Origin of the sequence: Klebsiella sp. C239 (genome assembly GCF_048822715.1) — a bacterium.
Taxonomy (GTDB): domain Bacteria; phylum Pseudomonadota; class Gammaproteobacteria; order Enterobacterales; family Enterobacteriaceae; genus Klebsiella; species Klebsiella quasipneumoniae.
In genome coordinates this window covers 674,541-729,198 of sequence record NZ_JBMEZK010000002.1, presented here as the reverse complement: position 1 = coordinate 729,198, position 54,658 = coordinate 674,541, and the positions used below count along the sequence as shown (strand labels likewise).

Genomic DNA, 54,658 nt, shown 5'->3' with positions numbered 1-54,658 from the left:
GTGAAAAGGCGGAAGCCGAGCGTGAGACCACCCTCGAGCAGCTGAAGATCGAGATGAAAGAGCGTGAAGAGACGCAGATCCAGCTCGAACAGCAATCCTCCTTTCTGCGCTCTTTCCTCGATGCCTCCCCGGACCTGGTCTTCTACCGCAATGAGGATAAAGAGTTTTCCGGCTGTAACCGGGCGATGGAGCTGCTGACCGGCAAAAGCGAGAAACAGCTGATCCACCTCAAACCGCAGGATGTCTATAGCGAAGAGGCGGCGGAAAAGGTGCTGGAAACCGATGAGAAGGTGTTCCGCCACAATGTATCGCTGACCTATGAGCAGTGGCTGGACTATCCCGATGGCCGTAAAGCGTGCTTCGAAATCCGCAAGGTCCCGTACTACGATCGCGTCGGTAAGCGTCGTGGTCTGATGGGCTTCGGACGCGATATCACCGAACGAAAACGCTATCAGGACGCCCTCGAACGCGCCAGCCGGGATAAAACCACCTTCATCTCCACCATCAGCCATGAGCTGCGTACCCCGCTGAACGGGATTGTCGGGCTGAGCCGAATTTTGCTGGATACCGAACTGACCAGCGAGCAGGAAAAATACCTGAAAACCATCCATGTCTCAGCGGTGACGCTGGGGAATATCTTCAATGATATTATCGACATGGATAAAATGGAACGCCGTAAGGTGCAGCTCGATAACCAGCCGGTGGACTTCACCAGCTTCCTTGCCGACCTGGAAAACCTTTCCGGTCTGCAGGCGCAGCAGAAGGGACTGCGCTTTGTGCTGGAGCCGAGCCTGCCGCTGCCGCACAAGGTGATCACCGATGGCACCCGCCTGCGGCAGATCCTGTGGAATCTTATCAGCAACGCCGTGAAGTTTACCCCACAGGGCGGAGGGGTGAACGTCCGCGTGCGCTATGACGAAGGCGATATCCTGCACTTTGAAGTGGAAGACTCCGGGATTGGTATTCCTGAAGCGGAGCAGGACAAAATATTCGCCATGTATTACCAGGTCAAAGACAGCCACGGCGGCAAACCCGCCACCGGCACCGGGATTGGCCTCGCCGTATCGCGTCGCCTGGCGCGCAATATGGGCGGCGATATCAGCGTCACCAGCCAGCCGGGTAAAGGGGCGACCTTTACGCTCACCGTCCATGCGCCTGCCATTGCGGAAGAAGTGGAAGATACGCTGGCGGAAGACGACATGCCATTACCGGCGCTCAACGTGCTGCTGGTGGAAGATATTGAGCTCAACGTCATTGTGGCGCGCTCGGTGCTGGAAAAGCTGGGCAACAGCGTGGATGTCGCGATGACCGGCAAAGCCGCGCTGGAGATGTTTGAGCCTGGCGAGTACGACCTGGTGCTGCTGGATATCCAGCTGCCGGATATGACGGGACTGGATATTTCTCGTCAGCTAAAACAGAATTTTGCCGCGGATGAGCTGCCGCCGCTGGTGGCCCTGACCGCCAACGTGCTGAAGAATAAGAAAGAGTATCTGGATGCCGGCATGGACGATGTGCTGAGCAAGCCGCTATCGGTGCCGGCGCTGACGGCCATGATTAAAAAATTCTGGGATGCGCCGGAAGAGGAGGCGCAGGAAGCGCCGGCGGCCGATCGGCATAAAGCCGATGCGGTGCTGGATACCGATATGCTTGAGCAATATATCGAACTGGTGGGACCGAAGCTTATCAACGATGGCCTCGCGGTGTTTGAGAAGATGATGCCGGGCTATATGTCCGTCCTTGAGTCTAATCTCACCGCCCGGGATCAAAAAGGGATCGTTGAAGAGGGGCATAAGATCAAAGGGGCTGCGGGCTCTATTGGCCTGCGCCACATCCAGCAGCTGGGTCAGCAGATCCAGACGCCGGACCTGCCTGCCTGGTCTGATAATGTCGCTGAATGGGTTGAAGAGATGAAATCCGAGTGGCAAAACGACGTGGCGGTTCTGAAGGCGTGGGTGGCGAAGGCCGGGAAAAAATGACCCCGGACAGACCGGGGTGCGCGAATACTGCGCCAACACCAGGGAACTGGTGGTTGAGCCAGTGTGATTTGAGTGATGTTGTTACGTGGCGCAACCTGAGAAGTGGATTGCTCGCTCATTAAGATAGCAAAGCTTAACTAATTTGTTACATGAATCAGTAAAATATGTGAAGCATAGCGAGTAAATCGACATTTTTGACTGGTTTCAGCGAGTTGCATGGAGGAGCGAAGGCGATGAAAAAAATTGGTGTGGTACTGAGCGGCTGCGGCGTGTACGACGGCAGTGAAATTCATGAGGCAGTGATTACCCTGCTGGCGATCGCGCGCAACGGCGCGCAGGCGGTCTGCTTTGCGCCCGATAAACCGCAGCGCGACGTCATCAACCATCTGACGGGCGAACCGTTGACCGAGCAACGCAACGTGCTGGTTGAAGCGGCGCGCATCGCCCGCGGCGACATCCTGCCGCTGGCGCAGGCGCGTGAGGAGACGCTGGACGCGCTGATCGTCCCCGGCGGCTTCGGCGCGGCGAAAAACTTAAGCAGCTTCGCCGCCGAGGGCAGCGAATGCGAGGTGGACCGCGACCTGCGGGCCCTGACGCTGGCGATGCATCAGGCCGGCAAGCCGCTGGGCTTTATGTGCATCGCTCCGGCGCTGCTGCCGAAGATCTTTGCGTTTCCGCTGCGGATGACTATCGGGACCGATCTCGACACCGCCGATGTGGTGGAGGAGATGGGGGCGGAGCATGTGCCTTGCCCGGTCGACGACATCGTGGTGGATGAAGAGAACAAAGTGGTTACCACTCCGGCGTATATGCTGGCGGAGAATATTGCGCAAGCCGCTACCGGGATCGAAAAACTGGTCGCCCGCGTGCTGGCGCTGAGCGCATGAAGCTCCGCATTGCGCCCTTCGCGCTGCTTAAACGACTGGCGCTGCGTCTGCTGCTGATCGCCGCCGTCTTCTGGGGCGGGGGGATCGCGCTGTTTAGCGTGCTGCCGGTGCCCTTTTCGGCGGTCATGCTTGAGCGGCAGGTTAGCGCCTGGCTGTCCGGAGATGTCCACTATCTGGCGCACTCCGACTGGGTCGCCATGGATAACATCTCCCCGTGGATGGGGCTGGCGGTGATTGCCGCCGAAGATCAGAAGTTCCCGGAACATTGGGGGTTTGACGTCCCGGCGATAGAAAAGGCGCTGGCGCACAATGAGCGTCACGATACCCGCATTCGCGGCGCATCAACGCTGTCGCAGCAGACGGCGAAAAACCTGTTTCTGTGGGATGGACGTAGCTGGCTGCGCAAGGGGCTGGAGGCCGGGTTGACCGTCGGCATGGAAACCGTGTGGAGTAAAAAGCGGATCCTGACCGTCTACCTGAATATTGCCGAGTTTGGCGATGGGATTTTTGGCGTGGAAGCGGCCGCCCAGCGCTATTTTCATAAGCCCGCCAGCCAGTTGACGCCGGGGGAAGCGGCTCTGCTGGCCGCGGTGCTGCCAAACCCGATCCGCTATCGCGCCGACGCGCCTTCGGGCTATGTGCGCAACCGCCAGGCCTGGATCTTACGTCAGATGCGACAGCTGGGTGGGGAAGGGTTCATGCGTGAGCATAAGCTCTATTAGCGGGTTAATCCGGCGCCGGGGCTGGTACAGTCGCCAGTCGTCCGTCGCCGGGAAGCATCACGTTTAATCTTCGTCAAACCCGGCATTAAACAGGGCAATCACCGCGGCGAGGGCTTCCACTTCCTGCGGACCGCTGGCCTCCACCTCTATCTGCCGTCCTTTCGCCGAGTCCAGCATCAGCAGGGCAATGACGCTGTTGGCTTCCGCCTCCGTGCCTTCATCATTGCGCAGCAACACCTCGGCATCGAAATTCTGCATTAGTTCGAACAGCTTCATCGCCGGGCGTGCGTGCATGCCCAGCTTATTGGTGATTTCAACGGTCTGCTTTACGGTCATGATTTACGTTTTTCCAGCGTCCGATGACGAGACTGTACGTTTTTGCCGCGCGAGCGGAAGTAGTCAGCCAGTTGTTCAGCAATATAAACCGAACGATGTTTACCGCCGGTACAGCCAATGGCCACCGTCAGATAGCTGCGATTGTTGGTCTCCAGCATCGGTAACCATAGCTCAAGATAGCTCCGGGTCTGGTAAATAAAGTTGTGCACTTCGGTGTGCCGATCGAGGAAGGCGGCCACCGGTTTATCCAGACCGGTCATAGGACGCAGCTTCGGATCCCAGTGCGGGTTTGGCAGAAAGCGCACGTCAAAGACGTAATCGGCATCGATCGGGATACCGTGCTTAAAGCCGAAGGATTCGAAGACCATGGTCAGTTCGCGTTCACGTTTACCCAGCAGCCGGGTGCGCAACATTTCCGCCAGCTCGTGAACCGACATCTCCGAGGTATCGACAATCAGGTCGGCCCGCGAGCGCAGGGGCTCCAGCAGATCGCTCTCTTCGTCGATGGCGCTTTCCAGCGACAAATTCTTGCTCGACAGTGGATGCAGGCGACGGGTGTCGCTGTATCGACGGATCAGCGTGTTGCGATCGGCATCGAGAAACAGCAGCTGCGGCGAAAAGCACTCCGGCAGGTTTTTCATGGCCTGCTCGAAGATCTCCGGTGATTCCGGCATGTTCCGCACGTCGATGCTGACGGCCGCCGAAATATTGCGGTCAGCCAGCGACCGTGCCAGATCGGGCAGCAGCACGACCGGCAGGTTATCCACGCAGTAAAAGCCCATATCTTCCAGCGCTCGCAGAGCGACGGATTTACCCGAGCCCGAGCGGCCGCTGACGATCATCAGTACCATGTACCGTTTCTCCTCAGTACGATAAAGGATAAGGTGCGACTGCCGTTATGCGTCATCGCTGCTTCCTGCTTCGGTGATGATCTCATACAACTCTTCATCGCTCTGCGCCGCGCGCAGGCGACGACAAATCGCTTTGTCGGCCAGCCGTTTGGCCACCAGGGAGAGCGTATGCAGGTGGGTTTTTGTCTGATCGGCCGGCACCAGCAGCGCGAACAGCAGGTCGACAGGCTGATTGTCGATCGCGTCGAAGGCGATGGGGGTTTCCAGCTGGACAAAAACGCCGACAGCACGCAGCGTATCCTCTTCCAGTTTTCCGTGGGGAATGGCGATACCATTGCCAATCCCGGTACTGCCCATTTTTTCGCGGGTGAGGATCGCTTCGAACACCACCTGCGGCGGCAAACTTAACTGTTTGGCGGCCAGTTCGCTAATGATTTCCAGAGCACGCTTCTTGCTCTGGCAGTGAACCTGGCTACGGGTACATTCCTGGTTCAGGACGTTGCTCAGTTGTAGAGCCGAATCGTTGTTCATCATAATTTCACCTGAGCGCCCCCGCGCCCGTCGCCGATGTTCACTGACGGCGGACGCAGGGGGGCCCGGACAATTAGTGTTGTTTTAGTTTATCTTTATGCTTCGTTAACTGCCTTGCCAGCTTGTCGATAAGACCATCGACAGCCGCATACATATCCTGCCCTTCCGCACTGGCATGGATTTCGCCACCGTTGACATGCAGATTCGCGTCCGCAATTTGCGTCACTTTCTCTACTTTTAACACAATATAGACCTGATTGATCCGGTCGAAAAATTGTTCCAGCTTGCTGAACTTCGCCGTGACGAAGTCGCGCATCGCGGGAGTGATCTCGACGTTGTGTCCTGTAATGTTGAGCTGCATAGTGTCTTCCTTATCGGTTGTGTCAGACCAGTTGTTTACGCTGGTTTGACGGCGGGATGGATAAAGACTCTCTGTACTTCGCGACAGTGCGGCGCGCGACCATGATACCCTGCTCGGACAACATGGAGGTGAGCTTACTGTCGCTCAACGGCTTCGCGGGGTTTTCCGCGGCGATGAGTTTCTTCACCAGCGCGCGAATCGCCGTCGACGAGGCTTCGCCGCCGCCTTCGGTATTAACATGGCTGGAGAAGAAATACTTCAGTTCAAAAATACCGCGCGGACTGTGCAGATATTTTTGCGTGGTGACACGGGAAATCGTCGATTCATGCATCTCGACGGCCTGGGCGATATCGGCCAGCACCATCGGCTTCATATACTCTTCACCCTGTTCGAAAAAAGCCTGCTGCTGTTCTACGATGCAGCGGCTGACGCGAAGCAGGGTGTCGTTGCGGCTTTCAAGACTTTTGATCAGCCAGCGGGCTTCCTGAAGATTGCTGCGAATGAACTGGCCGTCGGCGTCATTGCGGGCGCTGTTGCCCATTGCCGCATACTGCTGATTAATTTTCAGCCGTGGAATGCTGTCGGCGTTGAGCTCCACGGTCCAGCGGCCGCTGACCTTGCGCACCAGCACGTCGGGAATGACATATTCCGGTTCGCTGGTTTGAATGGACTGGCCAGGACGGGGATCCAGGGACTGGATCAGATTTACCGCCTCTTTCAGCACCTCTTCTTTCAGGCGGGTCACCCGCATCAGGGTGCGGAAATCATGGTTGGCCAGAAGATCGAGATGATCGCTGATAATCAGCCGGGCCTCTTCCAGCCATGGCGTCTCTTTGGCGAACTGCGAGAGCTGGATCAGCAGGCAGTCGCGCAGATCTTTCGCCGCGACGCCAACCGGATCGAAACGCTGGATGCGCTTCAGGACGGCTTCCACTTCTTCGAGGCCGATCTCCTCATCGCCGATGCTGTCGACGATATCTTCAATCTGAACGGTGAGGTAGCCCGTATCGTCGACGGCGTCGACAATGGAGGTGGCGATGGCGCGGTCGGTATCGGTGAAGGGCGTCAGCTCGACCTGCCACATCAGGTAATCCTGCAGCGTCTGGGTGGTCTCGCCTTGATAAACGGGGAGTTCGTCGTCCTGATAGTCCACGCCGTTGCCTGACGGCGTACCGGCGGTATAGATTTCATCCCAGCTGGCATCGAGAGGAAGCTCGTCGGGCATCTCTTTTTGCTCAAGCGCGTCGACGGTATCGAGAGACTCGCGGTCCTCCACCTCTTTCGCCTCTACCTCGTCGTGAAGATCGGTTTGCTCAAGCAACGGGTTACTTTCCAGCGCTTGCTGGAGCTCTTGCTGGAGTTCTAACGTGGACAACTGCAGCAAACGAATCGCCTGCTGCAGCTGCGGCGTCATGGCAAGCTGTTGGCTAAGCCTTAATTGCAAACCTTGCTTCATGTTCAGGGTAAATATCTCCGGCTAAAACGTCTGTAACCTCTACCCTATCAGAGTCTGAAGTCTTCCCCAAGATACACGCGCTTAACCTGCTCATCTTCGAGGATCTGCTGCGGTGTACCATGAGCGATAAGGTGTCCCTGACTGACAATATACGCGCGTTCGCAGACGGCGAGCGTCTCTCTGACGTTATGATCGGTAATCAGTACGCCGAGGCCGCTGTCGCGCAAATGCTCAATGATGCGTTTGATATCGATAACCGAGATCGGATCCACGCCGGCAAAGGGTTCATCCAGAAGAATAAATTTCGGGTTTGCCGCCAGCGCGCGGGCGATTTCGACGCGGCGGCGTTCGCCACCGGAGAGCGCCTGACCGAGGCTGTCGCGCAGGTGCTCAATATGAAACTCTTCCATCAGCTCTTTGGCGCGATCTTCCCGCTGTTCGCTGCTCAAATCGTCACGGATCTGCAGGACCGCCATCAGGTTGTCATAGACGCTCAGGCGACGGAAAATCGAGGCTTCCTGCGGCAGATAGCCGATCCCCCGGCGCGCGCGCGCGTGCAGCGGCAGCAGGCTGATGTCTTCGTCATCAATGATGATATTGCCCGCGTCGCGCGGCACAATCCCGACCACCATGTAGAAGGTGGTGGTTTTACCGGCGCCGTTGGGGCCGAGCAAGCCGACAATCTCCCCCGAGTTAACGGTGAGACTGACATCTTCCACCACGCGGCGGCCTTTATACGCTTTAGCGAGATTCTTCGCAGTTAAGGTTGCCATAACGGATTAGTTACTCTTCTTTTGCTGGTTGCCGCTTTTGTCTTGCAGCTCGGACGGCACCAGAACGGTGGTGACGCGTCGACCTTTGTCGCTGAAGGCCTGCATTTTTTGCTCTTTCACCAGATAGGTGATCTTGTCGCCCTTGATGTTACTGTCGAGCTGTTCAAGGTACGCGTTGCCGGTCAGCACGACGTAATCGTTCTGCAGCTCATAGCGCATTTTCGACGCCCGGCCTTTTACCGGTTTGCCGTTATCCTGCATCTGGTAGAAGGTGGCCGGGTTACCGAAACCTTCGATCACCTCTTTACCTTTTTCATTGCCCGGACGGGTGACTACCACTTTATCAGCGTTAATCTTGATCGTCCCCTGAGTCACGACCACGTTACCGGTGAAGGTGACGACGTTGCCCTGCATATCCAGCGACTGCTGATCGGATTCGATATGGATCGGCTGATCGGTATCGCCCGTCTTGGCGAGGGCCGGCAGGCTGGCGGCCAGTAACGCGCCGGCGAGCGCAATCTTAAGGCTGAGTTTGTTTGTTCTGAATTTCATAAGAGGTTCTCACCTTTTCAATCAGCTCGGCATTTTTGCTGCGAAGGTTTCCACGCATTTTCAGGCCGCTGGAATTAAATGTGGTGCCGTATAACGTCACCATGTCATCGGAGGTAACGTCCTGCGTTACCAGATTTATCTGGGCGTTATCCGTCGTAATTTTGCGCAGTTGAGAGTCTGGCGCGAGCGCATTCACCTCAACGTGCCCGTAAAGATAGAGCATCCGGTCATTTGTCAGCTTCGCTTTATCAGCCCTGACTGACCAGGTCGGCACCTTATTGGTATCAAAGGTGGTCATCACCGGTTTGGTAAACCAGGAGACCTCCTGATCGGAAAAATACTCCACGTGCTCGGCGATCAGCCGATAGCTCAGGGCGCCTTCCGGACTGTACACCACGGTGTCAGTGTGTTCGCTTTTATACGTCGGGTCGTTGGGATTGACCTCCGGCTGGGCCGTGTCGTCCGTATTCGCCAGATTCAGGCCGATGAGGATCAGCGCAAGCAGCGACAGTAAAATGATAACCCAACGTCTGGTTTTACTCATATTGATTGCCCTTTGGCCTCATCCAGCTTGCCCTGCGCCAATAGTAACAAATCGCAGACTTCGCGTACCGCGCCGCGTCCGCCATTAATCCGGGTGATGTAATCGGCGCGCGGCAGCAGCAGCGGATGCGCATCCGCGACGGCGACGCTGAGGCCCACTTCGGCCATCACCGGCCAGTCAATCAGATCGTCGCCGATGTAGGCGACTTCCTCTGGCCGCACGCTCAGTTTGTCAATGAGATCGCGGAACGCCAGCAGCTTGTCCGACTGCCCCTGATACAAATGCGTAATGCCCAGCGTCTGACAGCGATCTTCTACCAGTTTAGCTTTTCGTCCGGTAATAATCGCCACTTCAATGCCAGAGGTCAGCGCGCAGCGGATACCATAGCCATCGCGGACGTTGAACGCTTTCAGCTCCTCGCCGTGATTACCCATATAGATAAGCCCGTCGGATAATACACCGTCGACATCGAGGATCAGTAGACGGATCTTAGCCGCGCGATCGAGAAACGTCTGGCTTACCGGCCCATAGCAGGTCGCTAACTGAGCATCAGCATTATTCATTATTTTTTCCTTACTTACACTACGCCCGCGCGCAGGAGATCGTGCATATGTACCACACCCAGCAGATGGTCGCCATCGGCAACCAGCACGCAGGTGATATGACGGGATTGCATCAGGTTTAGCGCATCCACCGCCAGGGTGCCGGGACGGATGCGGATCCCTCCCCGGGTCATGACGTCGGCAATGCTGGCATCGCGCATATCGACGCCGGTGTCGAAGACCCGGCGCAGGTCACCATCGGTAAAGATACCGATGATGTTCATGTCGTCATCGCAGATAGCGGTCATACCTAAATTTTTACGAGTGATTTCCAGCAGCGCATCGCGCAGGGTGGCCTGCAGGCCGACGTGCGGGATCTCATCACCGGTATGCATAATATCATTGACGCGCAGCAACAGCTTACGACCGAGTGCGCCGCCCGGATGCGAGAGAGCGAAATCCTCAGCGGTAAAGCCGCGAGCCTCCAGCAGGGCGACGGCGAGGGCATCGCCCATCACCAGCGCGGCGGTGGTGCTGGAGGTGGGGGCCAGCCCTAATGGACAAGCCTCTTTCGGCACTTTCACGCACAGATGGATATCCGCCGCGCGCGCCATGCTGCTTTCAGGCCGGCTGGTGATGCAGATAAGCTTCACCTGCTGGCGTTTCAGGACCGGGATCAGCGCGAGGATTTCGTTCGATTCGCCGGAGTTCGACAGCGCAATCACCACGTCCTGCGGCGTAACCATGCCCAAATCGCCGTGCGCGGCTTCGCCAGGGTGGACAAAAAATGCCGACGTGCCGGTACTGGCGAAGGTTGCCGCCATCTTGCGGCCAATATGGCCGGATTTGCCCATCCCCATCACCACGACTTTCCCGCCGCAGCGGAAAATCGTTTCGCAGGCGCGGGTGAAATCTTCATTTATATATTGATCGAGCTGGGCCAGACCTTCACGTTCAATTTCCAGCACCTGACGGCCGGCCTGTTGAAAGTCAAAATCCGTGGGCAAATCTATTTGCGACATGATGTTATCCCGAGTCATTCAACGAAGAGCGGCGCTGTCCAGAACAGCATCGCCAACCAAACCACAAAACCACCGACCAGCAGCGCGCCAACCAGTCGTCCCGGCTGCTGCCTACGGCGCCAGCACAGCACCGCGAAGATCAGGCTGACCAGCAACATCACGCCATAGTCGCGGGTAAAGGCTTCCGCCGCAAAGGCTCCCGGCGCGATCAGCGCCGGCAAACCCAGCACCAGCGCAATATTGAGGATATTCGCGCCGATGATATTGCCGATGGCAATGTCATCTTCCCCTTTGCGCGCCCCGGCGATGGCGGTGGCCAGCTCCGGCAGGCTGGTGCCTATCGCCACTACCGTCAGGCCGACGGTTAGTTCGCTGATGGCAAAATAATTTGCCAGCACCGTGCTGTTATCCACCACCATGCGGGTGGCCATCGGCATGACGATCATCGCCACCCCTAACCACAGCAGAGCGACCGGCAGCGACCCTTCACGCGGCAGTTCCGCCAGCTGTTCGCGGGTCAGGCTATCGCTTCCCTGGCGTTCCGCCAGACGGGCAATCTTGATGGTGAACAGCAGCCATAGCAGCGCCAGCGCCAGTAAAAACAGGCCGTCGAGACGGGACAGTTGACCATCATAGAGCACCAGCCCCGCCAGCACGCTGACCAGCAACATTAGCGGTAATTCGCGGCGCAGAATATCAGAATGCACGGTAAATGGCCTGAGTAAGGCAGCCAGACCGAGGATCAGGAGAATATTGGTGATATTGGAGCCGAGCGCGGTGCCCACCGCCAGATCGGTCTGCCCATGCAGCGAGGCCGCGGTGGAAACCATGATCTCTGGCAGGCTGGTGCCAATACTCACCACCGTCATACCGATGATCAGCGGCGGGATCCCCAACATGCGACAAAGGATGGAGGCGGCATAGACCAGACGATCGGCGCTGTAGACAACCAGCAATAAACCAATAATTAACAGAGCCGTCGCTAAGAGCATCTAAAGTCCTTTCTTCAGGTATAATCGTCGCCTCGCTGGGTTATCCCTACGCAGCGTAACGAATTCTTAATTTTGACTTTATGCGTGCCAAAAGTAAAACAAATGCCAGCTTTCGCTAACCTGTGCAGGTAAGATTCTGTAAAAATGTTGTGATTGTGGCGTAAGAAAGGGCGATGCTTGCCCATCAGGTGCTTAGTAAGGATGATTTTATGAGCCAAACTCAGGCGAATTTAGTTGAAGTGCGCGGTATCCGCTTTTCTCGCGGCGATCGCGTGATCTTCGACGACATCTCGCTGTCGGTGCCGCGCGGTAAAATTACTGCGATTATGGGACCTTCGGGGATCGGCAAGACTACCCTGTTACGCCTGATCGGCGGACAGATCCCGCCGGACAGGGGAGAGATCCTGTTCGATGGCGAGAACGTGCCGCAGATGACCCGTTCACGTCTGTACACGGTGCGTAAGCGGATGAGCATGCTGTTCCAGTCCGGGGCGCTGTTTACCGACCTGAATGTTTTTGACAACGTCGCCTACCCGCTGCGCGAACATACGCATCTGCCGCCTGCGCTGCTGCATACGACGGTGATGATGAAGCTGGAGGCGGTGGGGCTGCGCGGTGCGGCGAAGTTAATGCCCTCCGAGCTTTCCGGCGGCATGGCGCGCCGCGCCGCCCTGGCGAGGGCCATCGCCCTGGAGCCGGATCTCATTATGTTCGACGAACCGTTCGTCGGGCAGGATCCCATCACCATGGGCGTGCTGGTGAAGCTGATTTCTGAACTCAACAGCACGCTGGGCGTCACCTGCATCGTGGTTTCGCACGATGTGCCTGAGGTGCTGAGCATCGCGGACTATGCGTATATCGTGGCGGATAAAAAGATTGTCGCCCACGGCAGCGCCCAGTCGCTACGGGAGAATGCCGACCCTCGGGTTCGTCAGTTCATTGATGGTATTGCCGACGGCCCGGTGCCGTTCCGTTATCCGGCTGGCGACTATCACCATGATTTATTAGGCATAGGGAGTTGAGCGACTGATGCTGTTTAATGCGCTGGCCGCGCTAGGCCATCGCGGTATTAAAACCACCGCGACCTTTGGACGCGCCGGATTAATGCTGTTTAACGCCGTTGTCGGCAAACCAGAGTTTCGCAAGCACGCGCCGCTGCTGGTTCGTCAACTCTACAACGTCGGCGTTCTGTCGATGCTGATTATCATTGTATCGGGCCTGTTTATCGGTATGGTGCTCGGGCTGCAGGGTTATCTGGTCTTAACCACCTACAGCGCAGAGACCAGTCTTGGCATGCTGGTGGCGCTGTCGCTGCTGCGCGAGCTGGGGCCGGTGGTCGCCGCGCTGCTGTTTGCCGGTCGCGCCGGGTCGGCGCTGACCGCCGAGATTGGCCTGATGCGGGCTACGGAACAGCTCTCCAGTATGGAGATGATGGCGGTGGATCCGCTGCGCCGCGTCATTTCTCCCCGTTTCTGGGCCGGCGTCATTTCGCTGCCGCTGCTGACGATTATCTTCGTCGCGGTGGGGATCTGGGGGGGCGCGCTGGTGGGCGTGAGCTGGAAGGGCATTGACGGTGGTTTTTTCTGGACCGCGATGCAAAATGCCGTCGACTGGCGAATGGATCTGGTGAACTGCCTGATTAAGAGCCTGGTATTTGCCATTACGGTAACCTGGATTGCGTTATTCAATGGTTATGACGCTATCCCCACTTCCGCCGGGATTAGCCGGGCGACTACACGCACCGTGGTGCATGCGTCGCTGGCGGTTCTGGGGCTGGATTTTGTGCTGACTGCGCTGATGTTTGGGAATTGAGTTCATGCAAACGAAAAAAAATGAAATCTGGGTAGGGGTGTTCTTACTGGTGGCGCTGCTGGCGGCGCTGTTTGTCTGCCTGAAGGCGGCAAACGTCACCTCGTTACGTACCGAGCCGACTTACCGTCTTTACGCGACCTTCGATAATATCGGCGGCCTGAAAGCGCGCTCGCCGGTGCGCATCGGCGGTGTGGTTGTTGGCCGCGTGGCGGACATCACCCTCGACCCGAAAACCTATCTGCCGCGCGTGGAGCTCGATATTGATGAGCGCTACAACCATATCCCAGATACCAGTTCCCTGGCGATCCGCACCTCTGGCCTGCTGGGCGAGCAGTATCTGGCGCTGAACGTCGGTTTTGAAGACCCGGAGCTCGGGACGACTATCCTTAAAGACGGCGGTACTATCCAGGACACCAAGTCCGCCATGGTGCTGGAAGATCTGATTGGTCAGTTCCTTTATAACAGCAAGGGCGGCGACAATCAGAATTCTGGCAATGATAAGGCCGAGGCAGAAGGTCATACTGACGCGACGCCGGCAGCCGGCACGACGCATTAATTTCAGGAGAAATACGATATGTTTAAACGCTTACTCATGGTCGCCATGCTGGTGATTGCCCCGCTGACCGCGGTCCAGGCGGCAGACCAGTCCAATCCGTATAAGCTGATGAATGAAGCGGCGCAGAAAACCTTCGATCGCCTGAAGAATGAACAGCCGAAGATCAAGGCCAACCCTAACTATCTGCGCGACATCGTCGACCAGGAGCTTCTGCCGTATGTGCAGGTGAAGTATGCCGGCGCGCTGGTGCTGGGCCGCTATTACAAAGAAGCCACCCCGGCGCAGCGTGAAGCCTATTTTGCCGCCTTCCGTGAATACCTGAAGCAGGCCTATGGCCAGGCGCTGGCCATGTACCACGGTCAGACCTACCAGATTGCCCCGGAACAGCCGCTGGGCAGCGCGACCATCATTCCGATCCGTGTCACCATCCTCGACCCGAATGGCCGTCCGCCGGTACGTCTCGACTTCCAGTGGCGTAAAAACACCCAGACCGGCAACTGGCAGGCCTACGATATGATCGCGGAAGGGGTCAGCATGATCACCACCAAACAAAATGAGTGGAGCGATCTGCTGCGTACCAAGGGCGTTGATGGCCTGACCGCGCAGCTGAAAGCGATCTCCGCTCAGCCGATCACCCTGGAACAGAAAAAATAATGAGCGGGCAGCTGAGCTGGACTCGTGATGGCGAGACGCTGGCGCTGCACGGAGAGCTGGATCAGGATCTGCTGGTCCCGCTCTGGGAGGCACGCGCCCAGGCAACGGCGGGGACAGCGATCATCGATCTCAGCCAGACCACGCGCGTGGACACGGCGGGCCTGGCGCTGTTAGTGCATTTTGTCGCGCTGATTCGCCGCCAGGGCCGGGAAGCGCAGCTGATCGGCAAGAGCGAAAATCTGCAAACGCTGGTCGGTCTTTACAACCTGCCTGCCGATATGATCCCATAATCTTTTCAGTGCCTTAGCGCTGAAGCTATTCCGAAAGCCCCGGCAATCTTTTCGCCGGGGCTTTTTGCTTGTTTAAGACCGCGCCACTTTCCTCTAAGATGTTGGGCTGTTTTCACTATCAGATAAATTTGAGCCCATGGAAAATCATGAAATTCAGACCGTGCTGATGAACGCACTCCCCCTCCAGGAAGTCCACGTCTCTGGCGATGGCAGCCACTTTCAGGTTATTGCTGTGGGTGAGATGTTCGATGGCATGAGTCGGGTTAAAAAGCAGCAGAGCGTCTACGCGCCGCTGATGGAATATATTGCTGACAACCGCATCCATGCGCTGTCGATCAAGGCCTTTACTCCGCAGGAGTGGGCGCGAGACCGCAAACTAAATGGCTTCTAAGCTGTGGGGGATCCCCTGCAGCGTATGTGAATTTTTAATAGAGAACAGAATCAATGGATAAATTCCGTGTTCAGGGGCCGACTCGCCTTCAGGGCGAAGTCACCATCTCCGGTGCAAAAAACGCCGCCCTGCCAATCCTCTTTTCCGCGCTGCTTGCCGAAGAGCCGGTAGAGATCCAGAACGTACCTAAGCTGAAAGATATCGATACCACCATGAAGTTGCTGAGTCAGCTGGGCGCGAAGGTAGAGCGCAATGGTTCGGTGTGGATTGACGCCGGCCCGGTCGATGTATTCTGTGCACCGTACGATCTGGTGAAAACCATGCGCGCCTCCATCTGGGCGCTGGGCCCGCTGGTGGCGCGTTTCGGTCAGGGACAAGTTTCTCTGCCTGGCGGCTGCGCCATCGGCGCGCGTCCGGTCGATCTGCATATTAGCGGGCTGGAACAGCTGGGCGCCGAGATCAAACTGGAAGAAGGTTATGTTAAAGCCTCGGTCAATGGTCGTTTGAAAGGCGCGCATATCGTGATGGATAAAGTGAGCGTCGGCGCCACTGTCACTATCATGAGCGCAGCGACCCTCGCCGAGGGGACGACGATTATCGAAAACGCCGCTCGCGAGCCGGAGATCGTCGATACCGCGAACTTCCTTAACGCGCTGGGCGCAAAAATCAGCGGCCAGGGCACCGATCGCATCACCATCGAAGGCGTGCAGCGTCTGGGCGGCGGCGTTTACCGCGTGCTGCCGGACCGTATTGAAACCGGGACCTTCCTGGTTGCCGCAGCCATTTCCGGCGGCAAGATCCTCTGCCGTCACGCGCAACCAGATACCCTGGACGCCGTACTGGCGAAGCTGCGCGACGCCGGAGCGGACATCGAAACGGGCGAAGACTGGATCAGCCTTGATATGCACGGCAACCGTCCGAAAGCGGTTAACGTGCGTACCGCGCCGCATCCGGGCTTCCCGACCGATATGCAGGCCCAGTTCACGCTGCTCAACCTGGTCGCGGAAGGGACCGGCGTGATCACCGAAACGATCTTTGAAAACCGCTTTATGCACATTCCGGAACTGATCCGTATGGGCGCCCACGCGGAGATCGAGAGCAATACCGCGATCTGTCACGGCGTGGAGCAGCTTTCGGGCGCGCAGGTGATGGCGACCGATTTGCGTGCCTCGGCGAGCCTCGTGCTGGCAGGTTGTATCGCTGAGGGAACCACCATCGTCGATCGCATCTATCATATCGATCGTGGCTATGAGCGTATCGAAGATAAACTGCAGGCGCTGGGTGCCAATATTCAGCGCGTGAAAGGCGAGTAACCGCATCCTGTCAGGGCCCGGGCGTCTATCCCGGGTCCTTGTCGAACAATCACATCACTTGTCCATCTTCTTTTGACGCATCATCTGCGTTCTGTCGATAAACTCATGCGTTACCGGATCATGGTAGCGTGACGGCCAGATGACCCACGGCTGTGTATCCAGCGCCGTGGCGATGATTAATTCGCCTTTCGGCCAGGGGCGGGTCAGGGCGTTCGCCAGCGTTGAAGAACTCAGACCGTGCCGTCGCGACTCTGCCGCCAGCGATGTTCCCCGTTTACGTAATCCCGCAACAATATCTGCGGGATGCCAGTCGATGAACTTATCCATAAATTCTCCTGGTGATAAAGATCCTGATCGGCCCATATGGGCGACGGGGACACTATACCCGCGCACCAGGTAAGGTTCTAACAAGTTCTGTTAAAGCGCCGGAATATTCAGAATGTATCAAGGTATCCGGAAATTTACGGTAGGGAATGGGTTTTTACTGGAACTTTCCCGCGCATTGCGCGGGAAGGGGGAGGGGATTAATGATCGCGCTGAACCGCGATATGCGCCAGCCCGATCAAGGCTTCACGCCAGGGGGTGTCAGGGAGAACCTGCAGCGCGGCAATCGCTTTGTCAGCTTCTTCTTCGGCACGTTTCTGCGTCCATTCCAGCGAACCGCAGGCAGCCATCGTTTCCAGGACGGCATCCAGCAGATGGCGGCCGTTGCCCTGCTCGATTGCCCCGCGAATCATCGCCGATTGATCGGCGGTACCATGGTGCATGGCGTGCAGCAGCGGTAGCGTCGGTTTGCCTTCGTTGAGGTCGTCACCGACGTTTTTACCAAGCCGCTCTCCGTCGGAGCTGTAATCGAGTAAATCGTCGATCAGCTGGAAAGCGGTGCCGAGATAGCGGCCATAATCCTGCAACGCGCGCTCTTCTTCCGCAGTGCAGTCGGCCAGTAATCCCGCACACTGCGAGGCAGCCTCAAACAGACGCGCCGTCTTGCTGTAGATGACGCGCATGTAGTTCTCTTCCGTGATATCCGGGTCATTGACGTTCATCAGCTGCAGCACTTCGCCTTCGGCAATGACGTTCACCGCTTCCGACATGACCTCGAGGATCTTCAGCGAGCCCAACTGGGTCATCATCTGAAAGGCGCGGGTATAGATAAAATCGCCGACCAGCACGCTGGCGGCATTGCCAAACGCCGCATTTGCCGTGGCTTTGCCGCGACGCATATCAGACTCATCGACGACGTCGTCATGCAGCAGGGTGGCGGTATGAATAAATTCAATCAGCGCAGCAATGGTGACATGCGCGCTCCCCTGATAACCCACCGCGCGGGCGGCGAGCACAGCAATCATCGGGCGAATGCGTTTGCCGCCGCCGCTGACGATGTAATAGCCTAACTGATTGATAAGCTGAACATCGGAGTTGAGTTGCTCAAGAATCGTCGCATTGACACCCGCCATATCTTGCGCGGTTAACTCATTGATTTTTTCTAAATTCATCGCAAAAGCCGGGCCAAATGTCCTGTTACCATGAATCCAGGTGGGATCACAGAAGGATTAAGACAGAATTAAAAGAAGTTATGATTGTACTGAAAAATTGCCGTAGATAAACGTTGTCGTGAAAGTTGTGTTTTTTTTCTGCATTGATCGCTAATCGCTCTTGTCAAAGGCTCGCGTTTTGCGTAATATTCGCGCCCTATTGTGAATATTTATAGCGCACTCTGAATCACACGAAGAGGTGCGCGGAAGCGGAGTTTTATATGTACGCGGTTTTCCAAAGTGGTGGTAAACAACACCGAGTAAGCGAAGGTCAGACCGTTCGCCTGGAAAAGCTGGACATCGCAACTGGCGAAGCTGTTGAGTTCGCTGAAGTGCTGATGATCGCAAACGGTGAAGAAATCAAGATCGGCGTTCCTTTCGTTGAGGGCGGCGTAATCAAAGCTGAAGTTGTTGCTCACGGTCGTGGCGAGAAAGTTAAAATCGTTAAGTTTCGTCGTCGTAAACACTATCGTAAGCAGCAGGGCCATCGTCAGTGGTTCACTGATGTGAAAATCACTGGCATCAGCGCCTAAGACCTGAGGAGTAGATTTAAATGGCACATAAAAAGGCTGGCGGCTCGACTCGTAACGGTCGCGATTCAGAAGCTAAACGTCTGGGCGTAAAACGTTTCGGCGGTGAAGCAGTTCTGGCAGGTAGCATCATCGTTCGTCAACGTGGTACCAAATTCCACGCTGGCACCAACGTTGGTTGCGGCCGTGACCACACTCTGTTCGCTTTGACTGACGGTAAAGTCAAGTTCGAAGTTAAAGGCCCGAAAAACCGTAAATTCATCAGCATCGTTGCTGAATAAGTTTTTCGCGTCCCGGTAACGGATGAAAGCCCCGCAACACGTTGCGGGGCTTTTTACATTCGTCTACCGGAAAATTTTTGCAGGGAAACAGGCATGAAGCAGCAGGCTGGGATTGGCATTATTCTGGCGCTTACCACCGCGATGTGTTGGGGAGCGTTGCCGATTGCAATGAAGCAGGTTCTTGAGGTGATGGCACCGCCAACGGTGGTGTTTTATCGCTTCCTGATGGCCAGTATTGGTCTTGGCGCGATCCTCGCGATCAAAGGCAAACTGCCGCCGCTGCGAATTTTTCGCAAGCCGCGCTGGCTGGTCTTATTAGCGATTGCCACCGGCGGCCTGTTCGGTAACTTCATCCTGTTCAGTTCTTCCCTGCAGTATCTCAGCCCCACGGCTTCTCAGGTCATCGGCCAGCTATCGCCGGTAGGCATGATGGTGGCTAGCGTCGTGATTCTGAAAGAGCGCATGCGCGGCACCCAGGTGGTGGGCGCGTTGATGCTGCTCAGCGGGTTGGTGATGTTCTTCAACACCAGTCTGATTGAAATCTTTACCCGCCTGACGGACTACACGTGGGGGGTAATTTTCGGCGTTGCTGCCGCCACGGTGTGGGTAAGCTACGGCGTCGCGCAAAAGGTGTTATTGCGCCGTCTGGCATCGCAGCAGATACTATTTTTGCTGTACACTTTATGTACGATTGCATTACTGCCGCTCGCTGAGCCTGGGGTGATATCCCGGTTAAGCAGCTGGCAACTGGCATGCCTGATTTTTTGCGGGCTGAATACCCTGGTCGGCTACGGGGCGCTGGCGGAAGCCATGGCGCGCTGGCAGGCGGCGCAGGTCAGCGCGTTAATCACCTTGACGCCACTGTTTACGCTACTGTTTTCTGATTTATTATCAATGGCCTGGCCCGATGTTTTCGCCAGACCGATGTTAAACCTGATTGGTTATCTCGGTGCGTTTGTCGTGGTTGCGGGCGCGATGTATTCCGCCATCGGCCATCGTCTTTGGGGACGTTGGCGTAAGCGAGAGGCGGTAGTACCGCTGCCCCGCTCAGGCGAATGATTTACGGAGAGTAAAATGAAGTTTGTAGATGAAGCAACGATCCTGGTCGTAGCAGGTGACGGCGGCAATGGTTGCGTAAGCTTCCGCCGCGAAAAATATATTCCGAAAGGCGGCCCGGACGGCGGCGATGGCGGTGACGGCGGCGATGTCTGGCTGGAAGCGGATGAGAACCTGAATACCCTGATCGACTACCGTTTTGAAAAATCTTTCCGCGCCGAACGCGGGCAGAATGGCCAGAGCCGCGACTGTACCGGTAAGCGTGGTAAAGACGTGACGGTAAAAGTGCCGGTCGGGACCCGGGTTATCGACCAGGGCACCGGCGAGACCATGGGCGATATGACCAAACACGGTCAGCGTCTGATGGTGGCGAAGGGCGGCTGGCACGGTCTGGGCAACACCCGTTTTAAATCATCCGTTAACCGTACGCCGCGTCAGAAGACCATGGGTACGCCGGGTGATAAGCGCGACCTGCAGCTGGAGCTGATGCTGCTGGCGGACGTCGGAATGCTCGGGATGCCGAACGCCGGTAAATCCACCTTCATCCGTGCGGTCTCCGCCGCCAAGCCGAAAGTGGCTGACTATCCGTTTACCACCCTGGTGCCAAGCCTGGGCGTGGTGCGTATGGACAATGAGAAGAGCTTTGTGGTCGCCGATATCCCGGGGCTGATTGAAGGCGCAGCGGAAGGCGCAGGCCTCGGCATCCGCTTCCTCAAGCACCTTGAGCGCTGCCGCGTATTGCTGCACCTGATCGACATCGAGCCTATCGACGGTTCCGATCCGGTTGAGAACGCGCGCATCATCATCGGCGAGCTGGAGAAATACAGCGAGAAGCTGGCCTCCAAACCGCGCTGGTTAGTCTTTAACAAGATTGACCTGATGGACAAAGCGGAAGCCGAAGCTAAAGCGAAGGCGATTGCTGAAGCGCTGGGTTGGGAAGAGAAATTCTACCTGATCTCCGCCGCCAGCCAGCAGGGCGTAAAAGATCTGTGCTGGGACGTGATGACCTTCATCATCGAAAACCCCATCGTGCAGGCGGAAGAAGAGCAGAAGCCGGAGAAAGTCGAGTTTATGTGGGACGACTATCACCGTCAGCAGCTTGAAGAGGCCGAAGCCGAAGTGGAAGATGACGAAGACTGGGATGACGACTGGGACGAAGACGACGAAGAAGGCGTTGAATTCATCTACAAACGTTAATCCTGACTTCTCTGGATCAAAAAGGGCCGCATCTGATGCGGCCCTTTTGTTTTTAGTTGTTCTGGTACAAATCTTTATAAAGCCGGCTTTCAAAGCGCACCAACGGTATGCGGCGGTTACGCTGATCGGCTGGCTCCACGGCGTAGCCGGAGAGGTATTGCACGAAGGCCACCTTTTGCCCGCTGGCGGTAGTGATGAAGCCCGCAAGGTTATAAACCCCCTGCAGCGACCCGGTTTTCGCCGAGACTTTGCCATCGACGCCCGCCTGATGGAGGCCGGCGCGATACTGCAGCGAGCCGTCATGGCCCGCCAGCGGCAGCATAGAGATGAAGTTGAGCTCGGTGTCGTGCTGGGCGATATACTGCAACACCTGCATCATGGTCGCCGGGGCGATCAGGTTGTGGCGCGACAGGCCAGAGCCGTCGGCGATGATGGTGTTGCCGAGATCAACCCCAGCCTGTTGACGCAGGATCTGACGTACGGCATCGGATCCTGCCCGCCAGGTCCCTGGTACGCCGAACCGGGCATGACCGATGGTACGAAAAACGGTATCCGCAATCATGTTGTCGGATTTCTTCAGCATGATCCGCAGCAGATCGTGCAGCGGCGCCGACTGGGTGGTGGCTAATACCGTGCCGGGCTCATTGGCCAACGTCTGACGCAGCAGCGTGCCGCTATAGGCGATCCCCGCCTGCTTCAGCTCCGCTTTAAGGATCGCCCCGGCGTAGCTGGCGCCATCCTGTATCGCGAAGGCCAGCGGCAGCGGTTCGCTACGCTGCGGCAGGCAGCCGGTGAGGGTATAGCGATTGAGGTCGCCCGGCACCACGTCCAGTTCGCAATACTGGGCTTCCGATGAGCCACGCGCCAGGGTGCGAACCTGACTGAACATGGTGACCGGATAATAGGAGGCGACGCGAATGAAGGCGAGATCGCCCGGCTTCTGCGCGCTATACAGCGAGACCGAGAAGCAGTTGCGGTCGACAATCGCCGCCGCAGGCGGAGCGCTGAAGCATTGCGTCAGGTCGTTCCACGGCCACCCCGGCGCTTTATCATGGCTGGCGAAGACCGAGGTATCGATAAGCACATTGCCGTCGATACGCTGCACGCCAGCTTTTTTCAGTGTCGCCACCATGTTGCGAATATCCTGCCGCTTCAGCGTCGGGTCGCCGCCGAAGCGGGCGATCAGATCGCCTTTCAGCACGCCGCCGTCCAGTGAGCCTTTGGTTTCCAGCGTGGTGGTGAAGCGAAAATCGGGACCCAGCTGCAGCAGGGCCGCCAGCGCGGTGATGACCTTTTGCGTACTGGCCGGAAGCGCCATTTGCTGGCTGTGATAGTCGATTTCCGGCGTCGATGCGCCGACCTTTTGCGCCATAAAGGCAAGGTTCGCACCGGCGGGAAGCTGGGTGATGTACTCGTCAATATTCGCCGCCTGAGCGCTAAGCGCTATACCGGCAGTCAATCCGATGATAAATCTGGGAAATCGCATAATCTCGCGCTAACAACCTGAAGCCAGGCCGTCATACTACGGTGCAACGCCCAGTAAAGTAAACGATGACCCATAATGAACTTCGGGGTAAAATACCTATCAAATGAAAAATTGCTGCTGACCTGGGGAGTGTTTCCCGGGTCGGTTTCTTTTTGCTCGTGTCCTGCCCGTGGACAGGACAGGTGGCGGAGCGGAGCTATCCGTTTCCTGAAGGAATGATAAAGAGGTATAACTAATGCAAGCGATTCCGATGACCTTACGTGGCGCTGAAAAACTGCGCGAAGAACTGGATTATCTGAAGTCTGTGCGTCGTCCTGAAATCATTGCCGCTATTGCTGAGGCCCGTGAACACGGCGATCTGAAAGAGAATGCCGAGTATCACGCCGCGCGTGAACAGCAGGGCTTCTGCGAAGGGCGTATCAAGGATATCGAAGCGAAGCTGTCCAATGCGCAGGTTATCGATATCACCAAAATGCCGAACAATGGCCGGGTGATTTTTGGCTCTACTGTCAGCGTGCTGAACCTCGATACTGACGAGGAACAGACCTACCGTATCGTGGGCGATGACGAAGCTGATTTTAAGCAGAATCTGATCTCCGTGAACTCGCCGATTGCCCGTGGTCTGATCGGTAAAGAGCAGGATGACGTCGTGACTATCCGTACACCGGGTGGGGAAGTGGAATACGAAATTACCAAGGTTGAATACCTGTAAGGCGTATTTCCCGCTACGATGTTTATAGATTGTAAAGAAAGGAAAAAGGCCGCATAGCGGCCTTTTATCAACGTCACGAGCATGGCATTTTGCTCGCCTGGCCACAGAAATCCCTCGTTTTACACAAAGTTGTGTCGGGATTGAGGATATTCTTAGCGTGGCAGCGAGATTTTACGCTCTGGCGTTGGGCGGTACAGAACCAGCGTTTTACCGATGACCTGTACGTTACAGGCGCCGGTTTCGCGCACGATGGCTTCCACGATCAAGGCTTTAGTTTCGCGATCTTCTGAGGCGATCTTCACCTTGATGAGTTCATGGTGCCCTAACGCTTGTTCGATCTCGGCCAGTACCCCTTCGGTCAAACCATTGTTGCCAAGCATAACTACCGGCTTGAGCGGATGTGCCAGACCTTTCAGGTGCTGTTTTTGTTTAGTACTCAGATTCATCGTATTTTTTTGCTTACGTTGGGATTGAAAACGGGTCATTCTACCGCCATCTCCCATATATCGCCAAACTACCGCGTCGATTTTTACGCAGTAAAGTACGATGAACCCGAACGGGAATGTTAAATGACAGGTAAAAAGCGTTCTGCCAGCTCAAGCCGCTGGCTTCAGGAACACTTTAGCGATAAATATGTTCAACAGGCACAGAAAAAGGGGTTACGTTCCCGTGCCTGGTTTAAACTTGATGAAATACAGCAAAGTGACAAAATTTTTAAGCCGGGGATGACGATAGTTGACCTCGGCGCTGCTCCCGGGGGCTGGTCGCAGTATGCGGTCACGCAGATCGGCAACAGCGGCCGCATCATCGCTTGCGATCTTTTACCAATGGATCCAATCGTTGGTGTGGACTTCCTTCAGGGCGACTTTCGTGATGAATTAGTCCTGAAAGCGTTACTTGAGCGAGTAGGCGACAGTAAAGTACAAGTGGTCATGTCCGATATGGCGCCGAATATGTGCGGAACACCGGCGGTGGATATTCCCCGGGCGATGTATCTGGTAGAACTGGCGCTTGAAATGTCTCGTGATGTATTAGCGCCAGGTGGTAGTTTTGTAGTGAAGGTGTTCCAGGGCGAAGGCTTCGATGAGTATCTTCGAGAAATTCGCTCCCTGTTTACGAAGGTCAAAGTTCGTAAGCCGGACTCTTCCCGCGCTCGTTCGCGTGAAGTGTATATTGTAGCGACCGGGCGTAAACCATAACCGGCAGATTTCAAATGAAAGTTTGAAAGAAACTGGATATAGCGTATCCTGACGCTGTTTTTAACACAGTTGTAATAAGAGGTTAATCCCTTGAGTGACATGGCGAAAAACCTAATACTCTGGCTGGTCATTGCCGTTGTGCTGATGTCAGTATTCCAGAGCTTTGGGCCCAGCGAGTCGAATGGCCGCAAGGTGGATTATTCTACCTTCCTGCAAGAGGTCAATCAGGACCAGGTTCGCGAAGCGCGTATCAACGGACGTGAGATCAACGTTACCAAGAAAGATAGTAACCGTTACACGACTTACATTCCGGTTAACGATCCGAAGCTGCTCGATAACCTGTTGACTAAAAACGTCAAAGTTGTTGGTGAACCACCAGAAGAGCCAAGCCTGCTGGCTTCCATCTTCATCTCCTGGTTCCCAATGCTGCTGTTGATCGGCGTCTGGATCTTTTTTATGCGGCAAATGCAGGGCGGCGGCGGAAAGGGCGCGATGTCCTTCGGCAAAAGCAAAGCCCGTATGCTGACGGAAGATCAGATCAAAACCACTTTTGCTGACGTTGCCGGGTGTGACGAAGCGAAAGAGGAAGTCGGCGAACTGGTGGAATACCTGCGTGAGCCGAGCCGCTTCCAGAAACTGGGCGGTAAGATCCCGAAAGGCGTCCTGATGGTCGGTCCTCCGGGTACCGGTAAAACGCTGCTGGCGAAAGCGATCGCTGGCGAAGCAAAAGTGCCGTTCTTTACTATTTCCGGTTCTGACTTCGTAGAAATGTTCGTCGGTGTTGGTGCATCCCGTGTGCGTGACATGTTCGAACAGGCTAAGAAAGCAGCGCCTTGCATCATCTTCATCGATGAAATCGACGCCGTCGGCCGCCAGCGTGGCGCCGGTCTTGGCGGTGGTCACGATGAACGTGAGCAGACCCTGAACCAGATGCTGGTTGAGATGGACGGCTTCGAAGGTAACGAAGGCATTATCGTTATCGCGGCGACTAACCGTCCGGACGTTCTTGACCCCGCGCTGCTGCGTCCGGGCCGTTTTGACCGCCAGGTGGTGGTTGGCCTGCCGGATGTTCGCGGTCGTGAGCAGATCCTGAAAGTGCATATGCGTCGCGTTCCGCTGGCGCCGGATATCGATGCGGCAATCATTGCTCGCGGTACCCCTGGCTTCTCCGGTGCGGACCTGGCCAACCTGGTCAACGAAGCGGCCCTGTTTGCTGCCCGCGGCAACAAACGCGTCGTATCGATGGTTGAGTTCGAAAAAGCGAAAGACAAAATCATGATGGGTGCGGAACGCCGCTCCATGGTGATGACGGAAGCGCAGAAAGAGTCCACCGCTTACCACGAAGCGGGCCACGCGATTATCGGTCGTCTGGTGCCGGAGCACGATCCGGTGCACAAAGTGACGATTATCCCGCGCGGTCGTGCGCTGGGTGTGACCTTCTTCCTGCCGGAAGGCGATGCGATCAGCGCCAGCCGTCAGAAACTGGAAAGTCAGATCTCCACCCTGTACGGCGGTCGTCTGGCGGAAGAGATTATCTACGGTCCGGAACATGTTTCTACCGGCGCGTCTAACGACATTAAAGTGGCGACGAACCTGGCGCGTAACATGGTGACCCAGTGGGGCTTCTCCGACAAACTTGGTCCGCTGCTGTACGCGGAAGAAGAGGGTGAAGTGTTCCTCGGCCGCAGCGTCGCGAAAGCGAAGCATATGTCCGATGAAACCGCGCGTATCATCGACCAGGAAGTGAAATCGCTGATTGAGCGTAACTACGGTCGTGCTCGCCAGCTGCTGAACGACAACATGGACATTCTGCACGCGATGAAAGATGCGCTCATGAAGTATGAGACCATCGATGCGCCGCAGATTGACGACCTGATGGCTCGTCGCGATGTTCGTCCGCCGGCGGGTTGGGAAGAACCCGGTTCTTCTAACAACTCTGACAACAATGGCACGCCTCGTGCGCCGCGTCCGGTCGATGAACCGCGTACGCCGAACCCGGGCAACACCATGTCAGAGCAGCTGGGCGACAAATAAGCTGCCGCTGTTGATGTCTTGTTTTAACCTTAAAACCCCGGGGCGCCCGCTCCGGGGTTTTTCTTTTTTAACCTCTTCAGTCTCAGGGATTTTGTGATGAAACTTGTAGCCCAGGGCTCAACCCTCGATCTCTCTCACCCCCACGTGATGGGTATTCTTAATGTGACGCCTGACTCCTTCTCCGATGGCGGCGCCCATAATTCGCTGATTGAGGCGGTGAAGTATGCCAATCTGATGATCAACGCCGGGGCGACCATCATTGATATCGGCGGTGAATCGACGCGGCCAGGGGCGGCTGAGGTTAGCGTGGAAGAGGAGCTTGCGCGGGTGATCCCGGTGGTGGAGGCTATCGCCCAGCGCTTTGAGGTGTGGATCTCCGTGGATACCTCCAAAGCGGAGGTTATCCGCGAATCCGCCCGGGCAGGGGCGCATATCATTAACGATATTCGTTCGCTGACCGAACCCGGCGCGTTGCAGGCTGCGGCGGAAACCGGGCTGCCGGTGTGTCTGATGCATATGCAGGGACAGCCGAAAACCATGCAGGAGGCGCCGAAGTATGAGGATGTCTTCGCCGATGTGGAGCGCTTTTTTAATGAACACATCGTGCGCTGCGAACAGGCAGGGATCGCAAAAGAAAAATTGCTGCTCGACCCGGGATTCGGTTTCGGTAAAAATCTCACCCACAATTATCAACTGCTGGCCAGGCTGGGAGAGTTTCATCACTTTGGTCTGCCGCTGCTGGTCGGTATGTCGCGTAAGTCGATGGTAGGTCAGTTGCTGAACGTCGGGCCGTCGGAACGGCTGAACGGCAGCCTGGCGTGTGCCGTCATTGCAGCAATGCAGGGCGCGCAGATTATCCGCGTCCATGATGTCAAAGAAACGGTAGAAGCGCTGCGCGTGGTGGAAGCCACTCTCGCCGCTAAGGGAAAAAAACGTTATGAGTAACCGCAAGTATTTTGGCACCGATGGTATTCGTGGCCGCGTCGGCGATGCGCCGATCACTCCGGAATTTGTGCTTAAGCTCGGCTGGGCGGCGGGCAAAGTGTTAGCGCGTCACGGCTCGCGTAAAATTATCATCGGCAAGGATACCCGTATTTCGGGCTATATGCTGGAATCGGCGCTGGAAGCCGGGCTGGCGGCAGCGGGGCTCTCTGCGTCGTTCACCGGGCCAATGCCAACGCCGGCGATCGCCTACCTGACGCGCGCCTTTCGCGCCGAGGCGGGGATCGTCATTTCCGCTTCACATAACCCTTTCTACGACAACGGCATCAAGTTCTTCTCCATTGAGGGCACCAAGCTGCCGGATGATGTGGAAGAGGCGATTGAAGCCGAAATGGAGAAAGAACTCACCTGTGTGGACTCGGCTGAGCTGGGTAAAGCCAGCCGCATCGTCGATGCCGCGGGCCGCTACATTGAGTTTTGTAAAGGCACCTTTCCTAACGAGCTGAGCCTCTCCACGCTGAAAGTGGTGGTGGACTGTGCGCACGGCGCAACCTACCACATCGCGCCCAATGTTTTCCGCGAACTGGGCGCCCAGGTTATCGCGATGGGCTGCGAGCCTGACGGCCTCAACATCAACGAAGAGGTCGGGGCCACCGACGTGCGGGCGCTGCAGGCGCGCGTGCTGGCGGAAAAAGCCGATCTGGGCATTGCCTACGATGGCGATGGCGATCGGGTGATCATGGTTGACCACGAAGGCAATAAAGTCGATGGTGACCAGATCCTCTACATCATCGCCCGGGAAGGGCTGCGTCAGGGACAGCTGCGCGGCGGCGCCGTCGGTACGCTGATGAGCAATATGGGCCTGGAGCTGGCGCTCAAGCAGCTGGGCATCCCGTTTGCCCGCGCTAAGGTGGGTGACCGCTATGTGCTGGAGATGCTCCAGGAAAAAGGCTGGCGCATCGGTGCGGAAAACTCCGGCCATGTGATCCTGCTGGATAAAACCACTACCGGCGATGGCATCGTCGCCAGTTTGCAGGTGGTCGCGGCGATGGTACGCAACCACATGAGCCTGCATGACCTGTGCAGCGGCATGAAGATGTTCCCTCAGCTGCTGGTGAATGTGCGCTTTACCGAGGGCAGCGGTAACCCTCTGGAGAATGAGCATGTCAAAGCGGTGACCGCAGAAGTGGAAGCGGCGTTAGGTAAGCGTGGCCGTGTCCTGCTGCGTAAATCGGGTACGGAACCGCTGATCCGCGTTATGGTGGAAGGCGAGCATGAAGATCAGGTGCACGAGTTTGCGCATCGCATCGCCGAAGCGGTAAAAAGCGTCTAAGCTTGTCGGCTAAGTGGTTAAAAAGGCGGCGCTTGCCGCCTTTTTTATGATCGAACACCGGCTTTTTGCTGTTTTTTTCTGCAGTTGATACAATGTGTCGAAATTGCCCTTGCGAAGGTCATTCGCTTTGGTTAGTATTCACACCCGCTTCAGTGGGAAACGTTAAAACGTCCCGCTTTATTGGTCGAAGCACTTGGTATGCGGCGAATCCGCAAGGAACAGGTTGATTATGTACGAAGCTCTTTTGGTTGTTTTCCTTATTGTAGCGATTGGCCTCGTAGGTCTGGTTATGCTGCAGCAAGGTAAAGGCGCTGATATGGGAGCCTCCTTCGGTGCAGGCGCTTCCGGCACACTGTTTGGGTCCAGCGGTTCTGGTAACTTCATGACCCGTATGACCGGCATCCTGGCTGCGCTGTTCTTCATCATCAGTCTGGCGCTGGGTAACATCAACAGCAACAAGACCAGTAAAGGAAGTGAGTGGGATAACCTGAGCGCGCCGAAAACAGAGCAAACTCAGCCAACTGCGCCGGCTCAGCCGACCAGCGATATCCCGCACTAAGTATTCTGTACCGAGGTGGTGGAATTGGTAGACACGCTACCTTGAGGTGGTAGTGCCCTAACGGGCTTGTGGGTTCGAGTCCCATCCTCGGTACCAATATTCCAGAAAAAAGACGCTGAAAAGCGTCTTTTTTTGTTTTTATCCCCACCGGTCATTTATTAATAAACATCTCTTCACTGGCTCCCGCCTTTTACTGTCGTTAAAGTCGCCACGTCTAATCAACAGAGGTGAAGTGACACAATGAACAAGATCGGGTTGCTTATCGTCGCCGGCGCGCTCGGTTTAGCGGGATGCAGTTCAACATCGCCATCCAAAACGGTGGAGACGATTAATGCGCTAACCGTACCGGTATCATACAGTGAGCCTGGCGTTGCAGCGAATAATGCCCAGGCGGTGACGCGCTATTTCCAGGACAATACGGCACTGATTGGCCGCCTTAACCATTCATTGAAAAGCCATTATCTGCAGGATGTTGAGCGCCGCGATGTGTTCGACAGACACAGCGAGGCGTATCAGGTGTATGGCGCTCTGACCCGCCTGGAGCAGATGGCGTCCATGAATGAGGTTTACCGCAAAGAGAATAATGTTGCTGGCCTGCAGGAGATTAACCGCGTACTGAAAAGCGTGCCGCAGGCCAGTTAAGAATGAAGCAGGGACTGCCGGATGGCAATCCCTGTGCATGGATTAAAAGCGGAAGTTAACCCCGGCGTAGGCCCCGTCGGCGAGGGTGTTGTCGCGATGGCCGTCTTTCCCCGCCATATCGATATATCGATAGCCTGCTTCGATATTCAGCGACGGCAGCACGTTAAGGCGTACCCCGGCATTGGCCTCCACATAATCATCGACGCCGCTGGACATCGAGTCCGGCGAGTAATAGCCCTCACCGAAGAGCGTGAAGTACTGGCCGAGAGGGAGCTCTGCTCCGCCACCCGCGGCGATGGCGTAGCCTTCATCCCCATCTTTAGGGTTCAGATAGATGCCTTTACCGCCCAGCGTCATCAGGAAAGGCCCGAGGTTGAAGTTATAACCCATACCCAGTCCAATGGTGTCGCCGTCATTGTCACTATGCGCCCACTGGGTATTGAATGTCATTCCAGGTTCCCCGGCGCCAAAGCTGGCAGACAGATTGGTAAACTCGCTACCGGCTTCACCATGCAGATTAACGGATGCGCAGGCGGCGCCGCTGGCCCCCACAGCGATCATCAGGGCTACCATTTTTGGAGCAATAGACTTCATTGTTGAATTCCTTCAGATAAAAAAAAGCCCGATACGGGTGTTCGGGCAAAATTAACGGGTTTTTGGATCTCATCGTTATGGTCGAGCAGGCGGTAGGAGAGGGGATCAACTCCCGCTACCGCTGCTCACGCCTGGCCGATTGCCGGCGGCATATCCTGCGCCTGCGCAGGCCCGGCGATGCACGCCTTGTATGGCTGTCTGCTGGTCGTGCCCGGCACAGGATGTCCTCCGGTAACTCAGGTAGTTAGCTTAAAATTATTTTTTTGTTACCGTTAGCGTTTATTGGTTTAAATTTAAACAACTTCAGCTGTAAGATGAATAGCCACAAATGACAGAGGTTGGCGCGAGTCAGAATTTTTCAGGAAGTGAGGCAATGCTTTGTAAATAACCCCCCCGGGCAAAGGCAATATAACCGCCTTTCTTTAAGGCTGACAAGACATTAAGAATACTGCTGCGTGAGAGATGAGTCCGGTCCTGAATATATTCAAGAATAGATACGCGCTGTCGTGTCTCTTCGGTTAAGAGCATCATTTCCAGCAGATGGTTACGGATCACCGAATAGGTTCGCTGTTGCAATACCAAATCGTCACGATACACCATATACGAGGTATGATAGGCCAGCAGGATTGTCACTTCTTCCCACAGATTATGCTGACGAAATAGCGCCGACGCCAGATCGTAGTCGATACGCAGCAGCTCGGATGAGACCTCTGCACGCAGGCTATGACTGCGGCTGGGCTGCAGCATTTCCGCCACGCCGAAAAGGTGGGGTTCATAGACGGTCACCATCAAGAGCCTGTCGGAATTACGAATAATCGACAACTCGCCTTTTTTAAAAATAAAGAGCTGGGTTTTGCCTTTATATTCCCACGTAAGTCTTTTTCTGGCGATCGCGTTAACGGGCGTCGCGTGTGGCTCAAGCACATCGATCAATCGGTCAATGGCCTTTTGCGGCCTGATAGGCGGTTTAATATTCATGATGTTTATCACCAGATACGAATTAATCAATTGAGGATATTATAGTCAACAATTTTGCTGACCAGGCGATAAGGAAATAATGCCTCTTTTCGAATTTTCTGGTGCAGACTGGTAACAAAAAATAAAAAAGCCGGCGGAGAGCCGCCGGCAGAGAGCAAACATCGCCAGGCGATTATTTGCCTTTGTTTTCCAGATTTTCAACCTGCGGTAAACCCGTCGCTGAGGAGGCGCTCAGCAGGCCAGACTGCGCGTAGCCGAACAGCTTCTCGCGGGTATCGGTGATATCCAGATTACGCATGGTCAGCTGGCCGATACGGTCTTCAGCGGTAAACATGGAATCGCCTTTTTCCATGGTCAGACGCTCTGCTTTATAGGTCAGGTTGTCTGATACCGTATTGAGGATCGAGTAGTCGTTGCCGCGACGCAGCTCAAGGGTGACTTCGCCGGTGATCTGGCTGGCGACCCAGCGCTGCAGCGAATCACGCAGCATCAGCGCCTGGGAATCGAACCAGCGGCCCTGATACAGCAGACGGCCCAGCTGGCGACCGTGAGCGTGATATTGCTCGATAGTATCTTCGTTATGAATACCGGTCAGCAGACGCTCGTAAGCGATATGCAGCAGCGCCATCCCCGGGGCTTCATAAATGCCGCGGCTTTTCGCTTCGATAATCCGGTTTTCGATCTGGTCGCTCATGCCCAGGCCGTGACGACCGCCGATGCGGTTGGCTTCCAGCATCATCTCGACGTCATCGGCGAAGGTTTTGCCATTAAGCGCTACCGGGTGACCCTGCTCAAAGCGTACGGTGACCTCTTCCGCAGGGATCTTCACGTTTTCGTCCCAGAACTTCACGCCCATAATCGGGTTGACGATCTTGACGCTGGAATTCAGAAACTCCAGATCTTTCGCTTCGTGGGTAGCGCCGAGCATGTTGGAGTCGGTGGAATAGGCTTTCTCGACCGACATCTTGTAGTCAAAGCCGCAGGCGATCATAAATTCGGACATTTCGTGACGGCCGCCGAGTTCATTGATGAAATCGCTGTCCAGCCACGGTTTGTAGATCTGCAGTTCAGCGTTGGTCAGCAGGCCGTAGCGATAGAAACGTTCGATATCGTTGCCTTTATAGGTGCTGCCATCGCCCCAGATGTTGACGCCGTCTTCTTTCATTGCCGCTACCAGCATGGTGCCGGTGACCGCGCGGCCCAGCGGCGTGGTGTTGAAGTAGGTCAACCCGCCGGTGGTGTTATGGAAAGCGCCACACTGAATCGCGGCGATCCCTTCTGCGACCAGCTGTTTGCGGCAGTCGATCAGACGGGCGCCTTCGGCGCCGTACTCTTTCGCGCGGCGCGGAATAGCATCGTAGTCGTCTTCGTCCGGTTGACCCAGGTTAGCGGTATATGCATAAGGCACGGCGCCTTTTTTGCGCATCCATAACAGCGCGGCGCTGGTATCCAGTCCACCAGAGAAAGCGATACCAATACGTTGACCAACCGGGAGATGCTTGAGAATCGTCGTCATAAAATAAAACCCTGCTCGATAGACTGTGGTGAGTTCGACTCAACAACCTTAACTGCATTTTTATGCATTAATTGTGAGTATTCATTTAACCATCTTTTACTGGTGACAGGAAGGGCTTCATCATCTTTTTGCTAAAAAAGCCTGAAATACCAGCACAAACGGCAATCGGGGGCGATAAAATGCATGTTGACAAAATATACTAATTGTCGTTACAATTCATCCCGATTTTATGTCCCGTCTTCGGTACCAAATCCCAGCAGTATTTGCGTCTTTTGCTCAAAAAGAGTAAAATATGCCACGTTTCAGGCGCGGGGTGGAGCAGCCTGGTAGCTCGTCGGGCTCATAACCCGAAGGTCGTCGGTTCAAATCCGGCCCCCGCAACCACTTTCCCATTAAGTACTTTTTCAAATATACTGTGAGGACTAGGTGTCCTTCGTAGCCGAATTTGAAAGAATTCTTGCGGAAGGTGTTCCAGATCGCCATGGCGATCTCAGGGTTCAGTTATCTAAAGCCCCGATTTATCGGGGTTTTTTGTTATCTGACTTCAGAATAACTGGGCTATACGCCCTTTTTTTATGTCTTGGGGGTGGGTTTGTCCACATTAGAGCAAAAATTGACAGAGATGCTCACTGCGCCGGTTGAAGCGCTTGGCTTTGAGCTGGTCGGCATCGAATTTATTCGCGGTCGCACATCCACACTGCGCATCTATATTGATAGTGAAGATGGCATCAACGTTGATGATTGTGCTGATGTGAGCCACCAGGTAAGCGCCGTCATGGATGTCGAAGACCCGATCACTGTCGCTTACAACCTGGAAGTCTCTTCGCCTGGTCTCGACCGTCCGATGTTCACCGCCGAACACTATCAACGTTTCACTGGCGAAGAAGTTGCGCTGGTGCTGCGCATGGCGGTTCAGAACCGTCGCAAATGGCAGGGCATTATCAAAGCGGTAGACGGTGAAATGATCACGGTAACCGTCGAAGGCAAAGATGAAGTGTTCGCGCTGAGTAACATCCAGAAGGCGAACCTGGTTCCCCACTTTTAACAGTCTGGATTGAGGTGAAAGGCCCCGATGAACAAAGAAATTTTGGCTGTTGTTGAAGCCGTTTCCAACGAAAAAGCGCTGCCGCGTGAGAAAATTTTCGAAGCGCTGGAAAGCGCGCTGGCAACGGCCACCAAGAAAAAATACGAACAAGAGATCGACGTTCGCGTTGAAATCGACCGTAAGAGCGGCGATTTCGACACTTTCCGTCGCTGGCTGGTTGTAGAAGAAGTCACCCAGCCGACGCGCGAGATCACGCTGGAAGCCGCGCGTTTCGAAGATGAAAGCATGAACGTCGGCGACTACGTCGAAGATCAGATTGAATCTGTCACCTTCGACCGCATCACCACCCAGACCGCTAAACAGGTTATCGTGCAGAAAGTTCGCGAAGCCGAGCGCGCGATGGTGGTCGATCAGTTCCGCGAGCACGAAGGTGAGATCATCACCGGCGTGGTGAAAAAAGTGAACCGCGACAACATCACTCTGGATCTGGGCAACAACGCTGAAGCCGTGATCCTGCGTGAAGATATGCTGCCGCGTGAAAACTTCCGTCCGGGCGACCGCATTCGCGGCGTATTGTACGCCGTCCGTCCGGAAGCGCGTGGCGCCCAGCTGTTCGTGACCCGTTCCAAACCTGAGATGCTGATCGAACTGTTCCGCATCGAAGTGCCGGAAATCGGTGAAGAAGTGCTGGAGATCAAAGCGGCAGCTCGCGATCCGGGCTCTCGTGCCAAAATCGCGGTGAAAACCAACGACAAGCGTATCGACCCGGTTGGCGCTTGCGTCGGTATGCGCGGCGCGCGCGTGCAGGCGGTATCCACCGAGCTGGGCGGCGAGCGTATCGATATCGTCCTCTGGGATGATAACCCGGCGCAGTTCGTGATTAACGCTATGGCGCCGGCAGACGTCGCGTCCATCGTGGTGGATGAAGATAAACACACCATGGATATCGCGGTAGAAGCGGGCAACCTGGCGCAGGCGATTGGCCGTAACGGTCAGAACGTCCGCCTGGCCTCGCAGCTTAGCGGCTGGGAACTCAACGTGATGACCGTTGACGATCTGCAGGCTAAGCACCAGGCGGAAGCGCATGCCGCTATCGATACCTTCACCAAATATCTCGATATTGATGAAGATTTCGCGACAGTGCTGGTTGAAGAAGGCTTCTCCTCACTGGAAGAGCTGGCCTATGTGCCGATGAAAGAACTGCTGGAAATCGACGGTCTGGATGAAGCCACCGTTGAAGCACTTCGTGAGCGTGCGAAAAACGCACTGACTACGCTGGCGCTGGCTCAGGAAGAAAGCCTGGGAGATAACAAACCTGCCGATGATCTGTTGAATCTCGAAGGTCTGGATCGTGCCCTGGCATTCAAACTGGCTGCCCGTGGTGTTTGTACGCTGGAAGATCTCGCCGAGCAGGGCGTTGATGACCTGGCTGATATCGAAGGGATGACCGACGAGAAAGCTGGCGAGCTCATCATGGCCGCTCGCAACATTTGTTGGTTCGGCGACGAAGCGTAATAAACTGTAGCAGGAAGGAACAGCATGACAGATGTGACTATTAAAGCGCTGGCCTCAGAGATTCAGACCTCTGTGGATCGCCTGATACAGCAATTTGCTGACGCAGGCATCCGCAAAACGGCTGATGATTCTGTGACCTCGCAAGAGAAACAAACTTTGTTGACGCACCTGAACCGTGAGCACGGTTCGGCGCCAGACAAGCTGACGTTACAGCGTAAGACGCGCAGTACGTTGAATATTCCAGGTACCGGTGGAAAGAGTAAATCGGTACAAATCGAAGTCCGCAAGAAACGCACCTTTGTGAAACGCGATCCGCAAGAGGCTGAACGCCTGGCCGCGGAAGAGCAGGCGCAGCGTGAAGCGGAAGAGCAGGCCCGTCGTGAAGCTGAAGAAGCAGCGAAACGCGAGGCGCAATTAAAAGCTGAACGTGAGGCCGCAGAACAAGCTAAACGTGAAGTCGCTGATAAAGCGAAACGTGAAGTCGCTGATAAAGCGAAACGTGAAGCTGCGGAAAAAGACAAAGTGAGCAATCAACATACCGACGAAATGACCAAAACCGCCCAGGCTGAAAAGATCCGTCGCGAGAACGAAGCCGCGGAACTGAAGCGCAAATCGGAAGAAGAAGCACGCCGCAAACTTGAAGAAGAAGCGCGCCGTGTAGCGGAAGAAGCACGCCGTATGGCAGAAGAAAACGAAAAAAATTGGTCTGAAACTTCAGACAGCCCGGAAGACACCAGCGACTATCACGTCACCACGTCACAGCATGCACGTCAGGCTGAAGATGATAACGATCGTGAAGTCGAAGGCGGCCGCAGCCGCAGCCGTAGCAGCAAAGCGGCGCGTCCGGCGAAGAAAGGCAACAAACACGCTGAATCTAAAGCCGATCGTGAAGAAGCCCGTGCGGCCGTTCGCGGCGGCAAAGGCGGTAAGCACCGTAAAGGTTCCGCTCTGCAGCAGGGCTTCCAGAAGCCGGCGCAGGCCGTTAACCGTGACGTCGTGATCGGCGAAACCATCACCGTTGGCGAACTGGCTAACAAGATGGCGGTGAAAGGTTCGCAGGTCATCAAAGCGATGATGAAGCTGGGCGCCATGGCGACCATCAACCAGGTCATCGACCAGGAAACCGCACAGCTGGTTGCCGAAGAGATGGGCCACAAAGTTATCCTGCGTCGTGAAAACGAGCTGGAAGAAGCGGTAATGAGCGACCGTGACACCGGCGCGGCGGCTGAACCGCGCGCACCGGTTGTGACCATCATGGGTCACGTTGACCACGGTAAAACCTCGCTGCTGGACTACATTCGTTCCACTAAGGTTGCCTCCGGCGAAGCGGGTGGTATTACCCAGCACATCGGTGCTTACCATGTAGAAACCGACAACGGCATGATCACCTTCCTGGATACCCCGGGCCACGCCGCGTTTACCTCCATGCGTGCTCGTGGTGCGCAGGCGACGGACATCGTGGTTCTGGTGGTGGCGGCAGACGACGGCGTGATGCCGCAGACTATCGAAGCTATCCAGCACGCCAAAGCGGCGCAGGTGCCGGTGGTGGTTGCGGTGAACAAGATCGATAAGCCTGAAGCCGATCCGGACCGTGTGAAGAACGAACTGTCCCAGTACGGCATCCTGCCGGAAGAGTGGGGCGGCGAGAGCCAGTTCGTCCACGTCTCCGCGAAAGCCGGTACCGGTATCGACGACCTGCTGGACGCGATCCTGCTGCAGGCTGAAGTTCTCGAGCTGAAAGCGGTCCGTAACGGGATGGCGAGCGGCGCGGTGATCGAATCCTTCCTTGATAAAGGTCGTGGTCCGGTCGCTACCGTTCTGGTTCGCGAAGGTACGCTGCACAAGGGCGATATCGTTCTGTGCGGCTTCGAATACGGTCGTGTGCGTGCGATGCGTGACGAACTGGGTCGCGAAGTGCTGGAAGCGGGTCCGTCTATTCCGGTGGAAATCCTCGGCCTGTCCGGTGTGCCGGCTGCCGGTGATGAAGTGACCGTGGTTCGTGACGAGAAAAAAGCGCGTGAAGTGGCGCTGTATCGTCAGGGCAAATTCCGTGAAGTTAAGCTGGCGCGTCAGCAGAAATCTAAACTGGAAAACATGTTCGCTAACATGACCGAAGGCGAAGTTCACGAAGTGAACATCGTGCTGAAAGCGGACGTACAGGGTTCTGTCGAGGCGATTTCCGATTCCTTACTGAAACTGTCTACCGACGAAGTGAAAGTGAAGATCATCGGTTCCGGCGTAGGTGGTATCACCGAAACCGACGCCACCCTGGCTGCAGCATCCAACGCGATTCTGGTTGGCTTCAACGTTCGTGCCGATGCCTCTGCGCGTAAAGTTATCGAAGCGGAAAGCTTGGATCTGCGTTACTACTCCGTCATCTATAACCTGATCGACGAAGTGAAAGCGGCGATGAGCGGCATGCTGTCTCCGGAACTGAAACAGCAGATCATCGGTCTGGCTGAAGTGCGTGATGTCTTTAAATCGCCGAAATTCGGCGCCATCGCGGGCTGTATGGTTACCGAAGGGACGATCAAACGTCACAACCCAATCCGCGTGCTGCGTGACAACGTGGTTATCTATGAAGGCGAGCTGGAATCCCTGCGCCGCTTCAAAGATGACGTTAACGAAGTCCGTAACGGCATGGAATGTGGTATCGGTGTGAAGAACTACAACGACGTTCGCGTTGGCGATATGATCGAAGTGTTCGAAATCATCGAAATCCAGCGTAGCATCGATTAATCATCGGATGGCTAAGCCGCCGGGGAAGCGAAGCGCCACCCGGCAATCATTTTAAAAAGGGGCTTTAGGCCCCTTTTTTGTCTTTATTCTGGAGAATTTATTATGGCGAAAGAATTTGGTCGCCCGCAGCGCGTGGCCCAGGAGATGCAAAAAGAGATTGCTATCATCCTGCAGCGTGAAATCAAAGATCCGCGTCTGGGCATGATGACCACCGTTTCCGGGGTGGAAATGTCCCGTGACCTGGCCTATGCCAAGGTGTATGTCACCTTCCTCAACGACAAAGATGAAGCCGCGGTGAAAGCGGGCATCAAAGCGCTGCAGGAAGCCTCTGGCTTTATCCGCTCTCTGCTGGGGAAAGCGATGCGCCTGCGCATCGTGCCGGAGCTGACCTTCTTCTACGACAACTCACTGGTGGAAGGGATGCGTATGTCCAACCTGGTCACCAGCGTGGTGAAACACGACGATGAGCGTCGTGTGAACCCGGACGACAGCAAGGAGGACTGATGAGTCGTCCTCGTCGTCGCGGCCGCGACGTGCACGGCGTATTGCTGCTGGATAAGCCTCAGGGCGCCTCCAGCAACGATGTGCTGCAGAAAGTAAAGCGTATATATAACGCCAACCGCGCCGGACACACCGGCGCGCTGGATCCGCTGGCGACCGGTATGCTGCCGATCTGCCTTGGCGAAGCGACCAAGTTTTCCCAATACCTGCTGGACTCCGATAAGCGCTACCGCGTGATAGCTAAACTTGGCCAGCGCACCGATACCTCCGATGCCGATGGCCAGGTGGTGGAAGAGCGCCCGCTGACCTTTAGCGACGAACAGCTGGCGGCGGCGCTGGACAGCTTCCGCGGCGAGACGCAGCAGGTGCCGTCGATGTATTCGGCGCTGAAATATCAGGGCAAGAAGCTGTACGAATATGCCCGTCAGGGGATTGAGGTCCCGCGTGAAGCTCGGCCGATTACCGTTTATGAGCTGCTGTTTATTCGCCATGAAGGCGATGAACTGGAGCTGGAGATCCATTGTTCGAAGGGCACCTACATCCGGACGATTATCGATGATTTAGGTGAGAAGCTCGGCTGCGGCGCGCACGTGATTTTCCTGCGTCGCCTGGCGGTGAGCAAATACCCGGTTGAGCGGATGGTGACCCTCGAGCAGCTGCAGGCGCTGGTCGATCAGGCGGCGGCGCAGGATATTCCTGCCGCGCAGCTGCTCGATCCGCTGCTGATGCCCATGGACAGCCCGGCGTCGGACTATCCGCTGGTGACGATCCCGGAGACCTCCGCGGTCTACTTTAAAAACGGCAACCCGGTACGTCAGTCAGGCGCGCCGCTTAACGGGCTGGTGCGGGTGATGGAAAGCGAATCCGGCAAGTTTCTCGGCATGGGCGAAATTGACGATGAAGGCCGCGTGGCGCCGCGTCGTCTGGTGGTGGAATACCCGGCGTAAGCGCTTTTCTTGCGATAAAAGCCTGCTACGAGTAGAATATCGCCGCTTAACGTCCGCTAAAGTGTTTTAACATTTTCGGGCGTTGCATCAGGGGTCGCTGAATTAGAGATCGGCACCCTTTCTTTCTTTTAATTTTGGAGTTCTAAAATGTCTCTAAGCGTTGAAGCTAAAGCAAAAATCGTTTCTGAGTTTGGTCGTGGCGAAAACGACAGCGGTTCTACCGAAGTTCAGGTTGCACTGCTGACTGCACAGATCAACCACCTGCAGGGCCACTTTGCAGAGCACAAAAAAGATCACCACAGCCGTCGTGGTCTGCTGCGCATGGTTTCTCAGCGTCGTAAACTGCTCGACTACCTGAAACGTAAAGATGTTGCACGTTACTCTGCGCTGATCGAGCGTCTGGGTCTGCGTCGCTAATTCTGCGAGTTTCAGAAAAAGGGGCCTGACGGCCCCTTTTTTCGACCGGGCGGCAGCAATTCATTCAAAACTCATGTATTGTTGCTAGTAATGATCTTCATGCAGAGGTTCGCGCGGCTAATGAGAGGCTTCATCCGCAGGGGCGGGTAAAGGTTGTCATTAGTCGCGAGGATGCAGAGGATCGGGTCAATAGACGCTATGTCGTAGATATGGCGTGATTTATAGATAAAAAGGATAGAATTTTGCTTAATCCGATCGTTCGTAAATTCCAGTACGGCCAGCATACCGTGACCCTGGAAACCGGCATGATGGCGCGCCAGGCAACGGCCGCTGTGATGGTTAGCATGGATGACACTGCGGTATTCGTGACCGTTGTGGGCCAGAAAAAAGCGAAGCCAGGCCAGGACTTTTTCCCGCTGACGGTTAACTACCAGGAGCGTACCTACGCTGCCGGTAAAATCCCGGGTGGTTTCTTCCGTCGTGAAGGCCGCCCAAGCGAAGGCGAAACCCTGATCGCGCGTCTGATTGACCGCCCGGTTCGCCCGCTGTTCCCGGAAGGCTTCGTTAACGAAGTTCAGGTTATCGCCACCGTGGTTTCCGTTAACCCGCAGGTTAACCCGGATATCGTCGCGATGATCGGCGCTTCCGCAGCGCTGTCCCTGTCTGGTATTCCGTTCAATGGCCCAATCGGCGCCGCGCGCGTGGGTTACATCAACGACCAGTACGTACTGAACCCAACCCAGGAAGAGCTGAAGTCCAGCAAACTGGATCTGGTGGTTGCCGGTACCGAAGCGGCCGTGCTGATGGTGGAATCCGAAGCGGAACTGTTGAGCGAAGACCAGATGCTGGGCGCGGTGGTCTTTGGCCACGAGCAGCAGCAGATTGTTATTCAGAACATCAACGACCTGGTGAAAGAAGCCGGTAAACCGCGTTGGGACTGGCAGCCGGAAGCCGTCAACGAAGCGCTGAACGCGCGCGTGGCTGCGCTGGCTGAATCCCGCCTGAGCGATGCTTACCGTATCACCGACAAACAAGAGCGTTACGCTCAGGTTGATGTGATCAAATCTGAAACCATCGCTACGCTGGTTGCAGAAGATGAAACCCTGGACGCTAACGAACTGGGTGAAATCCTGCACGCTATCGAGAAAAACGTGGTTCGTAGCCGCGTGCTGGCCGGTGAGCCGCGTATCGATGGCCGCGAAAAAGATATGATCCGTGGTCTGGACGTTCGTACCGGCGTTCTGCCGCGTACTCACGGTTCCGCACTGTTCACCCGTGGCGAAACGCAGGCGCTGGTTACCGCGACTCTGGGTACCGCACGCGATGCGCAGAACATCGACGAACTGATGGGCGAGCGTACCGACTCCTTCCTGTTCCACTACAACTTCCCTCCGTACTCCGTAGGCGAAACTGGCATGGTGGGGTCTCCGAAGCGTCGTGAAATCGGTCACGGTCGTCTGGCTAAGCGCGGCGTTCTGGCCGTGATGCCGACTATCGACGAATTCCCGTACACCGTTCGCGTGGTGTCTGAAATCACCGAATCCAACGGCTCTTCTTCCATGGCTTCCGTCTGTGGTGCCTCTCTGGCGCTGATGGACGCTGGTGTGCCGGTGAAAGCCGCCGTGGCGGGTATCGCCATGGGCCTGGTGAAAGAAGGCGACAACTTCGTCGTGCTGTCTGACATCCTCGGTGACGAAGACCACCTTGGCGATATGGACTTCAAAGTAGCGGGTTCCCGCGACGGTATCTCTGCGCTGCAGATGGATATCAAAATTGAAGGTATCACCAAAGAAATCATGCAGGTTGCATTGAACCAGGCTAAAGGTGCGCGTCTGCACATCCTGGGCGTGATGGAGCAGGCGATTAACGCGCCGCGCGGCGACATCTCTGAATTCGCACCGCGTATCCACACCATCAAGATCAACCCGGACAAGATCAAAGACGTTATCGGTAAAGGCGGTTCTGTTATCCGTGCCCTGACCGAAGAGACCGGCACCACCATCGAAATCGAAGATGACGGTACCGTGAAGATCGCAGCGACCGACGGCGACAAAGCACAACATGCTATCCGTCGTATCGAAGAGATCACCGCTGAGATCGAAGTTGGCCGTATCTACAATGGTAAAGTGACCCGTATCGTTGACTTTGGCGCGTTCGTTGCCATCGGCGGCGGTAAAGAAGGTCTGGTTCACATCTCGCAGATCGCCGACAAGCGCGTTGAGAAAGTGACTGACTACCTGCAGATGGGTCAGGAAGTACCGGTTAAGGTTCTGGAAGTTGACCGTCAGGGCCGTGTCCGTCTGAGCATCAAAGAAGCAACTGAACAGACTCCGTCTGCCGCAGCGCCGGAAGTTCCGGCTGCCGAGCAGGGCGAGTAAGGTTGCCGTTAGCCCTCCGCTTTTGCGGAGGGCGTTTTACGGGCAGGACGCCTCGTTTGCAGCCGGGGAACAGGACGTTCATCCAATCGTTGTCTTCGGGAGTGGGAAATGAAGCCTTTTTTGCGCTGGTGTTTCGTGGCGACAGCTCTCACGCTGGCAGGATGCAGTAGCACCGCCTGGCGTAAGGACGCCGTCCTCGCAGTACCATTGCAACCGACTTTACAGCAAGAAGTGATTCTGGCACGTATGGAACAAATTCTTGCCAGTCGGGCTTTATCCGATGACGAACGCGCACAGCTTTTATATGAGCGCGGAGTGTTGTATGATAGTCTCGGTCTGAGGGCATTAGCGCGAAATGATTTTTCACAAGCGCTGGCAATCCGACCCGATATGCCTGAAGTATTCAATTACTTAGGCATTTACTTAACGCAGGCAGGCAATTTTGATGCTGCCTATGAAGCGTTTGATTCTGTACTTGAGCTTGATCCAACTTACAACTACGCGCACTTGAACCGCGGTATCGCCCTGTATTACGGCGGCCGGGCTAAGTTAGCGCAAGATGATCTGCTGGCGTTTTATCAAGACGATCCCAATGATCCTTTCCGTAGCCTGTGGCTTTATATCGCCGAGCGTAAACTCGACGAGAAGCGGGCGCTTGAAGCACTCAGAGAGCGCTTAGACAAGTCGGACAAAGAGCAATGGGGATGGAACATTGTCGAGTTCTACCTTGGCGACATTAGCGAAAAAGAGCTGATGACTCGTCTGAAGGCAGACGCAACGGATAACACCTCGCTCGCTGAGCATCTCAGTGAAACCAACTTCTATTTAGGTAAGTACTACCTAAGTCTGGGGGACAAGGACAGCGCTACAGCACTGTTCAAACTGGCGGTCGCCAACAACGTACATAACTACGTTGAGCACCGATACGCATTGTTGGAATTATCGCTCTTGGGCCAGGAGCAAGATGACCTGGCAGAATCGGACCAGCAATAGCTGACGAACACATCAGCCCATAGTTTTTTGCTTGCCATCACCTTCGCGGGTGAGGGCGTTGTTGTTCGTTAATACACCTACTTTGAGCCGGTTCACACTTTTCAATGAAAATTACCGTAAATTTTCACGATGAGTTATGTAGACTGGCCGCCATTAATTTTGAGGCACACGTACTACATGGCTGAATTCGAAACCACTTTTGCAGATCTGGGCCTGAAGGCTCCTATCCTTGAAGCGCTTACCGATCTGGGTTACGAAAAACCATCTCCGATCCAGGCTGAGTGCATTCCGCATCTGCTGGACGGCCGCGACGTTCTGGGTATGGCCCAGACCGGTAGCGGTAAAACCGCAGCGTTCTCTTTACCGCTGCTGAACAACATCGATCCTGAGCTGAGAGCACCACAGATCCTGGTGCTGGCGCCGACCCGCGAGCTGGCGGTACAGGTTGCTGAAGCAATGACGGAATTCTCTAAACATATGCGCGGCGTAAACGTGGTTGCCCTGTACGGCGGCCAGCGTTATGACGTGCAGCTGCGCGCCCTGCGTCAGGGTCCGCAGATCGTAGTCGGTACCCCGGGTCGTCTGCTGGACCACCTGAAGCGCGGCACCCTGGACCTCTCTAAACTGAGCGGCCTGGTACTGGATGAAGCAGATGAAATGCTGCGCATGGGCTTTATCGAAGACGTAGAAACCATTATGGCGCAGATCCCGGAAGGGCATCAGACCGCGCTGTTCTCCGCCACCATGCCGGAAGCGATCCGTCGCATTACCCGCCGCTTTATGAAAGAGCCGCAGGAAGTGCGTATTCAGTCCAGCGTGACGACTCGTCCGGACATCAGCCAGAGCTACTGGACTGCCTACGGCATGCGTAAAAACGAAGCGCTGGTGCGTTTCCTGGAAGCGGAAGATTTTGATGCGGCGATTATCTTCGTCCGTACCAAAAACGCGACCCTGGAAGTGGCTGAAGCGCTGGAGCGTAACGGCTACAACAGCGCGGCGCTGAACGGCGACATGAACCAGGCGCTGCGTGAGCAGACCCTGGAGCGTCTGAAAGACGGTCGTCTGGATATCCTGATTGCGACTGACGTTGCAGCCCGTGGTCTGGACGTTGAGCGTATCAGCCTGGTGGTGAACTACGACATCCCGATGGATTCCGAGTCTTACGTTCACCGTATCGGCCGTACCGGCCGTGCGGGCCGCGCCGGCCGCGCGCTGCTGTTCGTTGAGAACCGCGAGCGTCGTCTGCTGCGCAACATCGAACGTACGATGAAGCTGACCATTCCGGAAGTTGAACTGCCGAACGCAGAGCTGCTGAGCAAACGTCGTCTGGAAAAATTCGCCGCGAAGGTCCAGCAGCAGCTGGAAAGCAGCGATCTGGACCAGTACCGTGCGCTGCTGGCGAAAATCCAGCCGACGGCGGAAGGCGAAGAGCTGGACGTGGAAACGCTGGCTGCTGCGCTGCTGAAAATGGCCCAGGGCGAACGCTCGCTGATCGTGCCGCCGGATGCGCCGATGCGTCCGCGTCGTGAGTTCCGTGACCGTGACGATCGCTTCGAGCGTCGTGGCGACCGCAACGACCGCGCTCCGCGTGGCGATCGCGAAGATCGTCCGAAGCGTGAGCGTCGTGACGTAGGCGATATGGAACTGTATCGCATTGAAGTGGGTCGCGATGACGGTGTTGAAGTACGTCATATCGTTGGCGCGATCGCTAACGAAGGCGATATCAGCAGCCGTTACATCGGTAACATCAAGCTGTTCGCTTCTCACTCCACCATCGAACTGCCGAAAGGGATGCCGGGCGAAGTGCTGCAGCACTTTACTCGTACCCGTATCCTGAACAAGCCGATGAACATGCAGCTGCTGGGCGATGCGCAGCCGCGCACCGAACGTCGTGGCGGCGGTGAACGTCGTGAAGGCGGTCGTAGCTTCGGCGGTGAGCGTCGTGAAGGCGGTCGTGGCTTCGGTGGCGAGCGTCGTGAAGGTGGTCGTGGTGATGGTCGTCGTTTCAGCGGCGAGCGTCGTGAAGGCCGTGCGCCGCGTCGTGACGATGCATCCGCGCCGCGCCGCGATGACTCTGCCGGTCGCCGTCGCTTCGGTGGCGATGCGTAATTAACGCATCCCGCTAGCGTAAACTAAATAATACAGCCCCGATCGTCTTGATTGGGGCTTTTTTTATTTCTTTTGTACTCGTGTACTGGTACAGTGCGTCACACCCATTGTGGGAAAGTATTTTTGACTGGAGATTTCGGTAAATGGCGACACTAACCACTACGGCAACCCGTCCGTCCCTGTTTGGCGGCGTGGTGATCATCGGCGGCACGATTATCGGCGCGGGCATGTTCTCGCTGCCGGTGGTGATGTCCGGCGCGTGGTTTTTCTGGTCGCTGGCGGCGCTGGTCTTCACCTGGTTCTGCATGTTGCACTCCGGTCTGATGATCCTCGAGGCCAACCTTAACTACCGGATCGGCTCCAGCTTCGACACCATTACCAAAGATCTGCTCGGTAAGGGCTGGAACCTGGTCAACGGCGTGTCGATCGCCTTTGTGCTGTATATTCTGACCTACGCCTATATTTCAGCCAGCGGCTCGATACTGCATCATACGTTTAGCGAGATGTCGCTGAACGTACCGGCGCGGGCGGCGGGTTTTGGCTTTGCGCTGCTGGTGGCATTTATCGTCTGGATGAGCACCAAAGCGGTGAGCCGCATGACGGCTATCGTGCTTGGCGCCAAGGTGATCACTTTCTTCCTGACCTTCGGCAGTCTGCTGGGGCACGTCGAGCCGACGACGCTGTTTAACGTCGCGGAAAAGAACGCCTCCTATACGCCATACCTGCTGATGACGCTGCCGTTCTGCCTGGCCTCGTTTGGCTACCACGGCAACGTGCCGAGCCTGATGAAATACTACGGAAAAGATCCACGTACCATCATCCGCTGCTTAACCTACGGTACGTTGCTGGCGCTGGGTCTGTACGTGGTCTGGCTGCTGGTGACGATGGGCAATATCCCGCGCCCGCAGTTTATCGACATCGCGCAGAAGGGCGGCAACATTGATGTGCTGGTGCAGGCCCTGAGCGGGGTGCTGAACAGCCGGAGCCTGGATCTGCTGCTGGTGGTGTTCTCTAACTTTGCCGTCGCCAGCTCGTTCCTTGGCGTCACGCTGGGGCTGTTCGACTACCTGGCGGATCTGTTTGGCTTTGACGACAGCGCGCTGGGGCGCTTTAAAACTGCGCTGCTGACCTTTATTCCGCCGATGATTGGCGGGTTGGTGAAACCCGATGGCTTCCTCTACGCCATCGGCTATGCTGGCCTGGCGGCGACGATCTGGGCGGCGATTGTACCGGCGCTGCTGGCTCGCGCCTCGCGTAAACGCTTCGGCAGCCCACAGTTCCGCGTATGGGGCGGAACACCGATGATTGTGCTGATCCTGCTGTTTGGCCTGGGCAATGCGGTCGTGCACATTCTGTCGAGCGTTAATCTGCTGCCGGTTTACCAGTAAGAGGCTTACCCGGTGGCGCGACGTCCACCGGGCCTGGATTTTGATTAACCCAACAATTCCTCTTTCACCTGCATCGCTAAATCGAAAGAATGCAGGCGCGCCTGGTGGTCGAAGATCTGGCCATTGACCATGATTTCGTCCGCCTCGGTTTCCCGCAAAATCGACTCCAGGCCGTGGCGGACTTTGGTTTTATCACCCACCAGCGACATGCGCAGCGCCTGCTGCACGCCATACTGCTCGGACGCTGACCACAGCTGATGCATATTTTCCACCGGCGGCGGCAGCTGTCCGGTTTCGCCGCGACGTAGCTTCACAAACGCCTGCTGCATGGAAGTGAAGAGAAACTCCGCATCGCGGTTGCTGTCGGCGGCGATGATATTAATGCACACCATGGCATACGGTTTTTCCAGCCGCGCTGAGGGCGTAAAGTTGCTGCGATACAGGTGCAGGGCCTGGAACAGCATATCCGGCGCGAAGTGCGAAGCGAATGCGAACGGCAGGCCGAGCTGCGCCGCAAGCTGGGCGCTGTAGAGGCTTGAGCCCAGCAGCCACACCGGAATTCGTTCGCCATAGCCAGGAACCGGGCGCACGTGCGGGTTCGGATCGCGGGCGTCAAACCAGTCCACCAGTTCCGCCACATCGCGCGGGAAGTTATCGACATCGCCGCTCATATGGCGACGCAGGGCGCGCATGGTGGGCTGATCGCTGCCCGGCGCGCGGCCAAGGCCGAGATCGATACGCCCGGGATAGAGGGTATTCAGGGTGCCGAACTGCTCAGCAATCACCAGCGGAGAGTGGTTGGGCAGCATCACGCCACCGGACCCCAGATGCAGGGTGGTGGTATTGGCCGCGAGATAGCCAATGAGCACCGAGGTCGCTGCGCTGGCAATGCCGGCCATATTGTGGTGCTCCGCCAGCCAGTAGCGGTGATAGCCGCGCGATTCGGCCAGCCGGGCGAGATCCAGAGAGTGTGTAAAGGCTTCTTTAGCAGAAGATCCTTGCGGGATCGGCGCCAGATCGAGCACCGAGAACGGAACAGATTTGTCAGTCATAAAGGCTCACTTTGCTACAGCATCGTCATCAGATTGAAGGTCTTCTTCCAGCCTGGCGCATCCAGGACGCGCCAGCCAGAAAAGCTGCATCTTTAATAATGCATTAAAATCTGAGCACTGCTGTTAACAAAGTGAGCGGTTTATCAGGCCTGCAGCGCCAGCCCAGGCAGCCGTTTCCAGTAGCCGTTGCAATCGCTGTTGCCGGTGAGCGCCAGCGGCGCAGCGCCGTTTTCATTGGCGCGGAAGGCGTCGAGCATGGCGAAGGTCTCGTTGCCCATCGGCGACAGGCGCACCATATCCACCAGGCCGTGCATGGACGTCAGCTCATTGCCCAGGTTGTAGACATAGCCGCTCATGGTCTGGATACCGTTGAGCACGAACACCTGCTGGTTCTCCTGGGACAGCATGCTGCGCCCGGTTGGGTACTTGATGCAGCAGGTCTCGCACTCATCCTTTGGCCGATCTTCCGAGCGGGCGGTAAAGCAGCGGGCGGAATAAGCCAGCGGCAGATGGCCGTAGCTCAGCACTTCGACTTCAAACTGATTGCGAATACCCAGCTCTTCGCACTGGGTCAGTAAATTAGCCAGCCAGTCGCGGGAAAGCTCCACCGGCATGCACCAGCGCACCATACCTTGCTTAAGCAGCAGACGCAGAGTGACGGCGTTGTAGCAGTTCAGCGCATGCCCGGCGACGAACGGCAGCTTGCGTTCGGCGCAGAGGTTCACCACGCCCAAATCGCTGGCCTCAATCAGGAACTCACCGTTATCGACATAGCGCTTCAGCTCGCCCAGTTCAGAGGAGGCCTGCACCAGCGCGAGGGTAGACAGCACCACCTGCTTGCCGCTGCCGGCCAGCGCTTTCGCCATCTCGATCCAGTCGCCGACTTTGGTGGCGCGGCGTTTGCTGCACACCGCTTCGCCGAGATAAATGGTGTCGGCGCTGCAGTTTGCCGCCTGCTGGTAAAAATCTTCCAGCGTCTCTTTTGGCCAGTAGTAAAGCACCGGCCCTAATGAATATTTCATGTTTCTCACTGCCATTTACGGTGATAGGCGCCAAGGGTGGTTTGTGTCCCTTCGGACATGGAGCCAAGGGTTTCCATCCATGCGGATTGCGGCACGAAATTCTGCGGATCGGCTTTGCAGCGATCGATCGCCTGGCGCCAGACTTTCGCCACCTGGGTGACGTAGGCTGGGCTGCGCTGACGGCCTTCGATTTTCACTGAGGCGATATTGGCGGCCATCAGCTCCGGCAACAGTTCCAGAGTGTTGAGGCTGGTGGGCTCCTCCAGCGCGTGATAGCGCTCGCCATCGACCAGGTAGCGGCCTTTACACAACGTTGGGTAGCCAGCGTTTTCCCCATCCTGATAGCGGTCAATCAGCACCTCATTGAGACGCGATTCCAGCCCCTGCGGGGTTTGCTGCCAGCGAACGAAGCGCGCAGGCGAACAGGCGCCGACGGTGTTGGGCGATTCGCCGGTCAGGTAGGAAGAGAGATAGCAGCGGCCTTCCGCCATGATGCACAGGCTGCCGAAGGCAAAGACTTCCAGCGGCACCGGCGTGGCGCGGGCCAGCTGTTTCACCTGGTGAATAGATAACACCCGCGGCAGTACGACGCGCGCCACGTCGAAGTTGCGATGATAGAAGCGAATGGCCTCTTCATTGGTGGCGGAAGCCTGTACCGACACATGGCGTTCTATATGCGGATAGCGCTCCGCGGCGTACTCCAGCATGGCGATATCGGCCAGAATGAGCGCATCGGCGCCCAGCTGAGCCGCCATATCCACCGCGCGCTGCCAGCGGGCGTAGCCGTCGGGGTGGGCGAAGGTGTTGATGGCGATATGCAGCTTACGACGGTGCTGATGCACAAAGCTGACGGCTTCCTGCAGTTTCTTTTCGGTGAAATTAAGGCCGGCAAAGTGGCGGGCGTTGGTGTCATCTTTCAGCCCGATATAGACGGCATCGGCGCCGTTTTCGATGGCCGCCTTAAGCGCCGGAAGGTTACCGGCTGGGCAGAGCAGCTCCATAATTTTTCCTGAAAAATGCGGCCCGTCAGGGACGCTGAATGGTTAACGAGCAGGGATTTTAGTTAACCTTCTGGTGACAATTTTTGATTTGAGGCAGTTAAAAGTGTATTGGCGGCGCCAATAACTGGCTGCCGTCATCGCGTTTTTGTTGATTTACGCCGCTATGTTGTTTATGTGATATGGCACAATAGCGGCACAATTGCATTCATGGAGTAAAGCTTGTGTTGGATAAACTGCGTTCCCGGCTGGTCCACTTTGGCCCGTCTTTAATGAGCGTGCCGGTTAAGCTGGCGCCTTTTGCCCTCAAGCGCCAGGTGCTGGAGCAGGTGCTTAGCTGGCAGTTTCGCCAGGCGCTGGCGGAGGGTGAGCTGGAGTTTCTCGAGGGGCGCTGGTTAAGTATTCATGTGCGTGACATCGGTCTGCTGTGGTATACCTCGGTAGTCGATGGTCGCCTGGTGGTCAGCCAGCAGGCCGACGCCGACGTCAGCTTCAGCGCCGACGCCAGCGATCTGTTAATGATCGCCGCGCGCAAGCAGGATCCGGATACGCTATTCTTCCAGCGTCGTCTGGTTATTGAAGGCGATACGGAGCTGGGGCTGTATGTAAAAAATTTGATGGACGCCATTGAGCTCGAGCAGATGCCCAAAGCGCTGCGCGTGATGTTGCTGCAACTGGCGGATTTTGTCGAAGCTGGACTGAAGAGCCCGCAGAAACCTGAACAGACATCGGTAGGTGAGGCATGCTGATTCGAGTGGAAATTGGGATTGATGCACCGGGAATCGACGCGCTGCTGCGTCGTACCTTCGGCCGCGATGCCGAAGCGCAGCTGGTGCACGATCTGCGTGAAGATGGACTGATCACGCTGGGGGTAGTGGCGACGGATGATGAAGGCCAGGTGATCGGCTACGTTGCCTTCAGCCCGGTTGCGGTGGAAGGTGAAGAGCTGCAGTGGGTCGGCCTGGCGCCGCTGGCGGTGGATGAACGCTATCGCGGACAGGGCATTGGCCGGCAGCTGGTCTATGAAGGGCTGGATTCGCTGAATGAGTTTGGCTATGCCGCGGTGGTGACGCTGGGCGACCCGGCGTTATACCGTCGCTTTGGTTTTGAACCGGCCGCGCGCTTCGATCTCCGCTGCCGCTGGCCGGACAGCGCGGAGGCGTTCCAGGTGCATCGCCTGGCGGATGACGCCCTCGAAGGCGTCCACGGCCAGGTCGAATACAGCGACCACTTTAATCGTTTTTGAGCCTTGCCAGCAGGGTTTCAACGGTATCCTCTCCGGCAACGAGGCGCTCTTTTTCGCGCTTCGTTAGCTGCTTAATGCGGTATTCCAGCCGCAAAGCAAGTGAGTGTTCACCAACTTCATGACTAAAGGCCAGTCGCAGGTCGCCTTTGCCGCGCAACGCCTTCGCGCCTTTCCCTGCCTGATGCTGGCGAAAGCGGCGCGGCACATCGGTGGTGATGCCGGTATAGAGGCGATTATCCGCGGTTCGAATGATATACAGAAACCAGCACACGGTCACAAAGTCACTATGGTAAGGTGTATGCACCATAGCATAATGGAGAAGAAAGATGGATACGCTTGCCGCCATTGGCCGCTGGCTGAGTAAACAGCACGTCGTCACCTGGTGCGTCTCCCGTGACGACGAGCTGTGGTGTGCGAATGCCTTTTACGTCTATGATCCGGATACCGTGGCCTTTTATCTGCTCAGCGAGGAGCACACCCGTCACGGCCAGATGACCGGCGAGCGGGCGAAGGTGGCCGGGACGGTCAACGGTCAGCCCAAGACCGTGGCCTTGATCCGCGGCGTGCAGTTCCAGGGCGAGATCCGTCGTCTGCGCGGCGACGAAGAGGCGCGAATGCGCCAGCGCTACGTCAAGCGCTTCCCGGTGGCCCGCATGCTGTCGGCGCCGGTCTGGGAGATTCGTCCGGACGAAATCAAGTTTACCGACAACACGCTGGAGTTCGGGAAAAAGCTACACTGGCGGCGCGATGCCGGCGCCGAGCAGGCGTAGCGCTTCGCGATTGAAGGCCGGCAGATCGTCCGGCGTTCTGCTGGTGACCAGCTGTTCGTTATCGACCACCACCTCCTGGTCGTAAAACTCGCCCCCGGCGTTTTTCACATCCACCACGATCGGTTTTACCGCCGTGAGCTTACGCCCGCGGATCACATCGGCGCTGATCAGCAGCTGCGGGCCGTGGCAGATGGCGAAGACCGGCTTCCCGCCGTTGACAAAATCGCGCGTAAAGGTGACAAAGCGCTCATCCCCGCGCAGCTGGTCCGGGGAATAGCCCCCTGGCAGCAACAAGGCATCAAATTCACCCGGTGTGACGTCATCAATGGCCCGATCGATGGCGACCTCTGCTTCTCCCTGTTTACCCTTCACCGTCTTGCCAGCCTGCTTTTCGATCGTCACGACCTGATGCCCGGCGAGCTTAAACGCCTCGGCGGGAGAGGTAAATTCAGAATCTTCAAAGTCGTCGGTAATGAGCACGGCTATCTTTTTACTCATGCTTCCTCCGCTGTCTGGATGGTCAATGAGGTAATTCCATGATGATGGTGGATACTTACCTTGTAAGGTATTAAGCCTGGAACATGAGCGCGAAAGTGCAAGGCAGAGAATTCCGTAAAGGAGAATCAATGAGTCAGGTATTATTGACCGGCGCGACCGGGTTAGTTGGCGGTCACTTACTCCGGCTGCTGCAGAATGAACCCCGCATCAGCACAATCGCTGCCCCGACGCGTCGCCCACTGGCGCCGGCGGAAGGCGTGTTTAATCCGTACGATCCGCAGCTGACCGATGCCCTGGCGCAGGTGGTCGACCCGGTCGACATTGTCTTCTGCTGTCTGGGAACGACGCGCCGGGAAGCGGGAAGTAAAGAGGCCTTTGTCCATGCCGACTTTACGCTGGTTGTTGATACGGCGCTGACCGGCAAACGGCTAGGCGCTCAGCATATGCTGGTGGTCAGCGCGATGGGCGCTAACGCCCACTCGCCGTTTTTCTACAATCGGGTGAAGGGGGAAATGGAGGCGGCGCTGATCGAGCAGGGATGGCCGCGGCTGACTATTGCCCGGCCGTCGATGCTGTCAGGCGAGCGGGAAAAAAAACGGGCCAATGAGACCTTCCTCGAACCGCTGTTCCGACTCTTACCGGGGAACTGGAAATCCATTGCGGCACGCGACGTGGCGATTGCCCTGCTGGAGGAGGCGCTGTCGCCCACTCACGAAGGGGTGCAAATTCTGTCATCGTCCGAGCTGCGGGAGCGCGCCGCGCGGCAGGCGGAATAGCGGTTTGCAAACGCAGGCTTCCGGCGTAGTATTCACGGCTTCAATTCATATCCACATTTCTTGCTGGGGAATGCTATGGCTGGTCAGTCTTCATCTCAGGCGGCGTCACCATTTCAATGGTGGAAACCCGCGCTTTTCTTTCTCGTCGTGATTGTCGGCCTGTGGTTCGTCAAATGGCAGCCGTACTACGGGAAAGCCTTCACCGCGGCGGAAACCCACAGTATCGGTAAATCCATTCTCGCCCAGGCCGACGCTAATCCGTTAAAGGCGGCGTGGGACTACGCGATGGTTTACTTCCTTGCCGTCTGGAAAGCGGCGGTGCTTGGCGTGCTGCTTGGGTCGCTGATTCAGGTGCTGATCCCGCGCGACTGGCTGCTGCGCACCCTGGGGCAATCGCGTTTTCAGGGGACGCTGCTGGGGGCGATTTTCTCGCTGCCAGGCATGATGTGCACCTGCTGCGCCGCGCCGGTCGCGGCCGGGATGCGCAAACAGCAGGTGTCGATGGGCGGGGCGCTGGCGTTCTGGATGGGCAATCCGCTGCTCAACCCGGCGACATTGGTGTTTATGGGCTTTGTTCTGGGCTGGCAGTTTGCGCTGGTTCGCCTGGTGGCGGGCCTGGCGACGGTGCTGATTGTCGCGACGCTGGTGCAGAAATGGGTAAAAGAGGCGGCGACGCAGCCTGCCGTGGTGCCTGAAGCGCAACCGGAAGCGGCTCAGGGCGGTTTCTTTAGCCGCTGGCTGCGGGCGCTGTGGACGTTGTTCTGGAACACCATCCCGGTTTATATCCTCGCGGTACTGGTGCTGGGGGCGGCGCGCGTCTGGCTGTTCCCGCACGCTGATGGCGTGGTGGATAATACCTTGTTCTGGGTCATCGCGATGGCGATCGCCGGCTGCCTGTTTGTGATCCCTACCGCGGCGGAAATTCCGATTGTCCAGACGATGATGCTGGCAGGGATGGGCGTCGCGCCGGCGCTGGCGCTGCTGATTACGTTGCCGGCGGTGAGCGTGCCGTCGCTGATTATGCTGCGCAAAGCCTTCCCGGCCAAAGCGCTGTGGCTGACCGGCGGGCTGGTGGCGCTGTGCGGCGCGATTGTCGGTGCGCTGGCGCT

60 protein-coding genes and 2 tRNA genes (2 of these 62 only partly in view) are annotated in these 54,658 nt (G+C 56.5%); 39 read left to right on the top strand and 23 right to left on the bottom strand.

All coding sequences use genetic code 11. The features are described 5' to 3' along the window. The 3 genes from arcB to mtgA all read left to right on the top strand — a co-directional run. Positions 1-1,976: the 3' portion of an aerobic respiration two-component sensor histidine kinase ArcB gene (gene arcB, locus ACOI6Z_RS08785; protein WP_032454177.1), read on the top strand. The gene continues 364 nt to the left of window position 1, outside the view; the window shows 1,976 of its 2,340 coding nt (coding positions 365-2,340); its start codon lies beyond the left edge, outside the window; it ends in the stop codon at positions 1,974-1,976. 233 nt (positions 1,977-2,209) lie between these two features. Then, on the top strand, positions 2,210-2,863 hold the full coding sequence (elbB, locus tag ACOI6Z_RS08780; protein WP_023291132.1) for an isoprenoid biosynthesis glyoxalase ElbB: 654 nt from the start codon (positions 2,210-2,212) through the stop codon (positions 2,861-2,863). After that, positions 2,860-3,585 (top strand): monofunctional biosynthetic peptidoglycan transglycosylase, encoded by a 726-nt coding sequence (mtgA, locus tag ACOI6Z_RS08775; protein ID WP_023291131.1) that lies wholly within the window; start codon positions 2,860-2,862, stop codon positions 3,583-3,585. The genes elbB and mtgA overlap by 4 nt, the downstream gene beginning before the upstream one ends. A 63-nt stretch (positions 3,586-3,648) precedes the next feature. Here the strand turns inward: mtgA and npr are convergent, their stop codons facing one another. From npr to ACOI6Z_RS08720, 11 genes are all read right to left on the bottom strand, one after another. Continuing rightward, on the bottom strand, positions 3,649-3,921 hold the full coding sequence (gene npr, locus ACOI6Z_RS08770) for a PTS phosphocarrier protein NPr (RefSeq protein ID WP_002918431.1): 273 nt from the start codon (positions 3,919-3,921) through the stop codon (positions 3,649-3,651). Continuing rightward, on the bottom strand, positions 3,918-4,772 hold the full coding sequence (gene rapZ / locus ACOI6Z_RS08765; protein WP_004206208.1) for an RNase adapter RapZ: 855 nt from the start codon (positions 4,770-4,772) through the stop codon (positions 3,918-3,920). The genes npr and rapZ overlap by 4 nt, the downstream gene beginning before the upstream one ends. A 45-nt stretch (positions 4,773-4,817) precedes the next feature. Then, positions 4,818-5,306: a PTS IIA-like nitrogen regulatory protein PtsN gene (ptsN, locus tag ACOI6Z_RS08760; protein WP_004144926.1), complete on the bottom strand. Its 489-nt coding sequence runs from the start codon at positions 5,304-5,306 to the stop codon at positions 4,818-4,820. 70 nt (positions 5,307-5,376) lie between these two features. Further along, positions 5,377-5,664, bottom strand: a complete 288-nt coding sequence (gene hpf, locus ACOI6Z_RS08755; RefSeq protein WP_004206206.1) for a ribosome hibernation promoting factor — start codon at positions 5,662-5,664, stop codon at positions 5,377-5,379. Between the two features lie 22 nt (positions 5,665-5,686). Further along, a complete protein-coding gene (rpoN, locus tag ACOI6Z_RS08750) occupies positions 5,687-7,120 on the bottom strand; it encodes an RNA polymerase factor sigma-54 (RefSeq protein WP_004206204.1) in 1,434 nt (477 codons plus the stop codon). 47 nt (positions 7,121-7,167) lie between these two features. Next, positions 7,168-7,893: an LPS export ABC transporter ATP-binding protein gene (gene lptB / locus ACOI6Z_RS08745; protein ID WP_004206203.1), complete on the bottom strand. Its 726-nt coding sequence runs from the start codon at positions 7,891-7,893 to the stop codon at positions 7,168-7,170. A 6-nt stretch (positions 7,894-7,899) separates the two neighbouring features. Further along, entirely contained in the window at positions 7,900-8,445 is a 546-nt protein-coding gene (gene lptA / locus ACOI6Z_RS08740) for a lipopolysaccharide ABC transporter substrate-binding protein LptA (RefSeq protein WP_002918415.1), read from the bottom strand. Then, entirely contained in the window at positions 8,414-8,989 is a 576-nt protein-coding gene (lptC, locus tag ACOI6Z_RS08735; RefSeq protein ID WP_002918413.1) for an LPS export ABC transporter periplasmic protein LptC, read from the bottom strand. The genes lptA and lptC overlap by 32 nt, the downstream gene beginning before the upstream one ends. Further along, positions 8,986-9,552 carry a 3-deoxy-manno-octulosonate-8-phosphatase KdsC gene (gene kdsC / locus ACOI6Z_RS08730; protein ID WP_023291129.1) on the bottom strand — a complete coding sequence of 189 codons (567 nt, stop codon included), beginning with the start codon at positions 9,550-9,552 and terminating at the stop codon, positions 8,986-8,988. Before kdsC ends, lptC begins: the two co-directional genes overlap by 4 nt. Before the next feature lie 14 nt (positions 9,553-9,566). After that, a complete protein-coding gene (kdsD, locus tag ACOI6Z_RS08725) occupies positions 9,567-10,571 on the bottom strand; it encodes an arabinose-5-phosphate isomerase KdsD (protein ID WP_369707981.1) in 1,005 nt (334 codons plus the stop codon). Continuing rightward, complete coding sequence (locus tag ACOI6Z_RS08720; protein WP_023291127.1) at positions 10,568-11,545, bottom strand: calcium/sodium antiporter; 978 nt, start codon at positions 11,543-11,545, stop codon at positions 10,568-10,570. The genes kdsD and ACOI6Z_RS08720 overlap by 4 nt, the downstream gene beginning before the upstream one ends. 209 nt (positions 11,546-11,754) lie before the next feature. On the opposite strand from ACOI6Z_RS08720, the gene mlaF reads away from it, so the two are divergent. From mlaF to murA, 7 genes are all read left to right on the top strand, one after another. After that, positions 11,755-12,567, top strand: a complete 813-nt coding sequence (mlaF, locus tag ACOI6Z_RS08715; protein WP_004206196.1) for a phospholipid ABC transporter ATP-binding protein MlaF — start codon at positions 11,755-11,757, stop codon at positions 12,565-12,567. Positions 12,568-12,574: 7 nt separating this feature from the next. Continuing rightward, the gene (gene mlaE, locus ACOI6Z_RS08710; protein ID WP_004150949.1) at positions 12,575-13,357 is read left to right on the top strand and encodes a lipid asymmetry maintenance ABC transporter permease subunit MlaE; all 783 of its coding nucleotides are present in this window, start codon (positions 12,575-12,577) and stop codon (positions 13,355-13,357) included. 4 nt (positions 13,358-13,361) lie between these two features. Continuing rightward, positions 13,362-13,913: an outer membrane lipid asymmetry maintenance protein MlaD gene (gene mlaD / locus ACOI6Z_RS08705; RefSeq protein ID WP_065812776.1), complete on the top strand. Its 552-nt coding sequence runs from the start codon at positions 13,362-13,364 to the stop codon at positions 13,911-13,913. 18 nt (positions 13,914-13,931) lie between these two features. Further along, positions 13,932-14,567: a phospholipid-binding protein MlaC gene (gene mlaC, locus ACOI6Z_RS08700; RefSeq protein WP_023291126.1), complete on the top strand. Its 636-nt coding sequence runs from the start codon at positions 13,932-13,934 to the stop codon at positions 14,565-14,567. Further along, positions 14,567-14,857 (top strand): lipid asymmetry maintenance protein MlaB, encoded by a 291-nt coding sequence (gene mlaB, locus ACOI6Z_RS08695; protein ID WP_023291125.1) that lies wholly within the window; start codon positions 14,567-14,569, stop codon positions 14,855-14,857. The genes mlaC and mlaB overlap by 1 nt, the downstream gene beginning before the upstream one ends. Positions 14,858-14,993: 136 nt before the next feature. Further along, positions 14,994-15,248 (top strand): BolA family iron metabolism protein IbaG, encoded by a 255-nt coding sequence (ibaG, locus tag ACOI6Z_RS08690; protein ID WP_004144910.1) that lies wholly within the window; start codon positions 14,994-14,996, stop codon positions 15,246-15,248. A gap of 53 nt (positions 15,249-15,301) precedes the next feature. Next, a complete protein-coding gene (murA, locus tag ACOI6Z_RS08685) occupies positions 15,302-16,561 on the top strand; it encodes a UDP-N-acetylglucosamine 1-carboxyvinyltransferase (RefSeq protein ID WP_023291124.1) in 1,260 nt (419 codons plus the stop codon). A 54-nt stretch (positions 16,562-16,615) separates the two neighbouring features. Here murA and sfsB read toward each other — a convergent pair whose 3' ends face one another. Together sfsB and ispB are read right to left on the bottom strand one after the other, a co-directional pair. Beyond that, positions 16,616-16,888 (bottom strand): DNA-binding transcriptional regulator SfsB, encoded by a 273-nt coding sequence (gene sfsB / locus ACOI6Z_RS08680; RefSeq protein ID WP_004206189.1) that lies wholly within the window; start codon positions 16,886-16,888, stop codon positions 16,616-16,618. Positions 16,889-17,085: 197 nt separating this feature from the next. Continuing rightward, entirely contained in the window at positions 17,086-18,057 is a 972-nt protein-coding gene (gene ispB / locus ACOI6Z_RS08675; RefSeq protein ID WP_023291123.1) for an octaprenyl diphosphate synthase, read from the bottom strand. 260 nt (positions 18,058-18,317) lie between these two features. Between ispB and rplU the strand changes: the two genes are divergently transcribed. The 4 genes from rplU (at position 18,318) to cgtA (ending at position 21,160) form a co-directional block, all read left to right on the top strand. After that, positions 18,318-18,629 (top strand): 50S ribosomal protein L21, encoded by a 312-nt coding sequence (rplU, locus tag ACOI6Z_RS08670; RefSeq protein WP_002918379.1) that lies wholly within the window; start codon positions 18,318-18,320, stop codon positions 18,627-18,629. Between the two features lie 20 nt (positions 18,630-18,649). Beyond that, positions 18,650-18,907 carry a 50S ribosomal protein L27 gene (rpmA, locus tag ACOI6Z_RS08665; protein WP_002434222.1) on the top strand — a complete coding sequence of 86 codons (258 nt, stop codon included), beginning with the start codon at positions 18,650-18,652 and terminating at the stop codon, positions 18,905-18,907. Positions 18,908-19,000: 93 nt separating this feature from the next. Continuing rightward, complete coding sequence (locus ACOI6Z_RS08660) at positions 19,001-19,966, top strand: DMT family transporter (protein ID WP_004206187.1); 966 nt, start codon at positions 19,001-19,003, stop codon at positions 19,964-19,966. 15 nt (positions 19,967-19,981) lie between these two features. Continuing rightward, positions 19,982-21,160: an Obg family GTPase CgtA gene (gene cgtA / locus ACOI6Z_RS08655; RefSeq protein ID WP_004206186.1), complete on the top strand. Its 1,179-nt coding sequence runs from the start codon at positions 19,982-19,984 to the stop codon at positions 21,158-21,160. Positions 21,161-21,212: 52 nt separating this feature from the next. Here cgtA and dacB read toward each other — a convergent pair whose 3' ends face one another. After that, positions 21,213-22,646, bottom strand: a complete 1,434-nt coding sequence (dacB, locus tag ACOI6Z_RS08650; RefSeq protein ID WP_023291122.1) for a serine-type D-Ala-D-Ala carboxypeptidase — start codon at positions 22,644-22,646, stop codon at positions 21,213-21,215. A gap of 235 nt (positions 22,647-22,881) precedes the next feature. Here dacB and greA point away from each other — a divergent pair, with 235 nt between their 5' ends. Then, positions 22,882-23,358: a transcription elongation factor GreA gene (gene greA / locus ACOI6Z_RS08645; RefSeq protein ID WP_002918375.1), complete on the top strand. Its 477-nt coding sequence runs from the start codon at positions 22,882-22,884 to the stop codon at positions 23,356-23,358. Between the two features lie 152 nt (positions 23,359-23,510). On the opposite strand, the gene yhbY is transcribed toward greA, so the two are convergent. Then, positions 23,511-23,804 carry a ribosome assembly RNA-binding protein YhbY gene (gene yhbY / locus ACOI6Z_RS08640; RefSeq protein WP_002918374.1) on the bottom strand — a complete coding sequence of 98 codons (294 nt, stop codon included), beginning with the start codon at positions 23,802-23,804 and terminating at the stop codon, positions 23,511-23,513. Positions 23,805-23,927: 123 nt separating this feature from the next. On the opposite strand from yhbY, the gene rlmE reads away from it, so the two are divergent. From rlmE to ACOI6Z_RS08605, 7 genes are all read left to right on the top strand, one after another. Then, positions 23,928-24,557 (top strand): 23S rRNA (uridine(2552)-2'-O)-methyltransferase RlmE, encoded by a 630-nt coding sequence (gene rlmE, locus ACOI6Z_RS08635; protein WP_008806638.1) that lies wholly within the window; start codon positions 23,928-23,930, stop codon positions 24,555-24,557. Positions 24,558-24,656: 99 nt separating this feature from the next. Next, entirely contained in the window at positions 24,657-26,591 is a 1,935-nt protein-coding gene (ftsH, locus tag ACOI6Z_RS08630; protein ID WP_004206183.1) for an ATP-dependent zinc metalloprotease FtsH, read from the top strand. Between the two features lie 96 nt (positions 26,592-26,687). Continuing rightward, positions 26,688-27,536 (top strand): dihydropteroate synthase, encoded by an 849-nt coding sequence (gene folP / locus ACOI6Z_RS08625; RefSeq protein WP_048298438.1) that lies wholly within the window; start codon positions 26,688-26,690, stop codon positions 27,534-27,536. After that, on the top strand, positions 27,529-28,866 hold the full coding sequence (glmM, locus tag ACOI6Z_RS08620; RefSeq protein ID WP_004206179.1) for a phosphoglucosamine mutase: 1,338 nt from the start codon (positions 27,529-27,531) through the stop codon (positions 28,864-28,866). The genes folP and glmM overlap by 8 nt, the downstream gene beginning before the upstream one ends. Before the next feature lie 229 nt (positions 28,867-29,095). Beyond that, complete coding sequence (gene secG, locus ACOI6Z_RS08615) at positions 29,096-29,425, top strand: preprotein translocase subunit SecG (RefSeq protein ID WP_002918369.1); 330 nt, start codon at positions 29,096-29,098, stop codon at positions 29,423-29,425. Between the two features lie 9 nt (positions 29,426-29,434). After that, positions 29,435-29,521: transfer RNA gene (locus ACOI6Z_RS08610), tRNA-Leu, on the top strand. A 297-nt stretch (positions 29,522-29,818) separates the two neighbouring features. Beyond that, positions 29,819-30,067: a hypothetical protein gene (locus tag ACOI6Z_RS08605; protein ID WP_072420646.1), complete on the top strand. Its 249-nt coding sequence runs from the start codon at positions 29,819-29,821 to the stop codon at positions 30,065-30,067. A 42-nt stretch (positions 30,068-30,109) separates the two neighbouring features. Here the strand turns inward: ACOI6Z_RS08605 and ACOI6Z_RS08600 are convergent, their stop codons facing one another. From ACOI6Z_RS08600 to argG, 3 genes are all read right to left on the bottom strand, one after another. Beyond that, positions 30,110-30,661 carry a YfaZ family outer membrane protein gene (locus tag ACOI6Z_RS08600; RefSeq protein ID WP_032454172.1) on the bottom strand — a complete coding sequence of 184 codons (552 nt, stop codon included), beginning with the start codon at positions 30,659-30,661 and terminating at the stop codon, positions 30,110-30,112. A 348-nt stretch (positions 30,662-31,009) separates the two neighbouring features. After that, positions 31,010-31,639, bottom strand: coding sequence for a winged helix-turn-helix transcriptional regulator (locus ACOI6Z_RS08595; RefSeq protein WP_023291118.1), 630 nt, complete (start codon positions 31,637-31,639; stop codon positions 31,010-31,012). Between the two features lie 172 nt (positions 31,640-31,811). Next, complete coding sequence (argG, locus tag ACOI6Z_RS08590) at positions 31,812-33,155, bottom strand: argininosuccinate synthase (RefSeq protein ID WP_004144895.1); 1,344 nt, start codon at positions 33,153-33,155, stop codon at positions 31,812-31,814. A 307-nt stretch (positions 33,156-33,462) separates the two neighbouring features. On the opposite strand from argG, the gene ACOI6Z_RS08585 reads away from it, so the two are divergent. The 12 genes from ACOI6Z_RS08585 (at position 33,463) to mtr (ending at position 47,187) form a co-directional block, all read left to right on the top strand. Beyond that, a tRNA-Met gene (locus tag ACOI6Z_RS08585) sits at positions 33,463-33,539 on the top strand. A gap of 208 nt (positions 33,540-33,747) precedes the next feature. Continuing rightward, positions 33,748-34,200: a ribosome maturation factor RimP gene (rimP, locus tag ACOI6Z_RS08580; RefSeq protein WP_002918364.1), complete on the top strand. Its 453-nt coding sequence runs from the start codon at positions 33,748-33,750 to the stop codon at positions 34,198-34,200. Between the two features lie 27 nt (positions 34,201-34,227). Further along, the gene (gene nusA / locus ACOI6Z_RS08575; RefSeq protein ID WP_002918252.1) at positions 34,228-35,715 is read left to right on the top strand and encodes a transcription termination factor NusA; all 1,488 of its coding nucleotides are present in this window, start codon (positions 34,228-34,230) and stop codon (positions 35,713-35,715) included. 24 nt (positions 35,716-35,739) lie between these two features. Beyond that, the gene (gene infB, locus ACOI6Z_RS08570; protein ID WP_065812775.1) at positions 35,740-38,454 is read left to right on the top strand and encodes a translation initiation factor IF-2; all 2,715 of its coding nucleotides are present in this window, start codon (positions 35,740-35,742) and stop codon (positions 38,452-38,454) included. Positions 38,455-38,556: 102 nt separating this feature from the next. After that, complete coding sequence (rbfA, locus tag ACOI6Z_RS08565) at positions 38,557-38,958, top strand: 30S ribosome-binding factor RbfA (RefSeq protein ID WP_002918248.1); 402 nt, start codon at positions 38,557-38,559, stop codon at positions 38,956-38,958. After that, a complete protein-coding gene (truB, locus tag ACOI6Z_RS08560) occupies positions 38,958-39,902 on the top strand; it encodes a tRNA pseudouridine(55) synthase TruB (RefSeq protein WP_023291116.1) in 945 nt (314 codons plus the stop codon). The genes rbfA and truB overlap by 1 nt, the downstream gene beginning before the upstream one ends. A gap of 147 nt (positions 39,903-40,049) precedes the next feature. Beyond that, complete coding sequence (gene rpsO / locus ACOI6Z_RS08555) at positions 40,050-40,319, top strand: 30S ribosomal protein S15 (RefSeq protein ID WP_002918244.1); 270 nt, start codon at positions 40,050-40,052, stop codon at positions 40,317-40,319. 242 nt (positions 40,320-40,561) lie between these two features. After that, entirely contained in the window at positions 40,562-42,697 is a 2,136-nt protein-coding gene (pnp, locus tag ACOI6Z_RS08550) for a polyribonucleotide nucleotidyltransferase (RefSeq protein ID WP_023291115.1), read from the top strand. Between the two features lie 108 nt (positions 42,698-42,805). Further along, a complete protein-coding gene (gene nlpI, locus ACOI6Z_RS08545) occupies positions 42,806-43,690 on the top strand; it encodes a lipoprotein NlpI (protein WP_004206169.1) in 885 nt (294 codons plus the stop codon). A gap of 104 nt (positions 43,691-43,794) precedes the next feature. Then, on the top strand, positions 43,795-43,875 hold the full coding sequence (yrbN, locus tag ACOI6Z_RS08540) for a protein YrbN (RefSeq protein WP_085903200.1): 81 nt from the start codon (positions 43,795-43,797) through the stop codon (positions 43,873-43,875). Further along, positions 43,868-45,799, top strand: coding sequence for an ATP-dependent RNA helicase DeaD (deaD, locus tag ACOI6Z_RS08535; protein WP_023291114.1), 1,932 nt, complete (start codon positions 43,868-43,870; stop codon positions 45,797-45,799). Before yrbN ends, deaD begins: the two co-directional genes overlap by 8 nt. 143 nt (positions 45,800-45,942) lie before the next feature. Next, positions 45,943-47,187 carry a tryptophan permease gene (mtr, locus tag ACOI6Z_RS08530; RefSeq protein WP_049014784.1) on the top strand — a complete coding sequence of 415 codons (1,245 nt, stop codon included), beginning with the start codon at positions 45,943-45,945 and terminating at the stop codon, positions 47,185-47,187. 44 nt (positions 47,188-47,231) lie between these two features. Here mtr and ACOI6Z_RS08525 read toward each other — a convergent pair whose 3' ends face one another. The 3 genes from ACOI6Z_RS08525 to ubiU all read right to left on the bottom strand — a co-directional run bounded on the left by ACOI6Z_RS08525 (position 47,232) and on the right by ubiU (position 50,262). Further along, positions 47,232-48,239, bottom strand: coding sequence for a luciferase-like monooxygenase (locus ACOI6Z_RS08525; protein ID WP_065812774.1), 1,008 nt, complete (start codon positions 48,237-48,239; stop codon positions 47,232-47,234). 143 nt (positions 48,240-48,382) lie between these two features. Next, positions 48,383-49,261, bottom strand: a complete 879-nt coding sequence (locus ACOI6Z_RS08520; protein WP_023291112.1) for a U32 family peptidase — start codon at positions 49,259-49,261, stop codon at positions 48,383-48,385. 5 nt (positions 49,262-49,266) lie between these two features. Beyond that, positions 49,267-50,262, bottom strand: coding sequence for a ubiquinone anaerobic biosynthesis protein UbiU (ubiU, locus tag ACOI6Z_RS08515; RefSeq protein ID WP_004206164.1), 996 nt, complete (start codon positions 50,260-50,262; stop codon positions 49,267-49,269). Positions 50,263-50,483: 221 nt separating this feature from the next. Between ubiU and ubiT the strand changes: the two genes are divergently transcribed. Together ubiT and ACOI6Z_RS08505 are read left to right on the top strand one after the other, a co-directional pair. Beyond that, positions 50,484-51,008 (top strand): ubiquinone anaerobic biosynthesis accessory factor UbiT, encoded by a 525-nt coding sequence (gene ubiT / locus ACOI6Z_RS08510; protein ID WP_002918231.1) that lies wholly within the window; start codon positions 50,484-50,486, stop codon positions 51,006-51,008. Next, on the top strand, positions 51,002-51,505 hold the full coding sequence (locus ACOI6Z_RS08505) for a GNAT family N-acetyltransferase (protein ID WP_023291110.1): 504 nt from the start codon (positions 51,002-51,004) through the stop codon (positions 51,503-51,505). Before ubiT ends, ACOI6Z_RS08505 begins: the two co-directional genes overlap by 7 nt. Here the strand turns inward: ACOI6Z_RS08505 and ACOI6Z_RS08500 are convergent. Next, positions 51,492-51,782 carry a GIY-YIG nuclease family protein gene (locus ACOI6Z_RS08500; protein ID WP_074423636.1) on the bottom strand — a complete coding sequence of 97 codons (291 nt, stop codon included), beginning with the start codon at positions 51,780-51,782 and terminating at the stop codon, positions 51,492-51,494. The two genes, ACOI6Z_RS08505 and ACOI6Z_RS08500, sit on opposite strands and share 14 nt — an antisense overlap. Positions 51,783-51,831: 49 nt before the next feature. Between ACOI6Z_RS08500 and ACOI6Z_RS08495 the strand changes: the two genes are divergently transcribed. Continuing rightward, the gene (locus ACOI6Z_RS08495) at positions 51,832-52,275 is read left to right on the top strand and encodes a YhbP family protein (protein ID WP_420687191.1); all 444 of its coding nucleotides are present in this window, start codon (positions 51,832-51,834) and stop codon (positions 52,273-52,275) included. Here ACOI6Z_RS08495 and ACOI6Z_RS08490 read toward each other — a convergent pair. Further along, a complete protein-coding gene (locus tag ACOI6Z_RS08490; protein ID WP_004206160.1) occupies positions 52,237-52,773 on the bottom strand; it encodes a type 1 glutamine amidotransferase domain-containing protein in 537 nt (178 codons plus the stop codon). The two genes, ACOI6Z_RS08495 and ACOI6Z_RS08490, sit on opposite strands and share 39 nt — an antisense overlap. Before the next feature lie 128 nt (positions 52,774-52,901). On the opposite strand from ACOI6Z_RS08490, the gene ACOI6Z_RS08485 reads away from it, so the two are divergent. Both ACOI6Z_RS08485 and ACOI6Z_RS08480 read left to right on the top strand, forming a co-directional pair. After that, positions 52,902-53,549 (top strand): NAD(P)H-binding protein, encoded by a 648-nt coding sequence (locus tag ACOI6Z_RS08485; protein ID WP_023291107.1) that lies wholly within the window; start codon positions 52,902-52,904, stop codon positions 53,547-53,549. A gap of 75 nt (positions 53,550-53,624) precedes the next feature. After that, a protein-coding gene (locus tag ACOI6Z_RS08480) for a permease (RefSeq protein WP_023291106.1) crosses the window boundary here: on the top strand, positions 53,625-54,658 show its 5' portion. The gene runs 7 nt beyond the window's last position; only the first 1,034 of its 1,041 coding nucleotides appear in the window; the start codon lies at positions 53,625-53,627; the stop codon falls past the right edge of the window.

Bases quoted from the DNA above. Each gene is read 5' to 3' on its own strand.
- elbB (WP_023291132.1), top strand. From the start codon at position 2,210: ATGAAAAAAATTGGTGTGGTACTGAGCGGCTGCGGCGTGTACGACGGC.
- mtgA (WP_023291131.1), top strand. From the start codon at position 2,860: ATGAAGCTCCGCATTGCGCCCTTCGCGCTGCTTAAACGACTGGCGCTG.
- npr (WP_002918431.1), bottom strand. From the start codon at position 3,921: ATGACCGTAAAGCAGACCGTTGAAATCACCAATAAGCTGGGCATGCAC.
- rapZ (WP_004206208.1), bottom strand. From the start codon at position 4,772: ATGGTACTGATGATCGTCAGCGGCCGCTCGGGCTCGGGTAAATCCGTC.
- ptsN (WP_004144926.1), bottom strand. From the start codon at position 5,306: ATGATGAACAACGATTCGGCTCTACAACTGAGCAACGTCCTGAACCAG.
- hpf (WP_004206206.1), bottom strand. From the start codon at position 5,664: ATGCAGCTCAACATTACAGGACACAACGTCGAGATCACTCCCGCGATG.
- rpoN (WP_004206204.1), bottom strand. From the start codon at position 7,120: ATGAAGCAAGGTTTGCAATTAAGGCTTAGCCAACAGCTTGCCATGACG.
- lptB (WP_004206203.1), bottom strand. From the start codon at position 7,893: ATGGCAACCTTAACTGCGAAGAATCTCGCTAAAGCGTATAAAGGCCGC.
- lptA (WP_002918415.1), bottom strand. From the start codon at position 8,445: ATGAAATTCAGAACAAACAAACTCAGCCTTAAGATTGCGCTCGCCGGC.
- lptC (WP_002918413.1), bottom strand. From the start codon at position 8,989: ATGAGTAAAACCAGACGTTGGGTTATCATTTTACTGTCGCTGCTTGCG.
- kdsC (WP_023291129.1), bottom strand. From the start codon at position 9,552: ATGAATAATGCTGATGCTCAGTTAGCGACCTGCTATGGGCCGGTAAGC.
- kdsD (WP_369707981.1), bottom strand. From the start codon at position 10,571: ATGACTCGGGATAACATCATGTCGCAAATAGATTTGCCCACGGATTTT.
- ACOI6Z_RS08720 (WP_023291127.1), bottom strand. From the start codon at position 11,545: ATGCTCTTAGCGACGGCTCTGTTAATTATTGGTTTATTGCTGGTTGTC.
- mlaF (WP_004206196.1), top strand. From the start codon at position 11,755: ATGAGCCAAACTCAGGCGAATTTAGTTGAAGTGCGCGGTATCCGCTTT.
- mlaE (WP_004150949.1), top strand. From the start codon at position 12,575: ATGCTGTTTAATGCGCTGGCCGCGCTAGGCCATCGCGGTATTAAAACC.
- mlaD (WP_065812776.1), top strand. From the start codon at position 13,362: ATGCAAACGAAAAAAAATGAAATCTGGGTAGGGGTGTTCTTACTGGTG.
- mlaC (WP_023291126.1), top strand. From the start codon at position 13,932: ATGTTTAAACGCTTACTCATGGTCGCCATGCTGGTGATTGCCCCGCTG.
- mlaB (WP_023291125.1), top strand. From the start codon at position 14,567: ATGAGCGGGCAGCTGAGCTGGACTCGTGATGGCGAGACGCTGGCGCTG.
- ibaG (WP_004144910.1), top strand. From the start codon at position 14,994: ATGGAAAATCATGAAATTCAGACCGTGCTGATGAACGCACTCCCCCTC.
- murA (WP_023291124.1), top strand. From the start codon at position 15,302: ATGGATAAATTCCGTGTTCAGGGGCCGACTCGCCTTCAGGGCGAAGTC.
- sfsB (WP_004206189.1), bottom strand. From the start codon at position 16,888: ATGGATAAGTTCATCGACTGGCATCCCGCAGATATTGTTGCGGGATTA.
- ispB (WP_023291123.1), bottom strand. From the start codon at position 18,057: ATGAATTTAGAAAAAATCAATGAGTTAACCGCGCAAGATATGGCGGGT.
- rplU (WP_002918379.1), top strand. From the start codon at position 18,318: ATGTACGCGGTTTTCCAAAGTGGTGGTAAACAACACCGAGTAAGCGAA.
- rpmA (WP_002434222.1), top strand. From the start codon at position 18,650: ATGGCACATAAAAAGGCTGGCGGCTCGACTCGTAACGGTCGCGATTCA.
- ACOI6Z_RS08660 (WP_004206187.1), top strand. From the start codon at position 19,001: ATGAAGCAGCAGGCTGGGATTGGCATTATTCTGGCGCTTACCACCGCG.
- cgtA (WP_004206186.1), top strand. From the start codon at position 19,982: ATGAAGTTTGTAGATGAAGCAACGATCCTGGTCGTAGCAGGTGACGGC.
- dacB (WP_023291122.1), bottom strand. From the start codon at position 22,646: ATGCGATTTCCCAGATTTATCATCGGATTGACTGCCGGTATAGCGCTT.
- greA (WP_002918375.1), top strand. From the start codon at position 22,882: ATGCAAGCGATTCCGATGACCTTACGTGGCGCTGAAAAACTGCGCGAA.
- yhbY (WP_002918374.1), bottom strand. From the start codon at position 23,804: ATGAATCTGAGTACTAAACAAAAACAGCACCTGAAAGGTCTGGCACAT.
- rlmE (WP_008806638.1), top strand. From the start codon at position 23,928: ATGACAGGTAAAAAGCGTTCTGCCAGCTCAAGCCGCTGGCTTCAGGAA.
- ftsH (WP_004206183.1), top strand. From the start codon at position 24,657: ATGGCGAAAAACCTAATACTCTGGCTGGTCATTGCCGTTGTGCTGATG.
- folP (WP_048298438.1), top strand. From the start codon at position 26,688: ATGAAACTTGTAGCCCAGGGCTCAACCCTCGATCTCTCTCACCCCCAC.
- glmM (WP_004206179.1), top strand. From the start codon at position 27,529: ATGAGTAACCGCAAGTATTTTGGCACCGATGGTATTCGTGGCCGCGTC.
- secG (WP_002918369.1), top strand. From the start codon at position 29,096: ATGTACGAAGCTCTTTTGGTTGTTTTCCTTATTGTAGCGATTGGCCTC.
- ACOI6Z_RS08600 (WP_032454172.1), bottom strand. From the start codon at position 30,661: ATGAAGTCTATTGCTCCAAAAATGGTAGCCCTGATGATCGCTGTGGGG.
- ACOI6Z_RS08595 (WP_023291118.1), bottom strand. From the start codon at position 31,639: ATGAATATTAAACCGCCTATCAGGCCGCAAAAGGCCATTGACCGATTG.
- argG (WP_004144895.1), bottom strand. From the start codon at position 33,155: ATGACGACGATTCTCAAGCATCTCCCGGTTGGTCAACGTATTGGTATC.
- nusA (WP_002918252.1), top strand. From the start codon at position 34,228: ATGAACAAAGAAATTTTGGCTGTTGTTGAAGCCGTTTCCAACGAAAAA.
- infB (WP_065812775.1), top strand. From the start codon at position 35,740: ATGACAGATGTGACTATTAAAGCGCTGGCCTCAGAGATTCAGACCTCT.
- rbfA (WP_002918248.1), top strand. From the start codon at position 38,557: ATGGCGAAAGAATTTGGTCGCCCGCAGCGCGTGGCCCAGGAGATGCAA.
- truB (WP_023291116.1), top strand. From the start codon at position 38,958: ATGAGTCGTCCTCGTCGTCGCGGCCGCGACGTGCACGGCGTATTGCTG.
- rpsO (WP_002918244.1), top strand. From the start codon at position 40,050: ATGTCTCTAAGCGTTGAAGCTAAAGCAAAAATCGTTTCTGAGTTTGGT.
- nlpI (WP_004206169.1), top strand. From the start codon at position 42,806: ATGAAGCCTTTTTTGCGCTGGTGTTTCGTGGCGACAGCTCTCACGCTG.
- yrbN (WP_085903200.1), top strand. From the start codon at position 43,795: ATGAAAATTACCGTAAATTTTCACGATGAGTTATGTAGACTGGCCGCC.
- deaD (WP_023291114.1), top strand. From the start codon at position 43,868: ATGGCTGAATTCGAAACCACTTTTGCAGATCTGGGCCTGAAGGCTCCT.
- mtr (WP_049014784.1), top strand. From the start codon at position 45,943: ATGGCGACACTAACCACTACGGCAACCCGTCCGTCCCTGTTTGGCGGC.
- ACOI6Z_RS08525 (WP_065812774.1), bottom strand. From the start codon at position 48,239: ATGACTGACAAATCTGTTCCGTTCTCGGTGCTCGATCTGGCGCCGATC.
- ACOI6Z_RS08520 (WP_023291112.1), bottom strand. From the start codon at position 49,261: ATGAAATATTCATTAGGGCCGGTGCTTTACTACTGGCCAAAAGAGACG.
- ubiU (WP_004206164.1), bottom strand. From the start codon at position 50,262: ATGGAGCTGCTCTGCCCAGCCGGTAACCTTCCGGCGCTTAAGGCGGCC.
- ACOI6Z_RS08505 (WP_023291110.1), top strand. From the start codon at position 51,002: ATGCTGATTCGAGTGGAAATTGGGATTGATGCACCGGGAATCGACGCG.
- ACOI6Z_RS08495 (WP_420687191.1), top strand. From the start codon at position 51,832: ATGGATACGCTTGCCGCCATTGGCCGCTGGCTGAGTAAACAGCACGTC.
- ACOI6Z_RS08490 (WP_004206160.1), bottom strand. From the start codon at position 52,773: ATGAGTAAAAAGATAGCCGTGCTCATTACCGACGACTTTGAAGATTCT.
- ACOI6Z_RS08485 (WP_023291107.1), top strand. From the start codon at position 52,902: ATGAGTCAGGTATTATTGACCGGCGCGACCGGGTTAGTTGGCGGTCAC.